Here is a 57,671-nt window from a genome sequence, read left to right as displayed (position 1 = left end):
CTGCGCCTTTGTTTTTTTGCTGTGGATCAGTTCAATGCGGCAACAAAACTGAAAGCAATAATCATTGCCAAAGCACCCACGGTGGTGAGTAATGACATCTTCAGATCGGTATCCATTTACAACTCCCTCTCAGATTGGCTTTTCCAGAGCATAAGCTACACAGTTAATACGTCAAATCATTTTCCCACAGTTCGTGATTAAAATCTTGTTATGATTTCCCCGCGGATAAATACCGATTAGCTCTTCCACTTTTCGTCAATATGCGACAAAATCCGCAGTTCACAACTGCGTACCGATAAACTGCCCCTTCCTGTTCAAGCGATTTACGACTTCAGCACTAAAAACTCAGTTTTCGCTTATCTGAGAAAGGATCTACGCAGGCAAACGATTAACATCATACTTACATGCTGTAACATGTGGGTTTAGGAGTCATTTTTTACATGGCAACGATTAAAGATGTGGCCAAACGCGCTGGCGTTTCTACCACTACCGTTTCGCACGTTATCAATAAAACGCGCTTCGTCGCCGAAGATACCAAAACGGCCGTTTGGGCCGCCATCAAAGAGCTGCACTATTCACCCAGCGCCGTCGCCCGCAGCCTGAAGGTCAACCACACCAAATCGATCGGTTTGCTCGCCACCTCGAGTGAGGCCCCCTATTTTGCCGAAGTGATCGAAGCGGTAGAAAACAGCTGCTACAGTAAAGGCTATACCCTGATCCTGTGTAACTCGCACAATAACCTGGATAAACAGCAAGCCTATCTGGCGATGCTGGCGCAAAAACGCGTCGATGGCCTGCTGATCATGTGCTCAGAATATCCAGATAAGCTGCTGGGCATGCTGGAGGATTACCGTAATATTCCCATGGTGGTGATGGACTGGGGTACCGCGCACGGAGACTTCACCGATACCATTATCGACAACTCCTTCGAAGGCGGTTACCTGGCAGGCCGCTACCTGATTGAACGTGGCCACCGGGACATCGGTGCCATTCCTGGTCAACTGGCGCGTAATACCGGCGGTGGTCGCCACCAGGGCTTTCTGAAAGCCATGAAGGAAGCGCACATCGAAGTGCGTGAAGAATGGATCGTGCAAGGGGATTTCGAGCCCGAATCTGGCTACAAAGCCATGCATCAGATCCTGTCGCAAAAGCATCGGCCAACCGCCGTTTTCTGTGGCGGTGACATTATGGCCATGGGGGCGATCTGCGCCGCCGATGAACTAGGGCTGCGTGTACCCCAGGATATCTCGGTCATTGGCTACGATAACGTGCGTAATGCCCGCTACTTCACCCCGGCGCTGACCACCGTTCACCAGCCAAAAGAGCGCCTGGGTGAGATGGCCTTCACCATGCTGTTGGATCGCATCATCAGCAAACGTGAAGAATCACAGGTGATTGAAGTTCACCCAAAACTCATTGAGCGCCGCTCCGTCGCCGATGGTCCTTTTGTCGATTACCGTCGTTAACCCTCCATAGGGCGTTGCATGGCATGCTGCGCCCGCTTAGCGACGAACGGCATCCAGTATCCCTTCACTGAGCCATTCCTGATTGAGCGTTTCGCTGTCGCCCAGATAGTCTAACAGCCAGGCCATGGCCGGTGACTGGGCGTTTTGCTGCCAGGTCAGGCAGCAGGCACTGGGTGGGAAAGGCTCATACAGCGGTAACACTACCAGTTCGCCACTTTGTACCAACGGCAATACCTGATGTGCGGGCACCATGCCCACACATAGCCCGGCACGCAAACAGTCTACCGCCGAAACCCAATCCGGTACGGTAAGCCGCCGCTGGTTGTCCAACGACCAAGTCACCCGTTTGGGCAAATTGCGCGAAGTATCTTCCAACAGCAATGAGGGATAAGGCCGTAGCTGATCGTCGCGCAGTTTTCCTTGCAAAGCGGCCAGCGGATGCTTTGCATGCACTACGCAGAGCCAATTCATAAAGCCCATATCGCGAAAGGCAAAACCGCCACCTACCGGCACCGCCCGCGTTGCACCAATGGCCATCTCAGCACGGCCATCCACCAGGGCATCCCACACACCGTTGAAGACTTCCGGCTGTACCATCAGCTCCACATCGGGGAAATGACGATAAAAATCCAGCACCAATTGGCGACTACGCTGGGGTTTGACGATCAGATCGACCGCAATCCTCAGTTGCCCACGCCAACCGTTGGCCACCTGTTGGCACTGTCGTCGGGTATCGAGCATTTTTTTGATAACAACCCGCGCTTCTTTAATAAACAGTGATCCCGCCGGCGTCAGCTCTACATCGCGGTGACGGCGTTCAAACAGCGGCACCGCCAGCCATTGCTCCAGTTGCCGTACCGTATAGCTCACCGCAGAAGGAACACGGTGCAACTCCTGTGCCGCTGCGCTGAAACTACCGGTCCGCGCTACGGCATCTACCACATCGAGTGAATATTCAGACCACATAACCTTGCCTTCAAATTTTTTAACAGCACTTTGCAAATATTACCGTTTCACAAGCAGAGATCCAGCCGTATACACTTGCCGGCGCTTCAGAACCTGCGACAACATAATTTTAACGAGAAATAGCAATGCGAAATTTTGGATTTATGTTCTACCTGGCTGGCCTGAGTATGCTGGGCTATCTGGCAACCGATATGTACCTGCCCGCCTTCGGGGCAATGCAGCAGGATCTGCAAATCTCCGCAGGGGCGATCAGCGCCAGCCTGAGTATCTTCCTGGCAGGCTTTGCCTTCGCCCAGTTGCTGTGGGGACCGCTATCCGACCGTATTGGCCGTAAGCCCGTGTTATTGATAGGCCTGGCCCTGTTCGCCGTCGGCTGTCTCGGTATGCTGTGGGTCGAGAACGTGGCGCAACTGTGGTCACTGCGCTTTATTCAGGCTATTGGCGTGTGTTCCGCCGCCGTTACCTGGCAGGCGATCGTGGTCGATCGCTACCGCGATGGCAAAGCTAACCGCGTTTTCGCCTCCATTATGCCGCTGGTCGCCCTCTCTCCGGCGCTGGCCCCACTGCTGGGAGCCTGGTTGCTAAACCATATGGGATGGAGAGCTATCTTCGCCGTGCTGCTGGGGATTACCGCACTGCTGCTTCTCCCCACCTTATTGCTGAAAGACCGTAGCAAACGGGTGCCTTCTGCCGATAAGAAGGCCAACCTTGGCTTTATGCAGATCTTAAAATCCCCGGTATTCAGCGGCAACGTGATGGTTTTTGCCGCCTGCTCTGCCGGTTTCTTCGCCTGGCTGACGGGATCACCCTTTATCCTCGGCGATATGGGGTATAGCCCAAACGATATCGGCCTGAGCTATGTGCCACAAACGCTGGCTTTCTTATTAGGGGGTTACGGCTGCCGTAGCGCATTAAATCGCATTTCTGGCAAAACCTTGCTGCCGTGGTTGCTGTTAGCTTATGGCATCAGCATGGTAGCGTTGTATCTGATCGCCACGCTAAGTGAACCGACTTTGACCACGCTGCTGATACCGTTCTGCTTTATGGCGTTAGTCAACGGTGCCAGCTACCCTATTCTAGTGGCCAATGCGTTGATGCCCTTCCCCAACAACAGTGGCAAAGCCGCTGCGCTGCAAAACACGCTACAGTTGGGATTATGTTTTCTAGCCAGCCTGTTGGTTTCGGCATTTATCGCCCAGCCGCTGTTAGCCACAGCCACCGTAATGGTTGCCACCGTATTTTTGGCAGCCTTGGGCTACCTGATCCAGCGTGGGAAAGGAACGGATGAAACGCAGGTGACACGGCAGGATCGTGCCGACTCAGTGTCATAATAACTCTAATAAATAGTCACTTAATGAAACTTATTGCCGAGCGCGATTTGCAGTTGAGTCTACGCCTCGGCAAGCCTATACTCGAAAACGACCTTTTAGAATAACAGTTATACCAAGCTCTTATTGCAGCAACTGTTGCGTACGTGGATGGCATCACACTTTTTTAAGGTTGCATTTACCCGCGCCCTTTGACGCAGGGAGTCTCTTAAATTTCCTCTGTTCCAGTCGAATTTCAGACACCACGGTGAATTTTTACCGTAGGTATACGTATGTCCCTGTAGAGATTTGTCTACGCTATATTCTGCAGGATCATAAGTCAGAAGAAGGTGATGGAGAAGCTATGAGTTCATCGTGTATAGAAGATCTGAGCATCCAGGATAACCATTGGTATCGTATCGCTCATGAAATGCTTAGCATGGCCGGTATTGAAATCAATGGCTCACGCCCTTTCGATATTCAGATCAACAATCCCAATTTCTTTAAACGCGTACTGCAAGACGGCTCCCTGGGGCTGGGCGAGAGCTATATGGATGGCTGGTGGGAGTGTGAACGGCTGGACATATTTTTTCAGCGGGTTGTCGCAGCTGGCCTGGAAAATAAACTGCCCCATCATCTGAAAGATATCTTACGTATTGCCGCTGCCCGCCTGACCAATCTGCAATCCCAAAAACGTGCCTGGATAGTGGGCAAAGAGCATTACGATCTGGGTAACGATTTGTTTACCCAGATGTTGGATCCCTATATGCAATATTCCTGTGGCTATTGGCAACAGGCCACTACGTTGGAAGAAGCACAGGCAGCCAAGCTACGGTTGATTTGCGAAAAACTGCACCTGCAGCCCGGCATGCGGGTATTGGATATCGGCTGTGGCTGGGGAGGCCTGTCTGCTTATGCGGCCAGGCACTACGGTGTTTCCATGGTAGGGGTCACTATCTCCGCCGAACAGCAAAAAATGGCGCAAGAGCGCTGTGCCGGGCTGGACGTGGAAATTCTGCTGCAGGATTACCGCGATCTCCACCAACAGTTTGACCGCATCGTCTCGGTTGGTATGTTCGAACACGTCGGGCCGAAGAACTACCAAACCTATTTCGAAGTGGTGGAACGTAATTTAAAACCCGATGGTATTTTCCTGTTGCACACCATTGGCTCCAATCAGACCGATATGAACGTTGATCCGTGGATCAATAAATATATCTTCCCCAACGGTTGCCTGCCATCGGTGAAACATATTGCCCAGGCGAGCGAAGGCCGGTTCGTCATGGAGGATTGGCATAACATCGGCGCAGATTACGATCGCACCCTGATGGCCTGGTATGAACGTTTCAAACGGGGTTGGCCACAGCTGGCGTCGCGCTATTCCGAACGCTTTGAACGGATGTTCAGCTATTACCTTAATGCCTGCGCTGGGGCGTTCCGAGCTCGCGACATTCAACTTTGGCAGGTGGTATTTAGCCCCAAAGGCGTCGAAGGGGGCCTGCGAGTTGCTCGCTGAAAGGCTAGGCGGGCGCAGCATGAGGCGCCCCTACACATGATGACCATCTGAGAATTCAAACCCCGGGTTGCCGGGGTTGGTTTTTATATTTTAGCCGCAATAAACACGAATAATCTTGTCTTCACTGTCACCCAGGAAGTTCAAGCGCTTAAGATTGAAGTCCATGGTCACTGCAGAGTTATAAGGAATGGTACGTACCTGTTGAGGAATATTGACCCCGTCCAACGCAGACAGCGGTTTACCCACATAATTCTGATATTGCACCGCGCCACAGGTATCATCTTCAGCTTCGGCCGACTGTGAGTTCGCCTGTTCCTGGGAGCTTGAACAGGCGGTCAGCGCCAACAGCGCCGCTAGCATCATCGTTTTCCCATAAAACTTCACGTTTAGCTCCTAAGTATGGTTATCGGTATAGGGTTATCAGGCTTTGGGTGCCAGTACAGCTGACGCCGCCTCACGATTAGCCAGCACGCGTTCGACGGTATCCACTACAGCCTGAGTTTGCGGATCGATCTCGATATTGACCTTATCGCCCAAGCGCTTTTTACCCAGCGTGGTGCGCTCAAGGGTTTCCGGGATCAGATGCACACAGAAACGGTTATTGACCACCTCGCCAATGGTCAGGCTAATGCCATCGATACCGATGAAACCCTTATGCAGCACATATTTCATCAAATCGATATTCGGCATACGTAGCCAGATCTGGCGATTATTTTCCGAGGTATAAATCTTGCTGACTTCCGCCGTACAGATAATATGCCCGGACATCAGATGCCCGCCGATTTCATCATTAAACTTGGCGGCTCTTTCCAGGTTGACGACATCCCCCTGTTTAAGATCGCCAAGATTGGTCAACCGCAGAGTTTCTTTGATCAGGTCAAAGCTGACGCGATTGCCTGCGATCTCCGTGACGGTCAGACAGCAGCCATTGTGGGCAACCGAGGCCCCCAATTCCAGCCCTGGTAACAGCTCATCAGGCATTTCAACAACGTGGGTACGGAAGTTGGGTTTTTCATCAATGGCAATCAGCGGGGCGGTGCCTTGTACGATACCGGTAAACATGTTGGCCTCTTCTTTATGACTATGTTCAACGCGCTGTAAGCAGTTTGCCCCAGTTACGGCAGAAAACCAAACGCGCAAAGGCAAAAAAGCGGTGCTTGCCTAGTTTATATTCTGGAGTTAGCGTTCGCAGCTAACAGCGCTGTAGTTTCAAGGCGACGAGTATAACTATTTCTTTACAAACTTTGCTTAACCCCGACTAGCAGGTACAATCTTTTCGGCAAGTTCCGCAGTTTTTAGTTGCTGCTGTTTGCAGCAATCCCCTTCCCCATAACTATTAGAAAGGTGTATACGTGCAGAAGTACTTTATGGAGGCGCGTAGTTTATTGGCCCTCGCAATTCCGGTCATCATCGCGCAGATATCCCAAACCGCAATGGGCGTGGTCGATACCATCATGGCTGGTTCTTATAGCGCCACGGATATGGCCGCCGTTGCAGTCGGAACCTCTATCTGGTTGCCGACTATCCTGTTCGGCCACGGTTTACTGCTGGCCTTAACCCCGGTGATCGCCCAGCTCAACGGCGCTGGTCGCCGTGATCGTATTGCGTATCAGGTACGTCAGGGCTTTTGGCTGGCATCGGGGGTTTCACTACTGATTATCGCCGTGATTTATAACAGCCAACTGGTGATCGACATGATGCACAACATCGATCCGCTGCTGGCTGAAAAAGCCGTTGGTTTCCTGCATGCCATTATGTGGGGTGCGCCCGGCTATTTATTCTTCCAGGTAGTCCGTGGCCAGTGTGAAGGCTTATCCAAAACCAAGCCCGGCATGGTAATAGGCTTTTTGGGTCTGTTAATCAACATTCCAATCAACTACATATTGATTTTCGGCAAGTTTGGCATGCCGGAAATGGGCGGCGTCGGTTGTGGTGTCGCCACCGCCAGTGTGTATTGGATGATGTTCCTGATGATGCGCTGGTATGCCAAACGTGCGTCTTCGCTGCGGGATATCAAGCTGGAGGAAGGCGCTCATCGTGGCCCGGATTGGCAGGCGTTAAAACGCCTGATCGGCATTGGTTTACCGGTTGCCCTGGCGTTATTCTTTGAGGTGACGCTGTTTGCCGTGGTGGCATTACTGGTTTCACCGCTGGGCATCGTTGCGGTTGCCGGGCACCAGATTGCCCTGAACTTCAGCTCATTGATGTTTGTACTGCCGCTGTCGCTCGGCGTTGGGGCCACCATTCGCGTTGGACACCGTCTGGGTGAAGGCTCGGTAGAGGGCGCTCGGATTGCCGCCTATGCGGCGATTGCCGTAGGCATCGCTATGGCCAGTTGCTCGGCATTGTTCACCGCCGCGTTCCGCGAGTCTATCGCCCTGCTGTACAACGATAACCCCGAGGTCGTGACCATGGCCTCCCATTTGATGCTGCTGGCGGCGATTTATCAGATATCCGACTCCATCCAGGTGATTGGTAGCGGTATTCTGCGGGGTTATAAAGATACCCGGGCGATCTTCTACATCACCTTTGTGGCCTATTGGGTTCTCGGGTTGCCAAGCGGCTATCTACTGGCACTAACGGACTACATTGTGCCGGCGATGGGGCCAAGCGGATTCTGGTTCGGCTTTATTATCGGCCTGACCTTTGCCGCCATCATGATGGTATTGCGGATGCGTTGGTTACAGCGCCAACCCCCGGCGTTGATTCTGCAGCGCTCCACCCGTTAATCGCATTCGCCGGTTTGTCTCAGGCAAACCGGCGAGTTCCTCGCCAGCCATTGCAGAAAAAAGCGCCTTACTGCACACAAGCTCAGCAATCGCGTGAAATACCGAATAAAATTGCGTTTTTCCCCTTGCCAGCAGGCGGGTTGCTCGTTAATATTCGTCCCCGCTGTCAGCCATGACAGAGAGGAAAAAGATGCGTCTGTAGCTCAGTTGGTTAGAGCACCACCTTGACATGGTGGGGGTCGATGGTTCGAGTCCATTCAGACGCACCAAATTCCTGAAAGTAGCACAGTGCGTCCGTAGCTCAGTTGGTTAGAGCACCACCTTGACATGGTGGGGGTCGATGGTTCGAGTCCATTCGGACGCACCACTTCTTATTTCGCTTCCCAGTATTATCTCTCGCCTAACGGCAACCCAATTTGACAGTAATACCGGACATAGCGTCAGCCCGTCGCGTATCATCAGCGCAGTATCCTGATGGAGGTAATTTTGATGTCGGTTTTTAAATCACACCTGCCGTTCGAACAATTCGACAATGGCCTCGCCCGCCGCCAAGGGCAAATGAGCGATGGGAGCACCGCCTGGGAAGTAAAATTTGCCGCAGGCACCTTTGACCAACTGCAAAAACGCCCCTACCCTCAGCAAATCCGCATCCTTTCTGGTATTTTCGAGTTCACCGTCGGCAGCGACGTGCATACTCTGATAGCTCAGGAAACCCTGACGATCCCTGCCGCCACCGTATTTGGTTGTTTCTGTCTGGATGACGGAGTCCTGCTGGAAATCCAGCAAAATGCTTGAAAGCGTGAAGTTCATCACTTTATTTTTTCGAAAACATAATCCTTTACAGTAATGCTATTTGCGCAACAAACCCGTTGGCAGGCGGCCTTTTTGCGCCATATTTGCTGATTTTATGTACAAACCTGCCCGTAACTGCGGTTTTTTGTTTTGTTTCCAGCCGCATAGCCTTATAATGCGCAACGTCTTTCAGTTGAATGGTTTCAGCCCTTGATCTGCGAAAACGCAATTACAACAAATTCCCATCCTCGCTTTTTGCGCAGCCTACCCACATCTGGGCATCGGCCGAATTTTTCCACCCCACTTCGACCAAGGTCACCTATCCTTAACTATGTTTTGCATTGCCAGGCACAGCTCAAATCCCTTACCGATGGCCTAGCCGCCGGTACCGTTAGTTTTATTATCCATCACAACTTGCAGAAAAAATCGTCATGAAAAAGACCAAAATTGTTTGTACTATCGGCCCGAAAACCGAGTCGGAAGAAATGCTGACCAGCCTGCTGAACGCGGGCATGAACGTAATGCGCCTTAACTTCTCCCATGGCGATTATGAAGAACACGGCAACCGCATCAAAAACATGCGTGCGGTAATTGCCAAAACCGGTAAAAACGCGGGTATCCTGCTCGATACCAAAGGCCCGGAAATCCGTACCATGAAGCTGGAAGGCGGCGTTGATGCAGCCCTGGTTGCTGGCCAAACCTTCACCTTCACCACCGACCAAAGCGTTATCGGTAACAAAGAGCGCGTTGCTGTGACCTACCCTGGCTTTGCTGCCGACCTTAAAATTGGCAACACCGTACTGGTGGATGATGGTCTGATCGGTATGGAAGTGACTGCGGTTACCGAAAGCGAAGTAATCTGTAAAGTACTGAACAGCGGCGATCTGGGCGAAAACAAAGGTGTTAACCTGCCGGGCGTTTCCATTCAGCTGCCAGCACTGGCCGAAAAAGACAAGCGTGACCTGATCTTCGGTTGTGAACAAGGCGTAGACTTCGTTGCGGCTTCCTTTATCCGTAAGCGTTCCGACGTGTTGGAAATCCGTGAGCACCTGAAAGCCCACGGCGGCGAACACATTCAGATCATCTCCAAGATCGAAAACCAGGAAGGCCTCAACAACTTCGATGAGATCCTCGAAGCGTCTGACGGCATCATGGTTGCCCGTGGCGATCTGGGTGTAGAAATCCCGGTAGAAGAAGTGATCTTCGCGCAGAAGATGATGATCGAGAAGTGTAACCGCGCACGCAAAGTGGTTATCACCGCGACCCAGATGCTGGATTCAATGATCAAGAACCCGCGCCCTACCCGTGCAGAAGCCGGTGACGTTGCCAACGCCATCCTGGACGGTACCGATGCAGTGATGCTGTCTGGTGAAAGCGCCAAGGGTAAATATCCGCTGGAAGCCGTTACCATCATGGCAACCATCTGCGAACGTACCGATCGCGTGATGCCTAGCCGTATCGATACCCTGAACGACAACCGTAAACTGCGTATTACCGAAGCGGTGTGCCGTGGTGCGGTAGAAACCGCCGAGAAACTGGACGCTCCACTGATCGTGGTTGCTACCAGCGGGGGCAAGTCGGCCAAATCCGTACGTAAGTACTTCCCTAACGCCGTGATCCTGGCGCTGACGACCAACGAAGTCACTGCTCGTCAGTTGATCCTGAGCAAAGGCATCACCACTCAGATGGTCAAGGAAATTGCTTCTACCGACGACTTCTACCGCATTGGTAAAGAAGTTGCTTTGGCGAGCGGCCTGGCACAGAAAGGCGACGTCGTAGTGATGGTTTCTGGTGCTCTGGTACCAAGCGGCACCACCAATACGGCTTCGGTTCACGTGCTGTAATAATAAACGTGACTACAAATCTGTAACCCAAACGCCGCCTAGCGGCGTTTTTTTATCTGCCATACCGTACTTTCAGAAAAACGCAACCATTAAAGTGGTTTATTTCTCCAGTTTCAATTAAGAGTTCTCCCATAGAATCAGGCTGTTTTCCTTCGATTTTTTAACTATTTTGCAAAACCAGATGCAAGTTTGAGCGAACGATCAAAATAAAGAGCCTTAATACAAAAAATTTATTCTCTTTCGAAAAAAGTTTGTGTAATACTTGTAACGCTACATGGAGATTAACTCAATCTAGAGGGTGTTATAATGAATCGTACTAAACTGGTACTGGGCGCGGTAATCCTGGCTTCTACTATGCTGGCTGGCTGCTCAAGCAACGCTAAAATCGACCAACTGTCTTCTGACGTTCAGACTCTGAACGCTAAAGTTGATCAGCTGAGCAACGACGTGAACGCAATCCGTTCTGACGTTCAAGCAGCTAAAGACGACGCAGCGCGCGCTAACCAGCGTCTGGACAACCAAGCACACGCTTACAAAAAGTAAGATTGCTTCGGTTATTGAAAACGGTGCACATTGTGCACCGTTTTTTTTTGCATCTCATTTGCCCCCTCCGCCCTTGCAGACAAAAAAAGCCCGGCTCAACGCCAGGCTCAGATTGATGACACAATAACAATACTGCTAAACGGATTTAATTCGTGGGGTCAGTTCACATGCTGCGTCCTGCACCACACCGAGACTCAGTCCACCGAGCTAATCGGTGCTCCAGACCAACCCGAGGTGCCAGCACTCTCGCCCTGAGGCGCTGTAGACGGCGTAGCGACCTCGGAAGGGTCTTGCCCTACACTGACCAGCACCGGCATTCCAGAACGCCGTACGATGGCGCTGTCGAGCATTGTCTTGTCGGTCTGTTGATCGGCAGCAAATGCTTTCTGATTTTTAGAAAGTGCGATTGGCATGGTCTGCGGATCGTCACTGGCCACTCTCGACAATGGCTGATGCACTTCTACATAGCGTTTGCCGTCTGGCTCAACGGAGACTTTCACCGGTTCATTGACGATTTGCACTCTGGTGCCTTGTGGCACCTGGTTGAACAGCGTTTCGATATCGTCCGGGCGCAGACGGATGCAGCCTGAGCTCACGCGCATTCCGATACCAAAGTTGGCATTGGTGCCGTGGATCAGGTATTCACCGTGCCCCATGGCCAAACGCATGGCAAACAGCCCCATCGGATTCTCTGGGCCAGCCGGTATTACCGCAGGCAGGGTCACGCCCTGTGACTGGTAGCGCTTGCGGATGTTGGCGGTGGGTGTCCAGGTTGGGTTTGGGATCTTCTGGCTGACCGAGGTCACCTTCAGCGGCGTATTCATGCCGGTCTGGCCGATACCGATCGGGTAGACGATCACCTTATCTTCCCCTTTCGGATAATAGTACAAGCGCAGTTCCGCCAGGTTGACCACAATCCCTTCGCGTGGGGTATCCGGCAGTAGCATCTGTGTCGGGATAGTCAGCGCCGTCCCCGGTTTAGGCAAATAGGGATCGGTACCTGGGTTGGCTTCCAGCATGCCCAACAGCCCAATCTTGTAGTCAGCCGCAATGGCCTCCAGCGAACGGCCATCGTTTGGCACGTTGTAAATCGTATTCTCACCAATCAGACGGCTGCCCGGCGGCGGCAATGGGTATTCGTTCGCACTGGCGGCCTGAGTGCCGGTCAGCACGGTGGCGAATAACACGCCCATTAGAGTCAACGCACGTTTCATTCTTATCCCTATTGTTATTACGGTTCATGGCAAAGCTAGCGGTCGCTGGCCAGCAGGTAAATAAGATAAACACTCTTTCGATATTAGCAAGATCCGACTCAAAGGCAATAAATTGCCCAAAATCAACATGTTATAACGTAATCAAACACAGGAATTGTCAATGCATCGTCAGCGAGTAACTGACTGAAATGGCTATGATTTGCGGAAAAAAGGCGGAGTTTGGCAGGAATTGTAAAGGCTCATTGACATAGCGTGCCATCAATAAGCCTTGGGTGTCCGGTCAGGCGAACTGAGCCGCTTTACTGCGAATAGCGCGGATCATCGCCTCCAGCCCCTGAGAACGGGAAGGCGTCAGATGTTGGCTCAAAGCCAGTTCGCTGAAGAAAGGGCGCACATCCAGATCGAGGATTTGCTGCGGCGTGAGCTGGTGATAAACAATAAACACCACCGCCAGCAGACCCTTTACTATCGCGGCATCGCTATCACCGTGAAACTCAACCCGCCCTTCAGCGTTATTGTTCATCACGATCCAGACTTGGCTTTGACAGCCGGAAATCAGGTTGACCGCCTGCCGATCACTTTCATCCAGCGGTGGCAACTGGCTACCCAGTTCGATCACGTACAGGTACTTCTCTTCCCAGTTCAGGCAGCGGGAAAAATTACGCACCAGTTTCTCTTTGTCCGGCAAATGCGCCATGTGGCTCCCTTTAATGATTAGCCTAACAAGCTGTGGATGCGCTGCAAACCGGCTACCAACCGATCCACTTCCTCGCGGGTATTGTACAACGCCAGCGAAGCCCGGCACATACTTGGCACCCGGTAGAACTCCATCAGCGGCATAGCACAGTGGTGCCCAGTGCGGATCGCAATACCGTATTGGTCCAGGAAGCTACCCACGTCATAGGCATGATGTTCACCCAAGTTAAAGGCAATCACGCCAGCACGTTGCGCAGGGCCATAAATCTTTAGCGTTGGCACCTGCTGCAATCCTTCCAATGCATAGCGCATTAAAGATTGCTCGTAATCGTGGATGTTTTCCAGCCCCAGAGCCTCGACATACTCGATGGCTGCCCCCAGCCCCATCATGCCAGCCGTATTGGGCGAACCGGCCTCAAAACGCCAGGGAGGAGAAGCAAAGGTAGTCCCTTCCTTCAGGCTGACCCGTTGGATCATCGCACCACCGCCTTCCCACGGCGGCATCTGCTCTAGCAACGCTTGCTTGCCATACAGAATGCCGATACCGCTAGGCCCATACAGCTTGTGGCCGGAGAACACATAGAAATCACAGTCGAGCGCCTGGACATCAATACGCTGATGCATCACCGCCTGAGCGCCGTCCACCAGCACCTTCAGCCCAGCCGATTTGGCCACGGGAATGATCGCATGCAGTGGGTTGACGGTTCCCAGCACGTTCGACACCTGAGTGATTGCCAGCAGCTTGGTGGAGGCATCGATCAAGCCTGGCAGTTGCGCCAGATCCAAGGTGCCATCTGGCTGCAATGGCCAGACACGCAGTGTAATGCCACGTTCCTGCGCCAGCATTTGCCACGGCACAATGTTGGCATGGTGCTCCATCTCAGTGATGATGATGCTGTCGCCCGCCGTCAGCAGATGGCGGCCAAAGCTGTTAGCCACCAGATTGATGCCTTCGGTGGTTCCTTTGACAAACACGATTTCTTCCGCAGAGTCTGCGTTGATAAAACGCGCCACCTGCTCGCGCACGGCCTCCATCTGCTGGGTAGCTTCGGCGCTCAGCGTATGGATACCGCGGTGTACTGCGGCATACCCGTGACGATAGAAATCCAGTTCGCGGTCAATCACGCTCTGCGGTTTCTGTGCGCTGGCTGCGCTGTCCAGGTAAGCCAACGGTTGCCCATTGACCTCCCTAGCCAGCAGGGGAAAATCTCTACGCACCCGCTCCAGGGGATAACTCATGCCGCCTCCTGGGGTAAACGTTCGGCGATCCGCGCCAATACCAACTCCCGGATGATCGGGTCGGCAATGCCCTCCGTCAGTTCAGCGGCAAAGGCAAAAATGATCATCTGCTGCGCCGCATGTTTATCGATACCGCGCGATTGCAAATAGAACAGTTGCTCTTCATCGATCCGGCCCACGGTGGCACCGTGGCTGCATTTGACATCATCGGCGTAGATTTCCAATTGCGGTTTGCTATCTACCTCCGCGACCTTGCCCAACAGCAGGTTGTGGTTGTTCATCTGGCCGTCGGTTTTGATCGCGTGTTGCGCGACCTTGATCATGCCGTTAAACACCGCCTTGGCTCGATCGCTGACCACCGTTTTGTGCAGTTGGCGGCTTTCGCAGTAGCCTTTGTTGTGTTCCAAATAGGTTCTGGTGTCACACACCTCTTTACCTACCGGCAACACCAGGCTGTTGATCACTAGATTACTGCCCTCGCCGTCCAGTCGTGCGCTGGTATGATGGCGTGTCAGCCCCGCCCCCAGCAGGAAGCTATCGCTTTTAACCCGCGCGTCGCGGCCAATCAGCAGGTCGTTATGGGCAAAGTGGTAACTGGCCTGGCTCTCAAACGCCAGTTTGCAATGATGCAGCTCGGCATTATCGCCCACCGTCACGGTCAGGCGCGCTCCGGTGAAGTGGGCCGCAACGCTGACGCTGGTATAGTGTTCGATGACCGAAGCCCGTGCGCCGCTCGCAATCTCCAGATGATGCCGGTGATGCAGCGTATTCACTTCACCAGGCTGCTCACGACCGGTGCTGATATGCAGCAGATAGAGCGGCTTAACCGGTGTTTTGCCTGCCGCCAGGCTAATCACGCCGGTTTCCTGCGCCAGACTTTCGGTCAAATGCAGGAAGATTTCCGGCTGGATCGGCTCCGGAAGCGTTGGTGACGCATCATAGGCCACCCTGGTCAACCGGTAGTCACCAAGATCCTCATCGCTCAGTTGCGGGCATAAACGCCCATCGACAAACACCAGGCGATAGGCATCGATCTTCAACGCCAGCTTGTCACGCTGCTCCGCGCTGAACACGTTGTCCACAGGCTCCAGAAACTGCTGCTCCAGCAAGCCTTCCAGCGGGGTATATTTCCAGTTTTCCTGCTTGCGAGTCGGCCAGCCTTGGCGCAAAGCCTGCTGCCAATGGGCTAGCGCATGAGCAGAGCGCTCGCCGCCGCGCGCTTCGAACAGGCTGTACATCTGCTGCAGCGCCCGTGAATTACTGTTGGTCGGAAAGCCAGCCATAGCCCTGCTCCTCCAACTGTTTCACCAATGAGAAATCACCGGACTTCACGATGCGCCCTTGGGAAAGCACGTGAACGTAATCCGGTTTGATGTAATCGAGAATGCGTTGATAGTGGGTGACGATAATAAAGGCACGTTTGCCGTCACGCAGCGAATTAACGCCGTTGGCGACGATCTTCAGCGCGTCGATATCCAGCCCGGAATCCGTTTCATCCAGAATACACAGCTCCGGCTCCAGCGCCGCCATTTGCAGGATGTCATTACGTTTCTTCTCACCGCCGGAAAAACCGACGTTGACCGAACGGGTCAACAGATCCGCTGGCATATTCAGCAACTCGATCTTCTGTTCGATAAAGTCGGCAAAGTCAAAGCGATCCAGCGCCTCTTGGCCACGGTAATTACGCACCGCATTCACCGAGGTCTGCAGGAAGAAATGGTTGCTGACGCCGGGGATCTCCACCGGATACTGGAACGCCAGGAACACGCCCTCACCGGCCCGATCCTCAGGAGCCAGTTCCAGCAGGTCTTTGCCTTTAAACGTCACTTCCCCTGCGGTGACTTCATACTCTTCCCGGCCAGCCAGCGTGGCGGAAAGCGTGCTTTTACCGGAGCCGTTAGGCCCCATAATGGCGTGCACTTCACCCGGTTTGATGTCCAGACTCAGCCCTTTGAGGATTTCATTACCTTCGGCGCTGACGTGTAAATTCTTGATGCTTAACATGCTGTGTCCTCAGATCGCGCTGCTGCGCTATAAATACGGGTGCTTAACCGACGCTGTGTTCCAGGCTGATAGCCAGTAACTTCTGTGCCTCCACGGCAAATTCCAGCGGCAATTCGGAGAACACGTCCTTACAGAAACCATTGACGATCATCGAGATGGCATTATCTTCGCTGATCCCCCGTTGCAGGCAGTAGAACAGCTGGTCGTCACCAATCTTCGAGGTGGTGGCCTCATGCTCAAGCTGGGCGCTGTTATTGCGCGTTTCCACATAAGGGAAGGTATGCGCCCCGCTGTTCGGCCCGATCAGCATCGAATCGCACTGGGTAAAGTTACGGGCGTTTTCCGCCCCGGGCAGGATCTTCACCAATCCGCGATAGGTATTTTGGCTGTGCCCAGCGGAGATCCCTTTGGCAATAATGGTCGACCTGGTGTTTTTACCTATGTGGATCATCTTGGTGCCGGTATCCGCCTGCTGGTTGCCGCTGGTCAACGCCACCGAGAAAAACTCGCCGATCGAGTTGTCGCCCTGCAAGATCACGCTTGGGTATTTCCAGGTGATGGCCGAGCCGGTTTCCGACTGCGTCCAGGACATTTTGGACCCTGCGCCTTCACACAGCGCCCGTTTGGTCACGAAGTTAAGAATGCCGCCCTTGCTTTCGCCGCCGCCGGAGAACCAGTTTTGCACTGTGGAATACTTCACTTCGGCGTCTTTATGCAAGATCACTTCTACTACCGCCGCGTGCAGCTGATAGCTGTCGCGTACCGGCGCTGAACAGCCTTCGATATAGCTAACGTAGCTGCCTTCATCGGCAATCAGAATGGTACGTTCAAACTGGCCGGTTTTCGCGGCGTTAATACGAAAATAGGTGGATAGCTCCATCGGGCAGCGCACGCCCTTCGGCACATAGACAAAGGTGCCATCAGAAGCCACCGCTGCGTTGAGTGCGGCAAAGAAGTTGTCGTTATGCGGGACAACCCGGCCCAGATACTGGCGCACCAGATCCGGATGATCGTGAATGGCCTCACCGAACGAGCAGAAGATCACCCCACTCTCCGCCAACTTTTCACGGTAGGTGGTCGCGACGGAAACCGAGTCAAAGATGGCGTCTACCGCTACTTCGCTACCTTCACGCACCGGAACGCCCAGTTGATTGAACGCCAATTCTACCTCGCTGGTCAGGTAGCCGTTTTCCGTACTGGCTCCGGGCTGCTGCTCCGCCCCTGGCTGAGAACCACAGGCGTCATCACAGCTGCCGCAGGACGGTGCCGAATAGTAGCTGTAATCCTGATAGTTCAGCTTGTCGTAGTTGGCTTTCAGCCAGTGTGGCTCTTCCATTTGCAGCCAGGCGCGGTAAGCCTCCAGGCGGAATTCCAGCATCCATTCTGGCTCGTTACGCTTGGCCGAGATGGCGCGTACCACCTCTTCATTGATACCTTTGGCCAACTCATCGGTGGCCAGTTGGGTAAAGAATCCTTCCTTATAGCGACCTTCGCTGACCCAAGCCGGTACGTCTTTCGCTGTTTCTACGTTGCTTCGTGTCATGTTGATTGCATCGCTTAAACGCCAAAGCTCTCACCGCACCCGCAGGCGTTCTGAGCTTTAGGGTTGTTAAATTTGAACATCTGATTCAGCCCTTCCCGAACAAAATCTACCGTGGTGCCATCGATAAACGGCATCGCTTTGAGCGGCACGAACAGCCTTGCTCCGTCGCGTTCGAACAACAGATCGTCGCTGGCCGGTTCGCGGGTCAAATCCAGCACGTAGGCAAAGCCCGCACAGCCGGATTGTTTGACGCCGAGTTGCAGCCCTTTCACCTGCGCATCCTGCTGCATGAGTCTGAGTATTTGCTTCACCGCGCTGTCGCTCAGCGAAATGCCTTGCCAGACGTTGTCTGCCAAGGAAAAAGTACCAACATCTTCCGTATGCATATGGCCTACCTCACATTCGTGTTCTACCACCGCCAATCTGGCTTACCGTCTATGTTAGTGATAATGATTATCACTTCAACCGTTTGTTTTACGGGGGTATTTACCAAACGCCCGGAATTACGCTCGATAGCGCGTTAAACCGATGGCGCATCCAGGCGAAATAGAGTCAGGGATAATTTTTATCCTGCTGAATTTATTGTAATTCATCATATTCCGTACGGCTTATCCCGCAGCCCCGGCAAGGTTATAACACCGGATAAGCCGACTGTTTTAAACATTCATAGAAAATACCTATTTCTGCATCTTGTCTGTCTGAAAAATGCCTTTCCCTGCTTTAAGTCTAGTCGCTCGCGTGTTTTTAGCCCGTGGCGGTCAAATGACCCACAACAGAAAAAAATCGGCGGGGAGCATTGATCATCGCCACAGCAGTAAATATGATAATGATTATCATTAAGCTTTGATTGGGCGTGGACCTATGGCTATCTCGATGAATGCGTGGCTGCTGGGCAAAATTGATGAGTACAAGTTCAACATCCGTGATACCACGGTAGATTTCTATATGGCAGAAGCGGCGCTACAGCGGCCGGAATGCAACATCAATCATCTGAAGCGTTACAACGGCGTTAGTCTTGGCATGGCGAATTTATGTCTGGAGAATGGCGATGATGAAAGCTATCTGCATGCGCTGAGCAAACTGCACAACCGGCTGATCGTTGAAATCAACAATCCACAGCGCTGCCAGCTGTTCCGCGTGCAGAGTTACCATTTTGCCCGGCATACGCTCACGCTGATTTGTCAGAAATATTCGATGGAAGGCGGCTGGGATAAGGCTACCGCTTTTCAGAAGGATTTTGTGAAACGGGTGCCGTTCCCGCTGTAATGTTTACCCCGCAGGCGCTAACCTGCGGGGGTTGGTATTACTCCAGCACAGCCGTGGTTAGCCTGGAAGTACAACACAGGCGATCGTGATCGTCGAAGATCTCGATCTGCCAAACCTGATTGCGGCGGCCAGCGTGCAACGCACGGCAAACCCCACGTACCTGCCCTTTAAATACCGCGCGCAGATGGTTGGCATTGACCTCCAACCCCACCACCTTTTGTTCCCCTTCGGTACACAGATAACCGGCCATTGAGCCCATCGACTCGGCCAGCACCACCGAAGCCCCACCGTGCAACAGGCCAAACGGCTGGGTAGTGCGGTGATCGACGGGCATCACCGCCTCTAAATAGTCCTCTTCCAAGCGGGTGAACTGAATGCCCACATGGGCTACCATGCAACCTTCGCCGCTTTGGTTGAGTTGTTCCAGCGTTGTTTCACGTTTCCACAGCTTCACGCAATCATCTCCAGAAGTGCCTGTAATGGATGCCGCACGCCATTGCCTTCAATGCGTTTTACCTGACTGCGGCAAGAATAACCGGTCGCCAGACAGCGTTGCCTTGGCAAACGCTGTAGCGCCTGATGCCATGATAGCTCATAAATCCCCAGGGAATTTTGCAGATTCTTGGCTTCGTGGCCGTAAGTGCCCGCCATGCCGCAGCAACCCACGCTGACGTTTTCCAACCTGGCGCCAAAACGCGCAAAGATAGCAGTCCACTGCTGGGTACTGGCTGGTAATGCGGTGGTTTCGGTGCAATGGCCAAACAGATACCAGGCTTCCCCGGTAGCGGGCTGTTCCGCACGTTCTGCCAACAACTTTTGCAGCCATTCATGGACCAATTGCACTTGGAAATTACCCCGTTCAGCCCCGAGAATTTCTTGATACTCGTCGCGATAACACAGCACCAGCGCCGGATCGACGCCCACCATCGGCATCCCCAGTTTGGCCACCCGGTTGAGGAAGTCCGCAGTCTTGCGCGCCGTTTTAGCAAAGCGCGTCAGGAAGCCCTTGATATGCTGCGCCTTACCGTTCGGTGAGAAAGGCAACAGCACCGGCTTGTAACCCAGCTTTTCCACCAGCCGCACAAAGTCTGCCACGACCTGAGCATCGTAATAGCTGGTAAACGGATCCTGCACCACCAGCACATGCTGCTCGCGCTGGCTTTCTCCCAATGCCTCCAGCTGTTCAAGCGTCATGCTGAACGCGCTATGACCAGAAAGTTGCTGGCGTAACGTTGGGCTGGAAAGCAGCGGTAAATCCACCATGCCGATGCTGTTGCGACTCAGTTCGCGCACCCAAGGCTGCTTGAAGAAGAAGTTGAACACCTTCGGCGCTTTGGCCATCAACGGGGTATAGCTCTCAACGCCAGCGACCATGTAGTCACGCATCGGGCGCAAATAGCGGGTGTGATAAAGCTGCAGGAAGCGCGAACGGAAGCCCGGCACGTCGATCTTGATTGGGCACTGGGTCGAACAGGCTTTACAGGCCAGGCAGCCAGACATCGCTTCTTTGACCTCATGGGAGAAGTCATATTCGCCCTTGCCTGCATGCCAGCTATTACGGGTTTTCTCAACCAGGGTGCGGAAGCTGAGGCGCTGCTGCGGCAACTGCTTTTCCAGCGCGACGGGGTCGACGCCCTGCTCTGCCAGTAACCGTAACCATTCGCGCACCAGGGCCGCACGGCCTTTCGGCGAATGGATCCGGTTAGCGGTAATCTTCATAGACGGACACATCGGGCTGTGTACGTCAAAGTTGAAACAAAGCCCGTTGCCGTTACACTCCATCGCACCACGGAACGAGGTGCGGACATCGATGGGAATGCGGCGATCCAAAGTGCCGCGTTTCACCGCATCCACTTTCATCATCACGGCATCAACGCCCAACGGCGGACAGATCTTACCCGGGTTGAGGCGATTGAGCGGATCAAATGCAGCCTTGATGCGGCGCAGTTCTTCATAGAGCTCTTCACCGAAGAACGCCGGGCTATACTCCGCCCGGAAGCCCTTGCCGTGTTCCCCCCACAGCAGGCCACCGTATTTCGCGGTTAACGCCACCACCTGGTCAGAGATCTGCTTCATCAGCACTTCTTGCTGGGGATCGCACATATCCAATGCCGGACGCACGTGCAACACCCCGGCATCCACGTGGCCGAACATGCCGTAGCTCAGATTATGGCCATCTAGCAGTTGGCGGAATTCGGTAATGTAATCGGCCAGATGCTGCGGCGGCACGCAGGTATCTTCGGCAAACGGGATGGGCTTGGCCTGCCCTTTGGCGTTACCCAGCAAGCCAACCGCCTTTTTGCGCATATTATAGATGCGCTCAATGCCGGTCAGATCGCCGCAAATCTGATAGCCGATCACCCCAACCTGCTGCTCGGCGATCAGATCGTCAAGACGCTCGCACAGCGCTTCCATCTGACCGTCGATCAGTTCCTTATCGTCACCGGCAAACTCAACGATGTTCAGACCGAGCATCTCTTTATCCGGCACGTTGGTGATCAGCTCGCTAACCGAGTGCCAGACGATATCTTCCCGGGCCAGATTCAGCACCTTGGAATCGATGGTTTCCACCGACAGCGCCTTGGCTTCCACCATAAAGGGGGCATTGCGCAGGGCCGAATCGAAAGAGTCATATTTGACGTTAACCAGCCGCCGCACCTTCGGCAACGGCGTGATATCCAGCCGCGCTTCGGTGATAAAGGCCAAGGTCCCTTCGGCACCGGTGAGAATACGTGTCAGATCGAAGGTTTGCAGATCGTCGCTCAACACGTGGCGCAGATCGTAGCCGGTAAGGAAGCGGTTTAGCTTGGGGAATTTTTCCAGGATCAGCGCCCGTTGCTCACGGCAACGATTCAGCACGGTGTGGTAGATCCGCCCTTCTGGTGTGTCTTCCTGAGCAATCGTTTCCGCCAGCGGCGTCGGCATGACGCGGGTGTCGATCATTTCCCCCCCCAACAACACCGCCCGCAGCCCCAACACGTGGTCTGAGGTTTTACCATACACCAGCGAACCCTGGCCTGACGCATCGGTATTGATCATGCCGCCAAGGGTAGCGCGGTTGCTGGTAGAAAGCTCCGGCGCGAAGAAATAGCCGAGCGGCCGCAAATACTGGTTGAGCTGATCTTTAATCACCCCGGCTTCTACTCGCACCCAGCCCTGCTCAACGTTGATGTCCAGAATGCGGTTCATGTAGCGCGACATATCAACCACAATGCCGGTATTAAGTGCCTGCCCATTGGTGCCAGTGCCACCACCGCGCGGGCTGAAGGTCAGCGCCTTGAAGCGATCCTCGTCGGCCAGCCGGGCGATAAGCGCCACGTCAGCGGTTGAGCGAGGGAACACCACGGCATCTGGCAACAGTTGGTAAATGCTGTTATCTGTCGCCATCGTCAACCGATCGGCATAGCTGGTGGCGGTATCGCCGTTGAATCCGCTCTGTTTTAACGCGGCCAAAAAGTCTAGCACCCGTTGAACGAGGCCGGGTGCCTGAGAAATTTGTGGGATCATTCGCTTGTTTGACTCTGTCTGCTCTTAATTGCTTAATCGGGCCCGGAACTGGCCCTCCCCTGTCTTTTATTATCACGATAACCGCAAGGGCCGTTACCCGCTACTGCGTCATCGCTATCTACCTCATAATGGCGGGTGTTTTGCCGCTTGTACATCCTGCATTTGGCATTATTTAGCGGAGGAAATGATAGCGCAGCCCATAGCTGCGCTTTGGGGAGAGGAGAGTCTGGTGGTTATTCCACTGCACTGAGCGCTGTCGCCACCCGCTTGAAGCGGTCAAATCGTTGGCGCAATACGCGGTGTTTCGCGGCATCTGGCTCAAGACGGACAATCGGTGCCTGGCTGGCCTCCATGGCGGTGCTGAACCCACTAAACTCGCCGGCCCCCACCGAAGCACACAGCGCTGCGGCCCGGCAGCCAGACTGGCGCACATCGACAATTTCCAACGGCAGATTGCTGGCATCACAAAACATCTGCATCCACACCCGTGAATGGGTCGGCCCACCGGTAAAGCGGATACTTTGGGCCCCTGCACTGAGTGCCAGAATGCGATCCTGGTGCAGCAGATGCGAGAATACGATCCCCTGATAGATGGCATAAACCATATCTTCCACGCCATGATGGCCACATAGCCCAAGGAAACCACCGTTCACATTGGCCTTGAAGTTGGAGCCGTACAGCCACGGGAAGAACAAAATATCCTCCGACTTCTGATAACCCTGCTGCGCCCACTGGTTCATGGTAGCGTAGCTGTCCGGCAGGTTGGGGAGAAACTGCTGCACAAACCAGGCGAGGTTGCTGGCCGAGGTCGGACTGCCTTCATGCACGAAATAGCTGCCAGGAATGCTGTATTTACCCCAAACATAAGGGTATTCCGCTGGCATGATGCGTTCGAAAACCCGGGTGGCGATGGACCAGGTTCCGGCTACCGCGCTGAGTTTGCTGGCATCCTGAACTCCAGAGGTCAAAGCCGCCCCTACCACGTCGAACATACCGCCAAATACCGGCGTACCGGCTTTCAGACCGCTTAACTGCGCAGCGGCGGTCGTGACATAGCCAGCACAGTCGGCAGAGCCGATGATCGCTGGCGTTTTATCCGCTACTTCCTCAATGCCAAAGATCGCCAACAGTGTCGGGTCGATCGCGCCCTGCTGTTGGTTAAACAGGTTACTGCCGGAAATATTGGTTTCCTCACTGGTAAATGCACCGGTCAGGCAGTAGCGAATATAGTCATGCACCATCAGCACATAACCGGTTTGCGCGTAGCTTTCCGGTTCGTGCTCTTTCAGCCAGTGTAGTAACGCCGCAGGATGCGATGGCCATAGCTGTTGCAGACTGTAGCCATAGGCCTGGCGATCTTTGCCCTCTTCCTGCCAACGGCTGACCAAAGCTTGGGCGCGTGAGTCAGATGAAACAATGCCGTTGCGCACGGCCCGGCCCTGTTTGTCCACCAGGTAAAGCCCTTTGCCATGCGCCGAGAAGCTCACCCCTTTGATTTGCCCGGCATCTATCTTGCTTTCGGCCAACGCCCGGCGGATCACCTGACAGGTGGCTTCCCACAGCCCGGTCATATCCCTTTCACAAAATCCACGCTGCGGGCTTAGCAACGGTAATGCCTGTTCGGTGACGACCCACTCCTGGCCCTCAGGAGTATAGATACCGGCTTTGGTGACGGTTCCGCCCAGGTCGATCCCCAAATAATAGTGACTCATCAGGCTATCTCCCCCGGGATCGTCATGGATGAACGCTCATCCTGCCAGCCAGCAAGACACATCTGCTCCTCGATCCACTGACGCGCATGAATGATATCCAACAAGGGCTGCGGCGACTTTTCGGTCCACATCTCGATCAGGAAGGTGCCGCGATAGTTGAGCCGCTGCAGGGTTTTAAACAGCCCGACAAAGTCCACGCACCCGTCCCCAAAAGGCACATCGCGGAACTGCCCCGGTGCTTGCTCAGTGACCGGATAAGTATCTTTCAGGTGGATAGCCGCGATCTGATCGATGCCACAGCTCAGTTCGCTGTCCACATCGTTGCCCCAGGCGGTCAGGTTGCCGATATCCGGGTAAACGGTAAACCACGGTGAGTTGATCTTGTCTGCCAGCACTTTCCACTTGCTGATGGCGTTGATAAAAGGCGTATCCATAATCTCTACTGCACACATCACCTGCGCCCCGGCTGCTTGTGCCACAGCCCAGGCCAGCGAGGCTTCAAAACGCGCTATCGTTTCGCTGTCCTGCGGTTCGTAATAGACATCGTAGCCCGCCAGTTGAATGGTGCGAATGCCCAAGTCCTGCGCCAGCTTGATCGCCTTGACCATGATCGCCCTGGCCCGGTCGCGGGTGGCGCTATCACGGCTACCAAACGGGAAACGCCGGTGCGCCGAGAGGCACAGCGTCGGGATGCGGATGCCGGTCTGTTGCATGGCCTGAATGACGGCCATGCGTTCTTCCGCAGTCCAGTCCAGGCGGGCCAAACGCTCGTCACTCTCATCAATCGACATTTCGACAAAATCAAAGCCACAGGCTTTGGCCAGCGCCAGCTTCTCCAACCAACTGGTTTGCTTGGGCAGCGCTTTCTCATAAATCCCTAACGGATGACTACGCATTATTTTTCCTCACCGGTGGCCAGCGAATGCTGCAGCTTGGCCCGATTACGATCCATGGCACGCCGTGCCTGCCATTTGTCCTTAAAAGTTCTGAAAGCCAGCGCGCAGATCAGGGTAATGCCCCACACTGCCAGATTCACGTGCAGGCTGACGCCCAACAGGCTCAGGCCGGTGGCGATTACCTGTAACACCAGCAATGCACAAAACACATGGCTGACCTTGCCAACGCCGCCAAACGGATTGGTTCCCCCCAGCACAATCGCCAGTACGGTCAATAGTAGATAGGAATCGCCGTAACCCATGCGCGCCGAGTTGAAACGCGCCATCATGATCAAGCCTGCCAACACGCACAGCAGGCTGGAAATGGTATAGATGGCCAGCATCACCCGGTCAGTACGGATGCCGCTAAACCAGGTGGCGTTGATATTGCTGCCGCACATGTAGATGGATTTGCCCAGTCGGGTTTTACCCAGCAACAGCGCCAACGCCAGCGATGCCACGATGAAAATCAGCATGGGTACCGGTACGCCCCAGACCACTTCCGATCCCATACTGCGTACCAACGGCGGCATGCCGCTCAACGCCGCCCCTTTGGTCAGGTAGACGCCGATCCCGCTGATAATCGTCATACTGCCTAAGGTCACCAGAATTGGGTGGGCACCAATGCGGGAGATCATCAGCCCGGTCAGGCAGCCAATGATCACTGCGATCAGCGCGGCTCCCAGCAACGCGAGCACCAACCACATCAGCTGCACCGCCGTACTGGCCTCTGGCGGTACAAAGCTAATCAGCAACCAGGCCATAAACAGGCTGGTCAGGTTGGCGGTACCGATGATCGACAGGTTCAGCCCGCCGCTCAGCATCGGCACGAACATGGCAAAGGTCAGTAACCCCAGTTCAGGCAGTTGAAACGCAATGCTGAGAAAAGTGTTTCCGGTAAAAAAGCGCCCCGGCATCAGCAGCGTAAATGTCAAGGTCGCCAGACAGCAGATCCCCAGCAGGCCGGATACCGTGCCATCAAAAGCTAATAAACGGTTGTTTTTCATCCTTTTGGCCCCTGTCAGACGAAACCGACGTCGGTTTCTTTGCGTTTCTTATAATGCGTGACGCATATCGCCGCCACGATCACCATGCCAATCACGATATTGACGAAGTAGCTGGATACGCCGATCAGGTTCAGACCGTTTTTCAGGATACCGATCAGGAACACCCCCATCAGCGTCCCAATCACCGTGCCACGCCCACCGGACAGGCTGGCGCCACCAAGCACCGCTGCGGCCAACACATCCAGTTCGCCCCCTACCAGTGCGCTAGGCACAACTTCGCTCATCCTGTACACCTGCAACATGCCGCCAATGGCGGCGGTAGCCCCGAGGTAGCCGTAAGCAAACAGATACACCAGCACGACACGGATACCGATACGCCGGGCCGATTCAGGGCTACCGCCCACCGCGTACAACTGGCGGCCGATATGGGTTTTCGTCAGCAGCAATAGGGTTAGCAGAGCGATGGCCAGCATCACCACCAGCGGTAAACCAATCTGATAGCTTTCACCGCCATAGTTGAAAGGCAGAACCGAGCGTTGGGCGATCCACCAGTCTGGCAAGTCATAAATACTCTGGCCACCGGTGACCCACATCAGCAGACCAAACAGCAAGGATTGCATGCTGATGGTGATAATGATCGAGACGATATTCAGCGAGTAGATCAAGATGGCGTTGACCATGCCCAGAGTCACGCCTATCGCTACCGCGATCAGCAGACACCAGGCCGGGTTGGTCACCATGTCGTGCATCAGCAGCGAAGCCACCGCGTACTGCACCACCGAAGCCACCGCCGCGAATGAGATATCGATACCGCCGGTGACCAACACCACAAACAAGCCCAAGGCAAAAATACCGGTAACCGCGTAGCTTTCACTTAAATCCAGCAGGTTCTGCAACGAGAGAAACTCGCTGCTGAGCAGGGAGAACAGCACCAGCATGATGGCAATCACCCAGCCCAACCATCCCTCGACAGAACTCGGCTTAAGCCAGTTTACATTAACCATTAATCGCCTCCGCAAGCTGCTGCTCACTCATCTGGCCGGGGATCAGTTCATTGACGATCCGCCCCTGCGACATATGCAAAATGCGGTCGCAGTTGTAATAAACCTCGGGAACCTCATCAGAGATCAGCAATACGGCGATGCCAACGCCGGACAGGCGATGGATCAGCTTGTAAATACTGTCCTTGGCACCAATGTCTACGCCCACCGTTGGCGCATCCAAGATCAGGATCTTGGGCCGGGTCAGGATCCATTTCGCCAACACCACTTTCTGCTGATTACCCCCAGATAAAGTGGACAAAGCGTCGTCAGGGTTACTTACCTTGATATCCAGATCCTTGACCCACTGCTGCACCAGCTCATCCTTATGCGCCTCATCAATCAGGCACCACGGCGTGCGGATACGTTTGAGGATGGATAGCACCATGTTGTCGGCCACTGACTGAGCTAGAACGGCCCCCAGCGTCAGGCGATCTTCCGACACGTAGCCAATACCCAGCTCAATCGCCTGGGTGTTGTTTTTGATGCGAACTTTTTTACCCTCGATGTGCAGTTCGCCACTGTCTGGGCGCGTGATGCCAAACAGGCTGAGCGCCAGTTCGGTACGCCCTGCCCCCAGCAGCCCACACAGCCCCAACACCTCACCGCGATGCAGACTGAACGAAACCTCCTGAAACTGGCCTTTGCGGCTCAGCTTATCCAATTGCATCACCACCTTGCCCAGCTCGGCATTTGGTGGTTTTTGCTCATGCACGATGGTCAGCCCGGTCATCAGTTCGGTAATGCGCCCGGTCGATAAATCCTGCGCTTCCCAGGTACCCACTTTTTCGCCGTCACGGATCACCGTGATACGGTCAGAAATCTCTTTCACTTCATCCAGGCGGTGGCTGACAAACACCACGGTAATATTTTTATCCCGCAGATAGTTCACCGTGCGCAGCAGTTGATTGACCTCGGTACGCGTTAGCGAAGCGGTCGGTTCATCCATAATCACCAAGCGTGCCTGTGCTACCAAGGCGCGGCAAATCGCGATCTGCTGACGTTGGGCAATAGGTAAATGCTGCACTAGCGCATCGGGATCGATATTGAATGCCAGCTCATCAAGGATTTGCCGGGCTTTAGCCTGGAGTTTGCGCTTGCTGAACCAGCCTAGATAGCCGTTCAGGTTGTATTCAAACGCGATATTTTCCGCCACCGTCAAATTAGGAAATAGCGAAAGATCCTGATAGATAACCTGAATACCTAAATCACGCGCACGCCCTGGGGTCAGGCGGTTGTAGGCCTTATCGTCGATGCATATTTCGCTGCCCACATCGGGAGCGTAGACGCCACTGATGGTTTTAATCAGAGTGCTTTTGCCACAGCCATTAGCCCCTGCCAGACAATGGACCTCCCCCTGGTTCAAGGTCAGCGTGATATTTTTCAGCGCCTGATGCCCCCCGAAGCTTTTTGACAGTGATTTCAGCGTAATCAATGGCACTTTATTATCAATATCAGAAAGTTGACTCATCATATGGTTCCCTGCAATAACCAGATGCCGGGCAAAATGCTTGCCCGGCAATACCACATCACCCGTGTTTACAGGCCAAGCTTGACCAAACGCTTGGTGTTTTCCACGTCCAGTTTTTCCGGGTTGTTGCTGAGAATGGTATTACCCTGAATTTTGATTTCCCCCATGTCGCCCAGCTTACCGCCATCCTTGATCGGCTCACCGTTCATCATGGCGGTGGCAACCTGAACAAACACTTTGCCCGCCAGCATTGGGTTGGAGATATAACCACCGTCGATGGCGCCTTTCTCCAGCAGTTTGATGCCCTGACCCGGCGTGAAGGTACCAAACACGCAGGTGGCGTCGTTCTTCTTACGCTTATCAATGGCGCGGCCCGCACCGATCGGCCCTTGCGAACCGAATGACATGATCCCTTTCAGATCTTTGTACTTGGAAAGCAAATCGTTAGCAGTACGCATTGAGTCATCAACCGATTCCGCCACCCCAAAACGATCGTCAACCAGGGTCATCTTCGGATAATGCGCTTTTTGGTAGGCAATCGCGGCGTCAGCCCAGTCGTTCACCAGCGGAACCGTCAGGCTGCCGACAAACATGGCGTACTTACCTTCTTCACCCATACACTGCGCCATATCTTTCATGTGATTGGCCCCCATGATCTGGGTATCCAGCAGTTCGAAATCCCAGTCCGCATTCACCTGGGCCGGAGATTCATGGGTGATCACCTTAATTCCGGCTTCCTGAGCACGTTTGAGTACCGGCTCCAACACCTTAGCATCGTTAGGCACCACTCCAATCACGTCGACCTTTTTGGCGATCAGGTCTTCAATCGCCCGTACCTGCTCTGCCGGATCCGCCGTCGTTGGCCCAACCTGCCAAGCGTTGACGCCCAAAGCCTTGCCTTCCTCTTTAATGCCCTGTTCCATCACGTTAAACCACGGGATGCCGCCAACTTTAACCACGACGCCCATGGTGAAAGGTTTGTTGGCTTTTTGCACCGCCACGGCATCTTCGGCCCAGGCGGAGTGAGCGGTAATCAGCGTGGCGATCAGGCAAGGTAAGAGTGCTTTTTTCATAAGACGTTCCTCGACAGAATTTTATTTAAGCAGTAAGATTCCCGGCTTTATTGCCCCCAGATTATTGATATTAATGAGGTGCAATTAAGCCATCGGGATTTATATTATTTTTACTTAACCATTTTAACTGACACTGGTGTTGACACTGTTTTATTGCTGCACACAATAATAATTTTATCGTACCCGTCATTTCCTTAAGAGCGGCTTACTTATGGGCTTCGATAATTTCCAACCCTGGATTATCCCCGCGATACTTAGGTGAAACGAGTTTATTAGTGATCAGAATATCTACTTCGTCCAGCATACATATCTTACAAAATGAATATTGTTCGAACTTACTGGAGCCTGCGAGCAAAATCTTTTTCGCCGACACCTGTAACATGACCTGTTTTAATCGGGCGTTGATTTCATTGCCATCGCGGATGCCATGTTCCTGATTTAATCCTTGGCACGAGAAGAAAAAGGTATTGATCTGAAAATTTCTCAGCGCGCTTTCGGCCACCGGGCCATGAAAGTCATCATGCCTTCTTGAGTATTCACCACCAATGCCTATCACACGGATCTTGTCGCGGCAGGCCAATGCCTGAATGATTTTGACCGAGTTGGTGACCACAGTAATCTCAATATCCGGGATCTGCCGGGCCAAAAACCAGCAGGTACTGCTGTTATCCAACAGGATGCAGTCACCTGGATGAATAAATTGCAGGGCGGATTTGGCTATTTTCATCTTAATATCAGGGTGTTCTTCCGTCCTTTTACGAAAACTCTCCGCCTGATCGACGCTGTTTGACACCGCCGCGCGCTCCCAGGAATCAATCACTGGTACTTCATGTACGTCCAACGCCACGGCCCCGCCAAAGCTGCGGATCAACTTCTTGTTCTTTTCCAACACCCGCAAATCGCGGCGGATCGTCTCAGGCGATACCTGACAGACCTCGGATAACTCAGTCACCAAAGCAGAGCCCTGTTGTTGTACGTGCGTACAAATGAGCTTATAACGTTCGGCTTGTAACATGTTATCCCTCTAAAAATACCGAGTTTGGCTTAACGCTATAATGATATTTTTTAGCTGGCATGAAAGTGACTCAATTCAAGAAACGATTTCCCTGCCTTTCTCACCGGCCATTATGCGACATTAATCACAAATAAATGCAACAAAAACAAAAATACAACAAGTTAATTGCGATAATAATCACACAAAAATGGACATTAGGCGTCAACAAAAGTCTTTAGCAAAAACAAGCGGTCACATTCAAACATAAAATCAATGCCCGAATGTGACCGATTACGCCCAAATCTAACCATTTAATCTTTCCGGCAGCGTTGTGCGCTTTAATCCTATGGGTAAGCGCAGTATTTTAGCTCGAGACAAATAATCGGCCCCACTATTTATTCGCTCGGCAATAACGTTTTATTGACGTTAGCGCCCTTTCCCGAATGCGTAGAGCCAGATGTGGTGTGCCCAGCTATCTTTCGAGGTGAATCATGTTACAGGAATTAAAACGGCAGGTTTTTGAGGCAAATTTATTATTGCCTGAGCATCAATTAGTGACATTTACCTGGGGCAATGTCAGCGGTATCGATCGCCAAAGCGGATTAATGGTGATTAAGCCTTCAGGGGTGGAATACGGCACCATGCAGCTAGACGATATGGTAGTGGTTGAACTGGCGAGCGGCAAAATCGTCGAGGGAAATAAAAAGCCCTCTTCGGATACGGCAACCCATCTTGCTCTGTATCAAGCCTTCCCTGACATTGGCGGCATCGTCCACACCCATTCCCGCCATGCTACCATTTGGGCGCAGGCAGGAAGATCGCTTTCGGCATTAGGCACCACCCACGCAGACTACTTCTATGGCACCATTCCCTGTACCCGTCTAATGCACGATGAGGAGATCGCTGGCGAATACGAGCATGAAACCGGTAAGGTCATCATCGAGACCTTTCAACAGCTCGGCATCAACCCTAATGAGATCCCGGCGGTTTTAGTCAACAGCCATGGCCCCTTTAGCTGGGGAAAAGATGCATCCAGCGCGGTGCATAATGCCGTGGTGTTGGAAGAGATCGCCTATATGAATCTGTTCACCCAACAACTCAGCCCACAGGTTCCCCCGGTGCAGGCCACGCTATTAGACAAACATTACCTACGTAAGCACGGTGCCAAAGCCTATTACGGCCAATAAGCTACCGCCAACACTATCTCTGGATCACCTCAATAATCGACCAGCCAAGCTCCCAGGCTGGTCTGCCCACTTAAATTGCTGCGTTTAACACCCTAGGCTTAAGACAGCTAGGGATCATTGGTTAGCCGACCAATGAGCGCCGGGATACACGATTCGAGCACCCATAGACGGGTTCGCGGCATCCATGATTTCCACTTTTAGCACTATTGCGCGCAGCGATTTAGGCCGTAACCTTCTATTGCCCCTGTGGCCTTGGTGCCGTCGCAGCCCCAAAAAAACCGTACAGCCGGATTGTTTGACCTCGAGTCGCCGCGACTGTCACCGCGTGTTTCCGCTCCATTAGCCGATGAAGCCCGTAAGCCAAGTGTTAAGCGAAACGATGCCGGAGTTCGTGTTACCACAAGGACGTTGAAAATAGGTATTAAAGCCGTCATTCACACTTTAAACAACTCGCATCACGACGAATAACATCATGTCCGGTCGCTCATACCGACACGACGCTAATCTGCGACCTCTACGAGCAATGAAGTTTTGTCGGCCACTATTCGGTCCCCGTACTGATAAAACCGGCCGTGAATTGCTTGTTCTGCTCACACCTTTTAATATCGGAATGGTAATCAGTCACGATTGGGGCAGTTATGCCAGAGAAGTGCCGAAGGATAAGCATCTTACTGGTAAAATATCACTCATCGTATTTAGCGTAACACCCTGACGCCAAGAATCCGCATTAAGCGTCTAGCCAGAAAAACAATCTGCTTCTCACGCTCGATTGGGCTACATGAGAAATCATCGTGGCGTTCATTGAAAAATATATTTTCGCCAGTGGCAATTGCGTGTAATTGAGGGACGTAGCCTAGCTCTTCATACCCATTAAACCATGCTCAGTTGTCGTCAAGTAGAAAGAAAAACAGTCTCTTACCATACGAATAAAGCGCGGGCTAAGCTCAACCAGTTGGCCATTATCCTTCAACGTCAATAAGCCCGCGTACTCAGCGAGTTGTAAGCAACGCTTGATATGAGAACGCGATACTGCACACATGAACGACGCTTTTAAATAATTATACTGTACGTTAGGTGTGTTTTGCCTAAGACTTTCGACATAAAGATTAAACATAATCATATGTCCACCATCCCTAGAAACAAAATCACGACAGTCAGGTATGACATCATGAATAAAGATATTGCCAAACACCACCTCAGAGTAATTCTTGAAAAAACCAGAGATAAACTCTTCGTGGTTAAGTGCATGACCAATATCAACATCAGGGTAAATGATGCTATACGGCAAAATTATGCTTTTAAATATACGAGTGACTTCTTCCAGTTTTTTTTGAGTTGGCCGATAGCTCAATCTTCGTTTATCATTTTCATCTGGTATCGCCTTCAAACGACCTGCAACGCGTAAAAATGAGATAAAAGAATCCAACGTATTGTTACTAAGCAGATCGTTTTTAATGCAAAATTTTTTAACTTCCTTGAAAGAAGGACTTTCATTAGTGTAATATATAGCCAAAATAGCGGAAATGACAATAAATCGATTTGATTTTAAAGCAATCTTGAAATACAATGGATTAGCTAGGTAAATTTCATGAACGATATCATAGTGACATTTTATCGCATCATCTAGTTTCTCATTCGCACTAATCCCTCCCATCCTTTCCTTTATTCTCAAAAGCAAATTATTGTCACGCATTTCGTTATATCCCTATATTAAATAAAAAAAACCCCAAAACGCAAGGCGATAATTACCTTATTTTACATTACGGCCGAATGTCAACATAAACCGAGTACCAAGCACCTGACTATAATTTAAAAAAATCATAAATTTTAGCAAAAACAAACACAAGAAAAAAAGACAGGATGCAACCAATTATCTATAAATAACCAACTTATGCAAAGTAAAATAAAGCCCTAACTAAAATTAGCAACAAAAATGGACAGTGACATGCGATTTTTACCGTGTAAGAATTTCCTTACTCATTGGCATGGAACCAAGAAAAAACAAGGATGTTCGCTTTGAAAACACACATTTAATCTCATATTCACAAAGAAACCTCACATATAATGTGTCTTATACGTGAGGTCTCTTCAAAGGAAAAACCTCATAAAAATGGTATAAGCAACTTATATCAAAGAAAGTAGTCAATTATATGGAGATAAAAAATATGAAACACAGCCTATTTGCCATCACTACATTGGCAACAAGCCTATTCAGCGCAAGCGTTCTGGCTGAGGCTCCTCCGGGCTCACAAGGAAATGGCCAGATTGCATTCTCAGGTTCTGTGCTGAAAGCACCATGCGGCCTGGCACCGGGTGTTGACGGCGATAACCAATCAATCGATCTGGGGCAAACTTCTGACGCACAGCTGAAAACCGTCGGTTACGCTACCCCGAAAGAGTTTAAAATCAAGCTGATCGGCTGTACTTTTGACGATACTGCGGAGAAGGATACCGTAGTCAACGTGCGTTTCGACGGTGCGTCTGTCGGTGGTACCAATGGTTTACTTGGGGTATCCGGTGACGCGAAAGGTTTGGCTATCCGCTTGTTAGACTCAGGTAACAAGCCAGTCAAAGTGGGTACAAAATCGCAAGATTATACTTTGCACTCTGGCGATAACACCCTGTTGTTCTCTGCTCAGGTCGTTGCCCTCCAGGGTGAAACGATTGTCGCAGGTAACTATGATGCATTAACAAGCTTTGCCCTGACCTACCTGTAAAACAATTAGAAGCGCATTAGTGGTCTTTGTTATATAAACAGGCGCGGTTCGCCGTGCCTGCTATTCGCCGACTTTAAAATATTAATGACTATGACTAATAATAAAAATCACTCCTTCGTTTCTATTTTACTATTTTTTGTGATCGTAGCAGATTCAGCCCATGCAAAAAATAGCGATATTCAATTCGAAACCAGAGCTTTGGATCTCGATAATAAAGACAACATCAACCTAAGCAATTTTTCTCGTTCAGATTACCTGCCTGAAGGGAACTATCTGCTTTCTCTAAAGCTAAACAACCGTACCCTCGTCACTGAAAAATTTAGAGTCGTAGAGATAAATGGCGACAGCAAGGTTTGTTTCACCCCCGATCTTTTAAGAAAACTCGATATTAAAAGTTCAGCGTTGAAAAAGATTATCGCCAATAATGCCTTTGACGATGATTCGTGCATCATTGCTCCTGATGATGAAGGCATTACGATGAGCGTTGATCGCAGAAAAAGTGAACTGTTATTATCCATCCCGCAGGCAATGTTAAACTATAGCGATCCTAACTGGATCCCCCCATCACAATGGGATGAAGGTATTCCAGGGATCCTTCTCGACTATACTTTAACCGGGAGCCAGTATGGTCAAAAAAACAGTTCTCGCTTTTCGTCACTGTCTACCTATGGTACGGCAGGTATTAATGCTGGTGCTTGGCGATTAAGAGGAAATTACCAATCATTCTTGTATAACAGTAACAAGAGGTACGATCAATCCCGTTTCCGCATGCCCGTGGTTTACCTGACTCGCTCATTAAATAATGCGGGAGCACATTTAACACTGGGGAAAAGCTTTCTCTCCTCAGATGTTTTCGACTCTATTAACTATACTGGCATCTCTATTGCCAGTGATGATCGTATGCTGCCAGCTGCATTTCGTGGTTATGCTCCGGTATTTGAAGGCATTGCTAATAGTAATGCCAAGGTCACCATCTCACGCAGTGATGATAGCATCATCTATGAAAGAATGGTTCCTCCTGGCAACTTTATCATCAATGACCTCACGGATACGACATCTGGTGAGTTAAAAATGACGATTAAGGAAGAGAACGGAGAAACAAGAACAACCACCATTCAAACCGCGAACGTTCCATTTTTAACCCGCTCAGGCCATATCAGATATAAGGCCATGATAGGGAGAGCCAATGAAAATAAAGAGGGCTTTCACCCTGGTTTAGCCACCGGTGAGCTTTCTATCGGTACTGTATCAGGGGCCTCACTGTTTGGCGGTGTCATACTAACGGATGAAAAATACTATGCCTTGAATAGCGGCGTAGGATATGACATGAATACTTTCGGTGCCTTATCCGTTGATATTACCTATACGGACGCTGACTTAGACACTGCACATCTGAAGGGTAAGAGTTATCGCGTTAACTATTCAAAAATATTTGACAGCATCGATAGTCAAATTACTTTTGCTGGATATCGTTTCTCAGAGAGAAGCTTCCTGGCATTAAATGATTTCATTAACATGAAAACAAGCCCAGATAATATAAACACCAGTAAAGAAAGCTATAACATTGTTGCGAGTAAAACCTTTAGTAACCTTGGTTTTTCACTTAATGCCATGTTTAGTAAGCAAACCTATTGGCAAGATGTTTCTGATAGCAATACTTTTGGGTTAAGTATTTCAAAATCATTTGATATTGGTGACATCAAAGGTATTAACGCTTATTTGTCTGCTAACCGTACGGAATATAAGAAGAACATCTATGCACAGAATCAGAACAAAAACAATTCATTATACTTAAGTTTTAACATCCCATTAAGCAGTAGAAGACAGATCAGTACATCAATGCAAATGAATAATGGTAGATTTTCACCAAGTACTTTTTACACCAACAATAGCAACCCGAATCACAGTTGGTCTGTTGGTGCAAACAGTTCAAATTCATTGAACCAAAGCAAATTCAATGGCAATATGGCCTACTCTACTGACAAAATATCCACAACGGTTAATACCTCTATTGGCAATAATGATTATTATGTTGGCGGCAGCCTAAAATCTAGCATTACGGCAACATCACATGGTGTCGTCTTGCATCAAGGTGGCTATTCTGGTAACACACGATTGTTAGTTGATGCCAACGGTATTGCAGGCGTTTACGTCGGTAACGGTTACGCTCCTTCACCAACCAATGCTCAAGGATTAGCCGTAATCAGTAATGTTCCCGAATATTACCGTACTGATTACTCAGTCGATCCCCAGCGTTTACCTGATAATATCGATAACACCTCATCGAATATTCAAACAGTGCTAACCAAAAATGCTATAGGGTATAAAAAACTGAATATTTATCGTGGCATCAAAGCATTCATTCATCTAACTGACACACAGGGCGAAGTGATCCCATTTGGTACCGCAGTTGAAGACGTTGATGAAAAAAGAGAGGTGGGTATGGTTGGTGAGAATGGTGATGTCTATATTTCAGGTGTAAATATAAACTCCACGCTAAATTCTGTGGATAAAAACGGCCATAAATGCCACTTCAGTTTGAAAGATAAAGAGGTCTCCTTAGCCTTCTCATCACCTATTGTATGTCAAAGCAAATAAATCATAAAAGGATAGCTCCATGTTTTTAAAATCTATGAAAATCATTCCTGGCTCACTATTGGCTTGCCTTGCTTTTGTGACTATAAACCCTGTAAATGCTGCAATTTCTATTGATAGAACTCGAGTGATCATTATAGGTGATGAGAAGTCGGCACAGATCAACGTTACTAACCATAGCAAAAAGGCGCCTTATCTCGCCCAAAGTTGGTTAGAGAATGAAAACGGGGAAAAAATCACCGCACCACTCACCGTCCTACCGCCCTTGCAACGGGTGGAAAAAGACAGCACGGTTCAAGTAAATATTATGCCGTTACCCAGTGCGGCTCAATTACCACAAGATCGAGAGTCGTTATTCTTCTATAATTTACAGGAAATACCACCAAAATCAGATAAAAGCAACGTGATTCAACTCGCTTTACGGATTAAAATAAAGGCGTTCTATCGCCCCGCCGGACTTAAAAAAATAGCAGAAGAAAATTGGCAAGAGAAACTACAATTGTCAGCGGGTAATAATGTGCTAAAACTTACCAACCCGACACCATTTTACATAGTTATCCCAAGGATCACCATAGACAATAAACCAGTGACAATTGAAGATGACGCAACAACGCTAAAACCGGGTAAAGAGGTAATAATTCAGAGAGTTAACGCTCAGAATAAAAGCATAAAAATACAATATATCAATGACTATGGTGCCTACACCCCTCTGCTTTATAAGTGTGATAAAGATCAGTGTGCCATTATTAAATAGCAATACGTTAACAATATTAGGATTAAGGTTCTTATAAAATGGCAAAATATATACTCTTTATCTTTATTGCCGCATGGCAATTATTACCTACCCTAGTTTTGGCAGAGGCCCACTTATCGTGCGACCTTGATCCAAGATCTACAATTAATTTACATCAACCTTTTGAACAAATGATACAAAGCGCAGCTTACTATACCAGAGAGACAGATACCTGCTGGAAAAATACAGAAGGTGAGACTGAGTGTAGCTATAAAGATTACGTAAATATACCTAATCGTGTTTTTAGCACATCAATACAAACCTCTGTTACCTGTATAAATTCTGGGGATAAATCAACAAAAGTGTCATATGAATTCCAACCTACCTTCACTTTATCTGCAATTAACACAGTAACTACCTGGAGTAATTTAACCATGACGGTCTCAGGACTATCCAGGCAGAAAACCATTAGTAATATCGAAAAGATGGATATAGATAATAATGTGACATGGCTGGATGAGACGGTAGCACCCTGTAAAAAAGGCTGTGAAAGTTTCGAGACAGCCATACCACGATATGCTAAAAATATAACCATTACGCTATCTATACGACCAATACTCCGTAAATTTCCAGCAGGTAAAGAAGTCGGTTATGATCTTATGAACACTCTAGGTACTTTTGGCGTAAAAGCAGACACCAATGAACCTGGCTGGACTCAAGGTTTCGATTATTTAGAGATTTGTGGTTTACTAACCGACAAATGTTACTCTAGCGGTGGTTCAGTACGCCCTCCTCCGGACAGACCCAAACCATTAAAGTGTACACTTACTGTCAAGACCCCTGACACTGTAACATTTCAACCCATATCCTCCGACGATCTTAGTCGTAATAGAGTACGTGTTGAAGACTTTACGCTAACGGCGATAAAAGGACCGGAACAGTCGAGTCTTTGCCTGGGCAGTATATATAATCTCCCCGGAAAAATAAAAACCGAGGGGGGTTACTCGATAAACTCAACTTTTTGGGGGATCAACCACAGTTCAGGTGCTGCACAAGGTATTGGTTTAAGACTGTATGACTTAGACAAAGGAACCTATTTGCAATTCAACCATGAATACACAGGTTTTATTAAAGATATTAGTTCTATCAGCGAAAGCAAAAGGATCCGGGCTGAAATATCAGCAACCACGCAAGATATAAAAAAAATTAAAGGTGGCCAATACAGTCAAGTATTGACTTTTGAGGTAAAAATGCCATGAGTATTCACATTGCCTCTCACTTATGCATGGATGTTGACGATGAACGGTAAAAGTTTACTTTTTTTATGCCTATCTTTTTTTATAACAACCAGCCACGCCGAGATTTCTGCATCCAGTAAAACTAACTTTACCGGCATGATCACCATTGCAACATGTAACATTGTGGTCGGTGACGACGATCAGGCCGTACATATGGGTGAAGTTTCAAGCGCAGAACTTGATGCACGGGGGAGGTCCTCCCCCATCAGTTTTACGATAAACCTCTATGGGTGCAATGCATCAGATAGAATAGCTCGGATCGTATTTGACCAAGTCGGGGCAGGCGCGTCAGGTTCTGCTATCCCGGTTCAGGGAGTCAGAGGTATTGCATTAAGTCTTCTTGATGGTAAAGGGGCTCCAATTTACTTTGGCAGAAAATCGGGTGGCCAGAAAATCATTACCGGAGATAATCATCTTTTATTTTCGGCTTACCTAGTGAAAACAGGAACGATTATACCAGGTGCATTCAGCAGAGTACTACATTATACGATTTACTATGAATAACTGTCTCTCCCAGCACGTCGCGGGCATATTGACCACTTCGCCCCAGTTGGCCGTCGGTTCAGGGCAGCGCCCATGGCACCATTGACAATGATAGCGCCACACCAATACCTCTTGGTTGACTACCCTGAGCTATTTGGCCCATAGATATGGGCCTTACCCCCTACCGACGTTCAACACTTTTTGTAGTGCTCCCTTCTCTCCAAACTATCACACATAACTTCCCCCCCCCTTTCTTACCGATTGTTACTGACAGCTTAGTTACCCACAACACTTAGCCGTGTAAACTTATCGTTCCCAGGCGAATAGCCTACCGAGTGGCTGAGTGAGCTTGTGCAGTCAATACAACGGCAACGGGGTATAATTTATGCTGATGCTTGCACCATGCTGTGAAAATTGCCAAAAATGCTCGATGATAAAAGGGTACTCAGGATTTAACCAACTAGGATGAAAACGCATTCATGACACAACCGCAACGCCGCTACGATTTACCGACGATAATTTTTGGCGTGCTGTTTATCGCCATTCTGATCGTCGCCAGCTTTTGGGTCGTTCAACCGTTTATTTTGGGTTTTGCCTGGGCCTCTATGGTGGTGATCGCCACCTGGCCAGTGTTGATTAAGCTACAACATCTGCTATGGGGTCGTCGGTCGCTAGCTGTGCTGGTGATGACCGTCCTACTGCTCTTGCTGTTTGTACTGCCTATTGCCCTGCTGGTCAGCAGCGTGGTGGATAACAGTGCTCCCATCGTGGCGTGGGTGAACGCGCCGGGCCAGTTCCACGTTCCGCAATTGGAGTGGCTTCGCTCTACCCCGCTAATTGGGCAAAAACTTTATAACAGCTATCACCTGCTGGTGAACACTGGTGGCAACGCCCTGATAGCCAAAATACAGCCTTACTTCGGCCAAACCGCCACCTGGTTTGTTGCCCAGGCGGCGCATATTGGCCGTTTCCTGATGCACTGTGCGCTGATGTTACTGTTCAGCGCCTTGCTGTACGCCCGAGGTGAGCAGGTCGGTATGGCGATCCGCCATTTTGCCGTGCGCCTTGCCTCCAACAGGGGCGACGCGGCCGTGTTACTGGCCGGGCAAGCGATCCGTGCGGTAGCGTTGGGCGTGGTGGTGACGGCGTTGGTGCAATCCATATTGGGTGGCATTGGCTTGGCCGTTGCTGGCATTCCTGCCGCCACCTTGCTGAGCGTACTGATGTTCATCTTCTGCGTGGCCCAACTGGGGCCATTGCTGGTCTTGATCCCGGCCATTATCTGGCTGTACTGGACCGGTGACACCACCTGGGGCACCGTGCTATTGGTGTGGAGCTGCGTGGTCGGAACGCTGGATAACTTCCTGCGCCCGGCGCTAATCCGCATGGGTGCCGATCTGCCATTGATTCTGATCTTGTCAGGCGTTATCGGTGGCCTGCTGTCCTTCGGGATGATTGGTTTGTTTATCGGCCCTGTCGTACTGGCGGTCTCTTATCGGTTGCTTAGCGCCTGGATAAACGAAGCGCCGGAACCCACCGCCGATCTGGACGAAGTCGCCAAAGATTTAGAACAGCAGTGATCCCTGCATCGCCTGCTCATCCACTGGGCGGGCGATTAACCCGAATATTTTCTTCCTCCACCGTATCGCCCCCAATAATTATTCTGCTGACTTAGCTGCTGCAATAATAGATACCATTAAAATACCTGTTTATTGCAATGAGCCCGTATAATCCAGGCTGTTTTATTGAGATGATTCTTAATGACGTGCGCCAGATAACTGCCTAGTATAAAACTCTATTCTTGCTGAAAATCATTGTTTTCCAGACGTTGCCTTCCAGACAAGTCATCTAACAAGGTAACCCCGAATCTCTGAATTGCTGTGTGTAGTCTTTGCCCGTCTTATGATGGGCTTTTTTTTATGCAAAATAGCCAAACAATATAAAAAACCACCAGGTTTAGCTGGCGGTTTGCAATTGATGACAAAGTAGCCATGTTACTTAACTTGAGGGGCGCTGCAGGCAGCGCCCCTACAACTATCTTTGTGACAAATTAACCCAAGTCTGCACCACGGTATCCGGGTTAAGCGACAGGCTATCAATCCCCTGATCCATCAGCCACTCGGCAAAGTCTGCATGGTCTGACGGGCCTTGCCCACAGATACCGACATATTTGCCATGACGCTTGGCCGCCTGGATCGCCATGGAAAGCAGCGCCTTGACCGCCTCATTGCGCTCGTCAAACAGTTCAGAGACCACGCCGGAATCGCGATCCAGCCCCAACGTTAGCTGCGTCATATCGTTGGAGCCGATAGAGAAACCATCGAAGTGCTCAAGGAACCGATCGGCCAGCAAGGCGTTGGACGGGATCTCGCACATCATGATTACTTTCAGCCCGTTCTCGCCGCGCTTCAGCCCCTGACGCTCCAACTCTGCTACTACGGCCTCCGCCTGAGCCACGGTACGCACAAACGGCACCATCACCTCAACGTTGGTCAGCCCCATATCATTACGTACCCGCTTCATTGCAGCACATTCCATGGCGAAGCAGTCGCGGAAGCTATCCGCCACGTAACGACCCGCGCCACGGAAACCAAGCATCGGATTTTCTTCGTGCGGTTCATACTTCTCGCCGCCGACCAGGTTAGCGTATTCGTTAGATTTGAAATCGGAAAGGCGCACGATCACCCGCTTCGGCCAGAATGCGGCACCCAACGTAGCGATCCCTTCGGTCAAACGACCGACATAGAATTCGACCGGATCGTCATAGCCCAGCATCAACGTCTTGATTTCTGCCTGCAGCTCTGGGGTTTGCTGGTCGAATTCCAACAGGGCACGCGGATGTACGCCGATCATACGGTTGATAATAAACTCCAACCGGGCCAGCCCCACGCCTTCATTTGGCAAACGAGCGAAGTCGAACGCACGGTCTGGGTTACCAACGTTCATCATGATCTTCAACGGGAGTTCTGGCAGTTCAGTGACTTCCGAGCTTTGCACGCTGAACTCCAGCATGTCGCTGTAGACAAAGCCAGTGTCGCCTTCAGCACAGGAAACGGTGACTTTCTGCCCTTCTTTCAGCAGGTCTGTTGCGTGGCCACAGCCTACGACGGCTGGGATCCCCAGTTCACGGGCGATGATCGCCGCATGGCAGGTACGCCCGCCGCGGTTGGTCACGATCGCTGCCGCCTTCTTCATGATCGGCTCCCAATCCGGGTCGGTCATGTCGGTGACCAATACGTCGCCCGGCTCAATGCGATCCATTTCGCTGATGTCGTGGATGACCTTCACCGGGCCAGCCCCAATGCGATGCCCAATGGCTCGTCCTTCCACCAGCACGGAACTGTTACCGTTCAGTTGGTAGCGCTCCATCACCTGCTCATTGGAGCGCACAGTTTCTGGCCGCGCTTGGACAATCAGCAGCTTGCCAGTGTGACCGTCTTTGGCCCACTCGATATCCATCGGGCGGCCATAGTGTTTTTCGATCAGCAATGCCTGATGCGCCAGTGCCTGAACTTCATCATCGGTCAAAGAGAAACGATTGCGTTGCGCTTCTGGCACATCTTCGATACGTACCTGCTTGCCGTGATCCTGTGAAGGTGCGTACACCATGCGGATTTTCTTCGAACCAAGGTTGCGGCGCACAATGGCCGGCTTGCCCTTCAGCAGCGTCGGTTTATGCACATAGAACTCATCCGGGTTGACCGCCCCTTGAACCACCATTTCCCCTAGGCCAAACGCCGAGGTAATAAACACCACCTGATCAAAGCCGGACTCGGTATCAATGGTAAACATGACCCCAGAGGAGGCAAGGTCGGAGCGCACCATACGCTGTACACCGGCGGAAAGCGCCACGCCACGGTGATCATAACCCTGATGTACACGGTAAGAGATTGCCCGATCGTTAAACAGTGAGGCGAAGACGTGTTTGATCGCCACCATCACCGCATCAATGCCCTGTACGTTGAGGAAGGTTTCTTGCTGGCCAGCAAACGAGGCGTCTGGCATATCTTCGGCCGTGGCGGAAGAGCGCACAGCAAAGGAGGCTTCGCTTTCACCCCCGGACAGTTGCTGGTACGCCAGCGTAATTTCACGTTCAAATTCCGCATGGAAAGGCGTATCGATCACCCATTGGCGAATTTGCGCACCGGCCTTGGACAGTTGAGCAATATCGTCAACGTCAGTCTGGTCCAGCAGCTGATAAATGCGCTGGTTAACCCCACTTTGCTCAAGAAAATCGTTAAATGCCTGGGCGGTGGTGGCAAAACCGTTGGGTACGGCCACGCCCAAATCGGAGAGATTGGTGATCATTTCACCGAGGGAGGCATTTTTGCCACCGACACGGTCAACGTCGTGCATGCCAAGCTGGTTGTACCAAAGCACATTACGCAAGTCTGGGCCATTGTTAGACATCGAGACAATCCTTATTGCTATCAGTAGGGTATTGACGGATTTTTGACTCGTACCGCAAAAACGGCACCCACCCACACTAGCACAATGATCCATAGACAATGGACAGGTGAATCGATCAAGCCAATGAAGAAAATAGCAATTAAGAGAATTCCATCGGGCACCCTTTTATTAGGGATCGTTCCCTAAATGGCTAACGGGTTGTAATTCAACAAATTATGCATTATTTAAACTTTTGCTTAAATACCCGTATTTTTAGTCATTGATTTGACGAAAATAACGTCAATTTGCGTCGAAGAACGTAGATGAAATAGCACTCTTGATTTTATTAAAAATGAAATAATGTTTTATTACCTATATTTATTGCCGCGAATTATTCCCATTGTCACAAAATTTCTGCCCCCCTCTTTACCGTAAGTGGGTATGCAGACCATGATGTTGCTATCAGTCGTTGCAGGCATTAAGGAGTCATGGGTGGAAAGAAGCGTTTTTTATATCTCGGATGGCACGGCCATTACCGCCGAAGTTTTGGGACATGCGGTGCTGTCACAGTTTCCCGTCAAGGCCACCACTTTCACTCTGCCCTTTGTGGAAACCGAAGCGCGTGCGCGGGGCGTATGCCAGCAGATCAATGATATTTACCAGCAGACCGGGGTGCGCCCACTGGTGTTCTACTCGATTATCTCACCAGAAGTACGCCAGGTGATCACCCAGAGTGAAGGGTTCTGCCAGGATATCGTGCAAGCGCTGGTCGGCCCGCTACAGGGGGAATTAGCGGTGGATCCAACGCCGGTACCTAATCGCACCCACGGGCTGACCGAAAACAACCTGGGCAAGTATGACGCCCGCATTGCGGCCATTGAATACACCCTGGCCCATGATGACGGCATATCGCTGCGCAATCTCGATCAGGCGCAGGTGATCCTGCTCGGCGTATCCCGCTGCGGCAAAACCCCCACCAGCCTGTATCTGGCGATGCAATTTGGTATCCGCGCGGCCAATTATCCGTTTACGGCCGATGATATGGATAATTTGCAGCTACCCGCCGCGCTAAAACCGTTTCAACATAAATTATTTGGGTTGACCATTAATCCAGAGCGGTTAACGGCGATCCGTGAAGAACGCCGTGAAAACAGCCGCTACTCTTCCCCGCGCCAATGCAGGATGGAAGTTGCCGAAGTGGAAGCGCTGTTTCGCAAAAACCAGATCCGCTATCTCAATACCACCAACTATTCGGTGGAGGAGATCTCCACCAAAATCCTCGATATCCTCGGTATGAGTCGGCGGATGTTCTGATAGGTAGGGGCTGGCCGGATGGTTGTCTATGCCCCCTTTTTTGTGCTTTTTTACCGGTTTTAATCGGCCGATCACAATCTCTACGGTTGAATTCAGCGGTTTTTGCGTTATTGTGATCGCCATCACTTCCCGGTATTCCTGCCGTCGCGAAGAACAGTTTTAGAGACAATCATGCACAAAACAGATGAACTGCGGACCGCGCGCATCGACAGCTTGGTCACGCCTCAGGCGTTGGCAGAGAAGTTGCCGATCTCAGCATCGGTAGCCGATAACGTGACAGCGTCACGCAAACGTATTGAAAAAATCCTAACCGGCGAAGACAAACGCCTGTTGGTGGTGATTGGCCCCTGCTCCATTCACGACCTGGATGCGGCGATGGACTATGCCACCCGCCTTAACGTGCTGCGCGAGCGTTATCAGGATCGCCTGGAAATCGTGATGCGCACCTACTTTGAAAAACCGCGCACCGTGGTGGGCTGGAAAGGCTTGATTTCCGATCCCGATCTGGACGGCAGCTATCAGGTCAACCGTGGCATTGAGATGGCGCGCAAGCTGCTATTATCAGTGAACCAGCTTGGCCTGCCAACGGCGACCGAGTTCCTGGATATGGTGATCGGCCAGTATATTGCCGATCTGATCAGCTGGGGCGCGATTGGCGCTCGCACCACCGAAAGCCAGATCCACCGTGAAATGGCCTCGGCGCTCTCCTGCCCGGTCGGTTTCAAAAATGGCACCGACGGAAACACCCGCATCGCCATTGATGCGATCCGTGCCGCACGCGCCGGTCATATGTTCCTGTCGCCAGATAAAACCGGCCAGATGACCATTTACCAGACCAGCGGCAATCCTTATGGCCATATCATCATGCGCGGCGGCAAAACGCCAAACTATCACACGACCGACGTGGTAGCCGCCTGTGATAGCCTGCGCGAGTTCGATTTGCCTGAACAGCTGGTGATCGACTTCAGCCACGGCAACTGCCAGAAATTGCATCGTCGCCAGTTGGAAGTGGCGGAAAACGTATGCCAACAGATCCGTGCAGGCTCGGTGGCCGTCGCTGGCGTGATGGCAGAAAGCTTCCTGGTGGAAGGCACGCAGAAGATCGTGGCTGGCCAATCCCTAACCTACGGCCAATCCATTACCGATCCTTGCCTGAGCTGGTCGGATAGCGAGCAGTTGCTGGCCATGCTGGCCGATGCGGTAGATACCCGTTTCTGATCTCGCTATCTCACTACATAGGGGCACTGCATGCTGCCTCTATTCATTCAGCGTCATTGCCACACCGATCCGGAGCCTTTGCGCATGAACCACTCACTGATGTCTATTCCCTGTATCACCCTGCAAGGGGAACATAAAACGCTGGCCGACTTTCCGGCGCGAGCCTACCTGGTGGTCAATACCGCCAGCAAGTGTGGCTTTACCCCGCAGTATGCAGGCTTGGAGAAGCTGTGGCAGTATTATCGCTCACGCGGGTTGATGGTGCTGGGCTTTCCCTGCAATCAGTTTGGCGGGCAGGAGCCGGGCAATCCGCTGGAGATTGCCAACTTCTGCACCCTCAACTATGGCGTCAGCTTTCCCTTGTTTAGCAAGATAGACGTCAACGGCACGCAGGCGCATCCCCTGTTCAGCGAGTTAAAACGCCGTGCTCCCGGTCTGTTAGGTAGCCAACGTATCAAGTGGAACTTCACCAAATTCTTACTCACCGCCAATGGCGAACGCATCACCCGCTTTGCCCCCATCACCAAACCCGAGCGCCTGTTCGACCATATTGAAACCCTGTTGAAATAGCCTTTTCATCAGCAAATTGATCGGGATCAATCCAGCTCCGGTAAGCATTACTGCAAAAAGGTTCCATCGGTAAGAAAATTTCCCTTGATGTAACCTTTCCCTCACATGATAATGATTATCAATTTGATATCAATTACCATTTACCGGTTGAATTTATGGACAATCTCAATAATGCCCACCAGTCCAACAACGCTTTGGTTACTCCTGACGGCAGTGTGCATGCCGCTTTACCGCCCTGCTTCGACAGTGTCGAACTATTGGGCAGTGATGGGCTGGCGGTGATCATCCATCAAGGACAACGCTATCAACTGCGTCAGACCAAAGCAGGAAAATTGATCCTAACCAAATAACGCCTTAATCCATTTACGCCAGCCACCCCGATCTTGCGATCCAGGCAGCCAGCAAATCTATTGATATGTTGAGTCATACGGAGAGTTGCCACATGCCTGCCATTTTTGCCTCCCGGCTGCGTTTATCCGCATTAAGCCTGGCCATTGCCTGCGCTTTGCCTACGGTGGTTTTTGCCCAGACCGACACCAGTGTTTCCGCTGCCAGCAAGGCACAAGAAAAAAACAAAGATGACGCCATGACCGTGGTCGCCACCGGTAATCCGCGCAGTAGTTTTGCAGCGCCGATGATGGTGACGGTGATCGACGGCAATAGCCCTCAGAGCCAGACCGCCACCACAGCTGGCGATATGCTGCGTCATGTGCCTGGTATTACCGTGACCGGTACTGGCCGGAGCAATGGGCAAGACATTATGATGCGGGGTTATGATCGCCGTGGAGTGCTGATCCTGGTTGATGGTATTCGTCAGGGAACCGATACCGGCCATATCAATGGCACCTTCCTGGATCCTGGCTTGGTAAAACGGATTGAAGTAGTGCGTGGCCCATCGGCACTGTTGTACGGCAGTGGCGCATTAGGTGGGGTTATCTCCTATGAAACGGTGGATGCCGCCGATCTGTTGTTGCCCGGCCATAACACCGGCTATCGCGTGTTCGGCACGGCGGCTACCGGCGATCATAGCCTGGGTATGGGCGCCAGCGCTTACGGTAAAACTGACGATCTCGATGGTCTGATCTCTTTCGGCACCCGCGATATTGGCGATATTCGCCAGGGCGATGGCTTTAATGCACCGAACGACGAGACCATCAGCAACGTTCTGGCCAAAGGCACCTGGGCCATCGATGACAACCAGTCCCTGAGCGGTAATCTGCGTTATTACAACAACCGGGCGCAAGAACCTAAGAACCCGCAAACGCCTGATGTTTCTAGCAGCAATGTGTTAACTGACCGTTCTACGATTCAGCGTGACGCACAGCTCGGCTATAAGCTCAAGCCCACAGGCCAAGATTGGCTGGATGCCGATGCCAAACTCTATTACTCCGAAGTAGAGATCAATGCGCATACCGACGGCAGCACGGATGAAGCTCGCAAACAAACCACCAAAGGTGGCAAGCTGGAAAACCGTACCCGCCTGTTTGCCGACAGCTTCGCTTCGCACCTGTTTACCTATGGTAGCGAAGCCTACCGGCAGGAACAGACGCCGGGGGGCGCAACAGAGAGCTTCCCGCAGGCCAAAATCAACTTCGCTTCCGGCTGGTTGCAGGATGAGATCACTCTGCGTGACCTGCCCGTCTCTTTCCTGGCCGGGACGCGTTATGACAACTACAAAGGCTCTAGCGACGGTTATGACGACGTCAACGCCAACAAGTGGTCATCCCGTGGTGCGATGAGCGTTACCCCTACCGATTGGCTGATGATGTTCGCCTCCTATGCTCAGGCGTTCCGCGCACCAACCATGGGCGAGATGTACAACGACTCCAAGCACTTCTCGATCCCGATGGGCCCGACCACCATCACCAACTATTGGGTGCCTAACCCAAATCTGAAGCCGGAAACCAACGCCACGCAGGAATACGGCTTCGGCTTACGCTTTGACGATCTGTTAATGGCCGATGACAGCCTGCAATTAAAGGCCAGTTACTTCGATACCAAAGCCAGAGATTATATTACTACCGGTGTCACCATGGAGTTAGGCCGTGGCCCTCGCGGTATGTACTGCATCAGCTGTACCACCTTCTCAACCAATATCGATCGCGCCAAGATTTGGGGATGGGATGCCTCGCTGAACTATAAAACCCAGTGGTTCGGTTTGGATCTGGCCTACAACCGCACACGTGGTAAAGATGAAACTACGGGTGACTGGCTCTCCAGTATCAACCCGGATACGGTCACCAGCGTGTTGGATATTCCTATTGCCGAGACCGGTTTATCCACCGGCTGGGTTGGAACCTTTGCCCAGAGTGCCCACCACGTGGCTACCGGCTACACCAAGCAAGCCGGTTATGGCGTGAACGACTTCTACCTAAGCTATAAAGGCCGCGAAGACCTGCAGGGCGTCACCACTACCGTGGTTCTGGGGAACGCCTTCGATAAAGAATATTACTCACCACAGGGCATTCCGCAGGATGGTCGTAACGCCAAACTGCTGATCAGCTATCAGTGGTAACCCATTGAACCACAGCGGGTAGCGCGTTTTTTGCCCGCTCCTCATCCACCAGCACAGGAAGCCAAATAATGAGCGAGACCCTATACCAACGTTATGAGCAGGTGAAAATTGAGCACCCAGGTAAATATGCCCGCGATCTGGCCGACCTGTTGGGTATCAGCGAAGCCGAACTGACCCACGCCCGCGTCGGCCACGATACTCGTCGCTTGCAGGCCGATGCCCGCACGCTGCTGACCGAACTGGAACAGGTTGGCGTCACCAAATCCATCACGCGTAACAGCTATGCGGTACACGAGCAGGTGGGACGTTACCAGAATCAACACCTCAATGGCCATGCCGGGCTGATCCTCAACCCGCGCGAGCTGGATCTGCGCCTGTTCCTCAACCAATGGGCCAGCGTTTTTGCCTTAAGTGAAACCAACAAGCGCGGCGTACGCCACAGCATTCAGTTCTTTGATTATCAAGGTGACGCGCTGCACAAGGTTTACACTACCGACGAAACCGATCTCGCTGCCTGGTTCGCCCTGGTCGAACGCCATCAAAGTGCGGAAAACCCGGCATTGGAGCTACAACCCGCCGAGATTAAAGAAAGTAACAGCGCACCAGATGCCACCAAAATCGATGTTGACTGGCGAGCTATGACCGATGTCCACCAGTTCTTCCAACTGCTGAGCCGCAATAATCTGACCCGCCAACAGGCCTTCCGCGCCGTGGGTAACGATCTGGCCTACCGCGTGGACAACAGTGCGCTGACTGAGATCCTGGAAGCCGCCAAGTCGGCGCAGAACGAAATCATGATCTTCGTCGGCAACCGTGGCTGCGTGCAAATATTTACCGGCCAGATCGAACGCCTGATGCCGCAGGACGGCTGGGTCAACATCTTCAACCGCCACTTTACCCTGCACCTGATTGAAGGGGCGATCGCCGAAAGCTGGATCACCCGCAAGCCAACCAAAGATGGCATGGTCACCAGCCTGGAACTGTTTGCCGCCGATGGCACCCAGATCGCTCAACTCTACGGGCAGCGTACCGAAGGCCAACCGGAGCAGATCCAGTGGCGTGAGCAGGTTGCTGCACTTGAACCGAAGGATGTCGCCGCATGATAGCTTCATTGCCCCGTCGCCTGGCGCTGTGCATCGCGCTGGCGTTTCCATTAACCGCAGTGGCGGCCGAGAGGATTGTCTCGATAGGCGGTGACGTGACCGAAATTGCCTTCGCGCTGGGCGCGGGCGATGAAGTGGTGGCACGAGACAGTACCAGTCTGCATCCTGCTGCCGTGCAGAAATTGCCTGATGTGGGCTATATGCGCCAACTGAATGCCGAAGGTATCCTGGCGCTGAAACCCACCCTGATCCTGACCACCGAGTTGGCCGAACCCGCCCTGGTGCTCAAGCAGTTGGAAGACAGTGGCGTGAAGATGGTACGTATCCCTGGGGATACTACCGTGCAGGCCGTGCCCGAAAAAATCAGTGTGATAGCCGATGCCATCAATCGCAGTAGCCAAGGCAAGCAGTTGGCCGAACGTTATCAGCAACAGTTGGCGGCGGTAGCCAATACGCCGCTGCCGGTGAAAGTGCTGTTTGTGATGAGTCACGGCGGTATTACTCCCATGGCGGCGGGCCAGCAAACTGCGGCAGATGCCATCATCAGAGCTGCCGGACTGAAAAATGCCATGCAGGGCTTCAGCCGTTACCGTCCGCTCTCACAGGAAGGCGTGATTGCCAGCGCACCAGACTTGCTGCTGGTGACTACCGATGGCGTTCGCTCCATCGGCGGCCGGGAAAACCTGTGGCAATTGCCCGGCATCGCTCTGACACCGGCAGGAAAAAATCGCCGTGTGCTGATCGTAGATGATATGGCGCTGCTCGGTTTTGGTCTGGAAACACCGCAGGCGCTAGGCTTGTTGCGTAAAGCGGCGGAGCAAAAGTAATGCGTTGCCGAACCTCGCCCCGTCTGGCGATCGGCAGCCTGCTGATCCTGCTGACGATCCTGGCGCTAGGTGCCGCCAACTTGGGGGCGCTGACCCTGTCATTTCGCACCCTGTGGCAAGCTCCTTTCAGCGATACCTCCTGGCATATCTGGCTGAATATTCGCCTCCCCCGCGTACTGTTAGCCGTGGCGATCGGCTGCGCGTTGGCCGTTTCCGGTGCAGTGATGCAGGGGCTGTTCCGCAACCCCTTGGCCGATCCCAGCCTATTGGGGATCAGCAGCGGCGGCGCACTGTTCGTTGCCCTGGTGATCGTCATACCACTCGCCCTGCCGCCGCTCATCGCTCTGTACAGCCATATGCTGGCGGCGTTTCTTGGCAGCCTGCTGGTTTCGATACTGATCTACGGTATCAGCCGCAGCGGGCACGGCAGCCTGTCGCGGCTGTTGCTGGCCGGTATCGCCATCAATGCGCTTTGCATGGCGGCGATTGGCGTGCTGTCTTACCTCAGTAGCGACCAGCAATTGCGGCAGTTTTCGCTCTGGATGATGGGCAGTCTTAGCCAGTCACAGTGGCCCACCCTGGTGGTGTCCGCCTCGCTAATCCTGCCGACCGCATTGTTGACGCTGCTACAGGCTCGTCGTTTGAATCTGCTTCAGTTGGGCGATGAAGAGGCACACTACCTTGGGGTTAATGTGCAACGCGCCAAGCTGCAGTTGCTATTACTGAGCGCCCTGCTGATTGGGGCTGCCGTAGCGATGAGTGGCGTGATCGGCTTTATTGGTCTGGTCGTGCCACACTTGGTGCGCATGCGGCTTGGGGGTGATCACCGCTGGTTGTTACCAGCCTCTGCCCTCGGTGGTGCCTGCCTGCTGTTGGTCAGCGATACGCTGGCACGTACGCTGGTCGCCCCGGCAGAAATGCCAGTAGGCCTGATGACCAGCCTGATCGGTGGTCCCTATTTTCTGTGGCTGGTGATGCGCCAGCGGGAGCGCATGAGTGGATGATTCATCAAAGCTGACAGCACGGCAATTGCGTTACAACCTGGGAGATCGACGACTGATCAACGATGTCTCCCTCAGCATCGCCAGCGGTGAGGTGGTGGCGATTATCGGCCCCAACGGCGCGGGGAAGTCGACCCTGCTTCGCTTACTTACCGGTTACCTGACCGCTGACTGTGGCGAGTGCCGCCTGCAAGGTAAACCGCTTGAGCAGTGGCAACCGCAGCAGTTGGCCAAGGTGCGGGCGGTAATGCGTCAACACAGCGAGCTGGCCTTTCCGTTTACCGTGGAAGAAGTGGTTGCCATGGGCCGCTCTCCGCATAGCGGTCGCGACGCCAAACGGGCGATCCAGCAGGTGATGGAGCAGACCGATTGCGCCAGCCTGGCCCAACGCGATTACCGTCAGCTTTCCGGCGGGGAACAACAGCGAGTGCAACTGGCCAGAGTATTAGCGCAGTTGTGGCAGCCGCAACCCGCACCATCCTGGTTATTCCTTGATGAACCCACCTCGGCGCTCGATCTGTATCATCAGCAGCATACTTTACGCCTGCTGCGCTCCCTGACGCGTCAGCTGCCGATGGCGGTCTGTTGCGTATTGCACGATCTTAATCTGGCCGCGCTGTACGCCGATCGTATTCTGCTGTTGCATCAGGGTAGCCTGGTCGCTTCCGGTACCCCACAGCAGGTGTTGCAGACGGATATCCTGACGCGTTGGTATCAGGCAGACCTCGGTGTCGCCGCCCACCCGGAAACCGCACTGCCGCAGGTGTTTTTACGTCAGTAACGGTAAGCCATGGAGGGCTTGCTGCATTCAGCTCGAACAGGAAATTTCCAGATGCTTGCCCCAATCCGGAGGCAGGGCCGCCAGATCGTCATACTGTGCATCATCGGCAAAAGGCTGCAGCAACGCCTGGTGCAAACGTTCCAGCTTGCTGACATCGTCCTGCTCAGCCGCTTCGATGGCCTGCTGCGCCAGATAATTACGCAAAATCAGTTTAGGATTCGCCAGCTTCATCATTTGCTGGCGCTGGGCATCACTCACCTGTTCAAGCTGTAAGCGCTGGCGATATTTTTGATACCAGCCGTCAAACGCATCGCGATCGATAAATTCATCGCGCATTGGCGTTTGCGCCTGCTGCTGCTCAACGTCGCTCAATAGACGGAAGGTGTGGGTGTAGTCACGCCCCTCTTGCGCCATCAGGCTCAATAAACCGGTCAGCAGATCGTTATCCTGTTTTGACTGCGTGAAGAAGCCCAGCTTGGCACGCATTTGCTCACCATAAGCCTGCATCAGCGCAGGTTCATAGGCGGCCAGCGCCTGCTGTAACTGCTCGGCACTAAGCAAACCGGAAAGTGTTTGGGCTAAACGATGCAGGTTCCACAGCCCCACGGCAGGCTGGTTATCAAACGCGTAGCGGCCCTGATGATCGGAGTGATTACAAATATAATCAGGCCGGTAGTCGTCGAGGAAACCATAAGGCCCATAATCCATCGTCAAGCCGAGGATCGACATATTGTCGGTATTCATCACGCCGTGGGCAAAGCCCACGCACTGCCAGTGGGCAATCATACGTGCAGTGCGTTCCACCACATCGGTAAACCACAGCAGATAGCGATCTTGTTCCTCAACCCATTGCGGCCAATGGCGCGTAATGACGAAGTCTGCCAATTGCCTGACCTGCTCCGACTGCTTACGGTAATAGAAATGTTCGAAATGGCCAAAGCGAACATGGCTTTCCGCTACGCGCAGCAACATTGCCCCGCGCTCCGGTTGTTCACGAAACACCGGATGTTCGCTGGTGACTATCGTCAGGGCTCGCGTTGTCGGGATCCCCAAATGGTATAGCGCCTCGGAGGCCAGGAATTCACGGATCACCGAGCGCAGCACCGCCCGCCCATCACCCATGCGGGAATACGGCGTTAACCCGGCACCTTTTAGATGCCAGTCCATGCTGCGGCCATCCGCGAGCCGCTGTTCGCCCAGCAGGATCCCCCTGCCATCCCCCAACTGCCCCGCCCAGGCACCAAACTGATGGCCACTGTAAACCTGTGCCAAAGGCTGCATTCCGGGCAGCAGGGTTTCACCTGCCCAGATTGGCGTTTTCTCTGGGGTAAACCAGCTCGCGTCCAGCCCCAGTTCCTGCGCCAGCGGCTGGCTGTAATACAATAAACGAGCCGCCTTTAGCGGCGTTGGCGCCAGTGCGGTATAAAAACCGGGCAGTTGTTGGTAATAAGCGTTTTCAAATTGCGGCATAGGCCCTCCATAACGCTTAGTGTAGAGCCTGGAGGTTCGGATTAACACGGAGGATTAACAGGGAGAATGCTGGTGCACGGTGCCCCCATCCCTGGGGCGTGAAGTAAAACAGTATTCGGCGCATTTATCTAGCGGAGTCGCTTGCCCCCCTTAAGTGATTCTATTTCTCGTATGATTAAAGTGTTTGAACAATGATATAGCCACAATGGATAACATCGCAGGGAATCATCCAGTCCATTATTTACCCCGGTGTGAAGTCAAAAAATCAGTTATTATGATTAAACTCATCGGCAATCCTGCGTAGAGAACGCAGATTATCCACACTGATGGCAGGCCATAAAAAACCCTGTAGCCCTAAAACACCGGTGTTGCTCAGTTTATTGAAATACTCTTTTTTCTCTATGCCGCAAACAATAATCCCCTTACAAAGTTGATTGATATTCTTAAGCAGTGAATCGATGACCAGGTCATACCCCTGTTGGGTAACCAATTGCCAATAAAAGCGTTTATCGATCTTAACAACGTCAAATAAACCATCGTACAGTGCGGTCAGAGTCGATTTTCCAGAACCGAACCCATCGAGCCACAGCGTAAAGTAGGCACTTAACAAACGGATTTTCCCGTTGTCTTTCCCAGCGGAAAGGTTGGGAAAACTCTCATTGATTTCAAAGACAATAAACGGCAACTGCTGCACACGTTGACGGCGTTCCTCGCTGCCCAGCAACCAATCGACGACCGTTTCTTCGATATTAATGGTCAATGACACCCCGCTAGCAGCAAACCATGACGCGTGCTCTTCCGCCAGCGTTAGCTGGTCGTTGAATAATTCAATCCTTTGCTCTGGGGATAATAACCGCAAGCCGATCTCCGTAGGCATCGCCAGGTTGTCACCCGAGCCAGTAAAACGGGTGAGTAGTTCCACCGCCAGTAATCTTCCCGTCATGGAATAAATCGGCAGGAAGACGTACTGACTAATAAATTCAACGTCTGATTGAATATTCATTTTAATGTCAGAGGCTTAATAGTGTATAAACCATCGTATAACAATAAGTTATACCGATCAATCCCAAGAGAATTGTTCAGAAAAAGTAATGTGATTATTCAGGCGCTATCAAGTAATTGATAGCGTTAGCGATATTTTCCAGCGATACAACCGGCCAAGTTAATTTATGCCATCTGTCCTTACAAATTAATAGTCTTATTCTTTGTATGTCTTACCGTATGGCGGCTAACAATCAGGTGATGCGACGATCACCTGATTTTTTTAAAAAATCCCAATTTATTTACTGCACAGAACTACCTGATGGTTTCCAACAGCCAACGCCGCAGTTCGCCAAGTTCGTTTTCCTGCTGCGGATATTGTGCTACCAACTGTGCACAACAGTCTGCCAGTGCCTCACTACGATAGGCACATCCTACCAGCTTTTCAGCCAAGGTCTGTAATGGCGCGGGGTTGAGGCTATCGGTAAAGATCTGCGCGCGTATAATCGCCCCCTTCTCCACGTCAAAGAAGATATCCACTCCACCCCAGGTAAAGCGTTCGTTCAGCAAGTGACTAAACGCTGGCGCTTTGCCAAAATTCCATTCCCAACTGCTCTGCTTGGCAAATTGCTGGGCAAAATCGGGCAGGTCTGGGAAGACGTCTGGGGAGATCACTTCCGGCTGTGCCGTTTCACCATAATGGTCAAAGAATGCCTGAATAACGGCGTCACAAACGTGTTGATGGTCGACTTCTGGCACAAACTCGGCCAGGTTGGCGACTCTGGAACGCACGGAGGTGATGCCTTTCGCCTGCAATTTTTTCGGATCGGGATTGAGATAATCCGCCAGACGATTGAGATCGGCATTCAACAGTAGCGTACCGTGATGAAAACCACGATCCTGGGTTTCTCGGTAAGCAGAGCCGGAGATCTTGCGCATTCCGTCGGCCGTTTCGACCACCAGATCGTTACGCCCGGAAGCCGAAGCATCAACACCCAACTGTTTCAGCGCCGCCAGAATAATGCCGGTAGAAACGGTTTTATCGTAGCCGGGCTTACCGGCCATAAAGGTAAAGCAGGTATTGCCCAGATCGTGAAACACCGCCCCGCCGCCGCTGCTGCGCCGTGCCAGACGGATACCATCCTGTTCCATCCGCCGGGTATTGCACTCTTTCCACGGGTTCTGCGACTGGCCGATCACCACGGTTTTAGTAAATGTTTCACACTTACAATTGACATCTAAACAGGATGAATATTGCAAGAAAGGAATGTCTGGATGGACATAGTCCTTGTTAGCCAAAATTTTCATCACAAACCTGCCAACTCAGGTGGCGGATCAGTCAACTCACTTCCCTGATTACAAGATCCACCCTTCAGCTACCATTGCAAAAGCCAAAGTAACCGACTCTGCCACTTCTGCCCCCCCCAGAATGATCTTACCCAGCAATAGTGGACACGGCGCTAAGTGAGTAAACTCTTAACCAGAGGTAGCTCACATGACAAAATCAGCATCAATCAAAAAGCAGTCCCGCAAACAGTACACACCCGAATTTCGCCAAGAAACCCTCAAACTGGCTGAACGTATCGGCGTGGCCGCCGCTGCCCGCGAACTCAGCTTGTACGAAT

Annotated in this window: 48 protein-coding genes, 2 tRNA genes and 3 pseudogenes; 28 read left to right on the top strand and 25 right to left on the bottom strand. The window is 51.9% G+C overall.

Features of this window, described 5'->3' with window-relative positions; genetic code table 11:
• Positions 1–26: 26 nt before the first annotated feature.
• Positions 27–116 (bottom strand): cytochrome bd-I oxidase subunit CydH, encoded by a 90-nt coding sequence (cydH, locus tag KAJ71_RS08300; protein WP_248945280.1) that lies wholly within the window; start codon positions 114–116, stop codon positions 27–29.
• A 324-nt stretch (positions 117–440) separates the two neighbouring features.
• Here cydH and purR point away from each other — a divergent pair, with 324 nt between their 5' ends.
• Entirely contained in the window at positions 441–1,466 is a 1,026-nt protein-coding gene (gene purR / locus KAJ71_RS08295) for an HTH-type transcriptional repressor PurR (protein WP_248945279.1), read from the top strand.
• 36 nt (positions 1,467–1,502) lie between these two features.
• Here the strand turns inward: purR and punR are convergent, their stop codons facing one another.
• A complete protein-coding gene (gene punR / locus KAJ71_RS08290; protein ID WP_248945278.1) occupies positions 1,503–2,432 on the bottom strand; it encodes a DNA-binding transcriptional activator PunR in 930 nt (309 codons plus the stop codon).
• A 125-nt stretch (positions 2,433–2,557) separates the two neighbouring features.
• Between punR and punC the strand changes: the two genes are divergently transcribed.
• Together punC and cfa are read left to right on the top strand one after the other, a co-directional pair.
• Entirely contained in the window at positions 2,558–3,763 is a 1,206-nt protein-coding gene (gene punC / locus KAJ71_RS08285) for a purine nucleoside transporter PunC (protein ID WP_248945277.1), read from the top strand.
• A gap of 340 nt (positions 3,764–4,103) precedes the next feature.
• Positions 4,104–5,255, top strand: a complete 1,152-nt coding sequence (cfa, locus tag KAJ71_RS08280) for a cyclopropane fatty acyl phospholipid synthase (protein ID WP_248945276.1) — start codon at positions 4,104–4,106, stop codon at positions 5,253–5,255.
• A gap of 90 nt (positions 5,256–5,345) precedes the next feature.
• Here cfa and KAJ71_RS08275 read toward each other — a convergent pair whose 3' ends face one another.
• On the bottom strand, positions 5,346–5,639 hold the full coding sequence (locus tag KAJ71_RS08275; protein ID WP_248945275.1) for an I78 family peptidase inhibitor: 294 nt from the start codon (positions 5,637–5,639) through the stop codon (positions 5,346–5,348).
• 36 nt (positions 5,640–5,675) lie between these two features.
• Entirely contained in the window at positions 5,676–6,317 is a 642-nt protein-coding gene (locus KAJ71_RS08270; RefSeq protein WP_248945274.1) for a riboflavin synthase subunit alpha, read from the bottom strand.
• Between the two features lie 290 nt (positions 6,318–6,607).
• Here KAJ71_RS08270 and KAJ71_RS08265 point away from each other — a divergent pair, with 290 nt between their 5' ends.
• From KAJ71_RS08265 to KAJ71_RS08240, 6 genes are all read left to right on the top strand, one after another.
• Positions 6,608–7,984, top strand: coding sequence for an MATE family efflux transporter (locus KAJ71_RS08265; protein ID WP_248945273.1), 1,377 nt, complete (start codon positions 6,608–6,610; stop codon positions 7,982–7,984).
• Positions 7,985–8,176: 192 nt separating this feature from the next.
• Positions 8,177–8,253, top strand: a tRNA-Val gene (locus KAJ71_RS08260).
• Positions 8,254–8,274: 21 nt separating this feature from the next.
• Positions 8,275–8,351, top strand: a tRNA-Val gene (locus tag KAJ71_RS08255).
• A gap of 122 nt (positions 8,352–8,473) precedes the next feature.
• Positions 8,474–8,779, top strand: a complete 306-nt coding sequence (locus KAJ71_RS08250) for a cupin domain-containing protein (protein WP_248945272.1) — start codon at positions 8,474–8,476, stop codon at positions 8,777–8,779.
• Between the two features lie 428 nt (positions 8,780–9,207).
• A complete protein-coding gene (gene pykF, locus KAJ71_RS08245; RefSeq protein WP_248945271.1) occupies positions 9,208–10,620 on the top strand; it encodes a pyruvate kinase PykF in 1,413 nt (470 codons plus the stop codon).
• A 306-nt stretch (positions 10,621–10,926) separates the two neighbouring features.
• Positions 10,927–11,163 (top strand): major outer membrane lipoprotein, encoded by a 237-nt coding sequence (locus tag KAJ71_RS08240; RefSeq protein WP_005165631.1) that lies wholly within the window; start codon positions 10,927–10,929, stop codon positions 11,161–11,163.
• Positions 11,164–11,357: 194 nt separating this feature from the next.
• Here KAJ71_RS08240 and KAJ71_RS08235 read toward each other — a convergent pair whose 3' ends face one another.
• The 7 genes from KAJ71_RS08235 to sufA all read right to left on the bottom strand — a co-directional run bounded on the left by KAJ71_RS08235 (position 11,358) and on the right by sufA (position 18,245).
• Complete coding sequence (locus KAJ71_RS08235; RefSeq protein WP_248945270.1) at positions 11,358–12,377, bottom strand: L,D-transpeptidase family protein; 1,020 nt, start codon at positions 12,375–12,377, stop codon at positions 11,358–11,360.
• 280 nt (positions 12,378–12,657) lie between these two features.
• Positions 12,658–13,074: a cysteine desulfuration protein SufE gene (gene sufE / locus KAJ71_RS08230; RefSeq protein ID WP_248945269.1), complete on the bottom strand. Its 417-nt coding sequence runs from the start codon at positions 13,072–13,074 to the stop codon at positions 12,658–12,660.
• A 17-nt stretch (positions 13,075–13,091) separates the two neighbouring features.
• Positions 13,092–14,312 carry a cysteine desulfurase SufS gene (gene sufS, locus KAJ71_RS08225; RefSeq protein ID WP_248945268.1) on the bottom strand — a complete coding sequence of 407 codons (1,221 nt, stop codon included), beginning with the start codon at positions 14,310–14,312 and terminating at the stop codon, positions 13,092–13,094.
• The gene (sufD, locus tag KAJ71_RS08220; protein ID WP_248945267.1) at positions 14,309–15,595 is read right to left on the bottom strand and encodes a Fe-S cluster assembly protein SufD; all 1,287 of its coding nucleotides are present in this window, start codon (positions 15,593–15,595) and stop codon (positions 14,309–14,311) included. The genes sufS and sufD overlap by 4 nt, the downstream gene beginning before the upstream one ends.
• Positions 15,570–16,316, bottom strand: a complete 747-nt coding sequence (gene sufC / locus KAJ71_RS08215; protein WP_021804565.1) for a Fe-S cluster assembly ATPase SufC — start codon at positions 16,314–16,316, stop codon at positions 15,570–15,572. The genes sufD and sufC overlap by 26 nt, the downstream gene beginning before the upstream one ends.
• 43 nt (positions 16,317–16,359) lie before the next feature.
• A complete protein-coding gene (gene sufB, locus KAJ71_RS08210) occupies positions 16,360–17,859 on the bottom strand; it encodes a Fe-S cluster assembly protein SufB (RefSeq protein WP_248945266.1) in 1,500 nt (499 codons plus the stop codon).
• A 14-nt stretch (positions 17,860–17,873) separates the two neighbouring features.
• A complete protein-coding gene (gene sufA, locus KAJ71_RS08205) occupies positions 17,874–18,245 on the bottom strand; it encodes a Fe-S cluster assembly scaffold SufA (protein ID WP_248945265.1) in 372 nt (123 codons plus the stop codon).
• A 475-nt stretch (positions 18,246–18,720) separates the two neighbouring features.
• On the opposite strand from sufA, the gene KAJ71_RS08200 reads away from it, so the two are divergent.
• Positions 18,721–19,125, top strand: a complete 405-nt coding sequence (locus tag KAJ71_RS08200; protein ID WP_248945264.1) for a hypothetical protein — start codon at positions 18,721–18,723, stop codon at positions 19,123–19,125.
• A gap of 37 nt (positions 19,126–19,162) precedes the next feature.
• On the opposite strand, the gene menI is transcribed toward KAJ71_RS08200, so the two are convergent.
• From menI to KAJ71_RS08155, 9 genes are all read right to left on the bottom strand, one after another.
• Complete coding sequence (gene menI, locus KAJ71_RS08195) at positions 19,163–19,579, bottom strand: 1,4-dihydroxy-2-naphthoyl-CoA hydrolase (protein ID WP_248945263.1); 417 nt, start codon at positions 19,577–19,579, stop codon at positions 19,163–19,165.
• The gene (ydiJ, locus tag KAJ71_RS08190) at positions 19,576–22,632 is read right to left on the bottom strand and encodes a D-2-hydroxyglutarate dehydrogenase YdiJ (RefSeq protein ID WP_248945262.1); all 3,057 of its coding nucleotides are present in this window, start codon (positions 22,630–22,632) and stop codon (positions 19,576–19,578) included. The genes menI and ydiJ overlap by 4 nt, the downstream gene beginning before the upstream one ends.
• A 233-nt stretch (positions 22,633–22,865) precedes the next feature.
• The gene (locus KAJ71_RS08185; protein ID WP_248945261.1) at positions 22,866–24,344 is read right to left on the bottom strand and encodes an FGGY-family carbohydrate kinase; all 1,479 of its coding nucleotides are present in this window, start codon (positions 24,342–24,344) and stop codon (positions 22,866–22,868) included.
• The gene (locus tag KAJ71_RS08180) at positions 24,344–25,240 is read right to left on the bottom strand and encodes an L-ribulose-5-phosphate 3-epimerase (protein ID WP_248945260.1); all 897 of its coding nucleotides are present in this window, start codon (positions 25,238–25,240) and stop codon (positions 24,344–24,346) included. Before KAJ71_RS08180 ends, KAJ71_RS08185 begins: the two co-directional genes overlap by 1 nt.
• Positions 25,240–26,286, bottom strand: a complete 1,047-nt coding sequence (locus KAJ71_RS08175) for an ABC transporter permease (protein WP_248945259.1) — start codon at positions 26,284–26,286, stop codon at positions 25,240–25,242. Before KAJ71_RS08175 ends, KAJ71_RS08180 begins: the two co-directional genes overlap by 1 nt.
• Positions 26,287–26,300: 14 nt before the next feature.
• Positions 26,301–27,290 carry an ABC transporter permease gene (locus KAJ71_RS08170; RefSeq protein ID WP_248945258.1) on the bottom strand — a complete coding sequence of 330 codons (990 nt, stop codon included), beginning with the start codon at positions 27,288–27,290 and terminating at the stop codon, positions 26,301–26,303.
• Entirely contained in the window at positions 27,283–28,797 is a 1,515-nt protein-coding gene (locus tag KAJ71_RS08165) for a sugar ABC transporter ATP-binding protein (RefSeq protein ID WP_248945457.1), read from the bottom strand. The genes KAJ71_RS08170 and KAJ71_RS08165 overlap by 8 nt, the downstream gene beginning before the upstream one ends.
• Before the next feature lie 68 nt (positions 28,798–28,865).
• Positions 28,866–29,870 (bottom strand): substrate-binding domain-containing protein, encoded by a 1,005-nt coding sequence (locus KAJ71_RS08160; RefSeq protein ID WP_248945257.1) that lies wholly within the window; start codon positions 29,868–29,870, stop codon positions 28,866–28,868.
• A gap of 205 nt (positions 29,871–30,075) precedes the next feature.
• Positions 30,076–30,885, bottom strand: coding sequence for a DeoR/GlpR family DNA-binding transcription regulator (locus KAJ71_RS08155; RefSeq protein WP_248945256.1), 810 nt, complete (start codon positions 30,883–30,885; stop codon positions 30,076–30,078).
• Between the two features lie 470 nt (positions 30,886–31,355).
• Between KAJ71_RS08155 and araD the strand changes: the two genes are divergently transcribed.
• Together araD and KAJ71_RS23705 are read left to right on the top strand one after the other, a co-directional pair.
• On the top strand, positions 31,356–32,051 hold the full coding sequence (gene araD / locus KAJ71_RS08150) for an L-ribulose-5-phosphate 4-epimerase (protein WP_248945255.1): 696 nt from the start codon (positions 31,356–31,358) through the stop codon (positions 32,049–32,051).
• 348 nt (positions 32,052–32,399) lie between these two features.
• A pseudogene (locus KAJ71_RS23705) lies at positions 32,400–32,890 on the top strand (IS1 family transposase); the annotation flags it as partial.
• 14 nt (positions 32,891–32,904) lie between these two features.
• On the opposite strand, the gene KAJ71_RS08140 reads toward KAJ71_RS23705, so the two are convergent.
• Complete coding sequence (locus KAJ71_RS08140) at positions 32,905–33,744, bottom strand: hypothetical protein (protein WP_248945254.1); 840 nt, start codon at positions 33,742–33,744, stop codon at positions 32,905–32,907.
• 472 nt (positions 33,745–34,216) lie between these two features.
• On the opposite strand from KAJ71_RS08140, the gene KAJ71_RS08135 reads away from it, so the two are divergent.
• The 6 genes from KAJ71_RS08135 to ydiK all read left to right on the top strand — a co-directional run bounded on the left by KAJ71_RS08135 (position 34,217) and on the right by ydiK (position 41,457).
• Positions 34,217–34,768, top strand: coding sequence for a fimbrial protein (locus KAJ71_RS08135; RefSeq protein ID WP_248945253.1), 552 nt, complete (start codon positions 34,217–34,219; stop codon positions 34,766–34,768).
• Between the two features lie 90 nt (positions 34,769–34,858).
• Positions 34,859–37,366 carry a fimbria/pilus outer membrane usher protein gene (locus KAJ71_RS08130; protein ID WP_248945252.1) on the top strand — a complete coding sequence of 836 codons (2,508 nt, stop codon included), beginning with the start codon at positions 34,859–34,861 and terminating at the stop codon, positions 37,364–37,366.
• Between the two features lie 19 nt (positions 37,367–37,385).
• Positions 37,386–38,117: a fimbrial biogenesis chaperone gene (locus KAJ71_RS08125; protein WP_248945251.1), complete on the top strand. Its 732-nt coding sequence runs from the start codon at positions 37,386–37,388 to the stop codon at positions 38,115–38,117.
• 38 nt (positions 38,118–38,155) lie between these two features.
• Complete coding sequence (locus KAJ71_RS08120) at positions 38,156–39,355, top strand: hypothetical protein (protein WP_248945250.1); 1,200 nt, start codon at positions 38,156–38,158, stop codon at positions 39,353–39,355.
• A gap of 39 nt (positions 39,356–39,394) precedes the next feature.
• A complete protein-coding gene (locus tag KAJ71_RS08115) occupies positions 39,395–39,898 on the top strand; it encodes a fimbrial protein (RefSeq protein ID WP_248945249.1) in 504 nt (167 codons plus the stop codon).
• Between the two features lie 458 nt (positions 39,899–40,356).
• On the top strand, positions 40,357–41,457 hold the full coding sequence (gene ydiK, locus KAJ71_RS08110) for an AI-2E family transporter YdiK (protein WP_248945248.1): 1,101 nt from the start codon (positions 40,357–40,359) through the stop codon (positions 41,455–41,457).
• Between the two features lie 454 nt (positions 41,458–41,911).
• On the opposite strand, the gene ppsA is transcribed toward ydiK, so the two are convergent.
• Positions 41,912–44,287: a phosphoenolpyruvate synthase gene (ppsA, locus tag KAJ71_RS08105; RefSeq protein WP_248945247.1), complete on the bottom strand. Its 2,376-nt coding sequence runs from the start codon at positions 44,285–44,287 to the stop codon at positions 41,912–41,914.
• Positions 44,288–44,758: 471 nt separating this feature from the next.
• Here ppsA and ppsR point away from each other — a divergent pair, with 471 nt between their 5' ends.
• The 9 genes from ppsR (at position 44,759) to KAJ71_RS08060 (ending at position 53,595) form a co-directional block, all read left to right on the top strand.
• Positions 44,759–45,580 (top strand): posphoenolpyruvate synthetase regulatory kinase/phosphorylase PpsR, encoded by an 822-nt coding sequence (ppsR, locus tag KAJ71_RS08100; protein WP_021804571.1) that lies wholly within the window; start codon positions 44,759–44,761, stop codon positions 45,578–45,580.
• Positions 45,581–45,751: 171 nt separating this feature from the next.
• Positions 45,752–46,798, top strand: coding sequence for a 3-deoxy-7-phosphoheptulonate synthase (locus KAJ71_RS08095; RefSeq protein WP_248945246.1), 1,047 nt, complete (start codon positions 45,752–45,754; stop codon positions 46,796–46,798).
• A gap of 84 nt (positions 46,799–46,882) precedes the next feature.
• Positions 46,883–47,368: a glutathione peroxidase gene (locus KAJ71_RS08090; protein ID WP_248945456.1), complete on the top strand. Its 486-nt coding sequence runs from the start codon at positions 46,883–46,885 to the stop codon at positions 47,366–47,368.
• A 155-nt stretch (positions 47,369–47,523) separates the two neighbouring features.
• Complete coding sequence (gene hemP, locus KAJ71_RS08085) at positions 47,524–47,718, top strand: hemin uptake protein HemP (protein WP_248945245.1); 195 nt, start codon at positions 47,524–47,526, stop codon at positions 47,716–47,718.
• 92 nt (positions 47,719–47,810) lie between these two features.
• A complete protein-coding gene (locus tag KAJ71_RS08080) occupies positions 47,811–49,883 on the top strand; it encodes a TonB-dependent hemoglobin/transferrin/lactoferrin family receptor (protein ID WP_248945244.1) in 2,073 nt (690 codons plus the stop codon).
• Positions 49,884–49,951: 68 nt separating this feature from the next.
• Positions 49,952–50,986: a hemin-degrading factor gene (locus KAJ71_RS08075; protein WP_248945243.1), complete on the top strand. Its 1,035-nt coding sequence runs from the start codon at positions 49,952–49,954 to the stop codon at positions 50,984–50,986.
• Positions 50,983–51,813, top strand: a complete 831-nt coding sequence (locus KAJ71_RS08070; RefSeq protein ID WP_248945242.1) for a heme/hemin ABC transporter substrate-binding protein — start codon at positions 50,983–50,985, stop codon at positions 51,811–51,813. The genes KAJ71_RS08075 and KAJ71_RS08070 overlap by 4 nt, the downstream gene beginning before the upstream one ends.
• A complete protein-coding gene (locus KAJ71_RS08065; RefSeq protein ID WP_248945241.1) occupies positions 51,813–52,817 on the top strand; it encodes a FecCD family ABC transporter permease in 1,005 nt (334 codons plus the stop codon). Before KAJ71_RS08070 ends, KAJ71_RS08065 begins: the two co-directional genes overlap by 1 nt.
• Entirely contained in the window at positions 52,810–53,595 is a 786-nt protein-coding gene (locus tag KAJ71_RS08060; RefSeq protein WP_248945240.1) for a heme ABC transporter ATP-binding protein, read from the top strand. The genes KAJ71_RS08065 and KAJ71_RS08060 overlap by 8 nt, the downstream gene beginning before the upstream one ends.
• A gap of 27 nt (positions 53,596–53,622) precedes the next feature.
• Here the strand turns inward: KAJ71_RS08060 and KAJ71_RS08055 are convergent, their stop codons facing one another.
• The 3 genes and pseudogenes from KAJ71_RS08055 to lplA form a co-directional block, all read right to left on the bottom strand.
• The gene (locus tag KAJ71_RS08055) at positions 53,623–55,065 is read right to left on the bottom strand and encodes a protein adenylyltransferase SelO (RefSeq protein ID WP_248945239.1); all 1,443 of its coding nucleotides are present in this window, start codon (positions 55,063–55,065) and stop codon (positions 53,623–53,625) included.
• A 265-nt stretch (positions 55,066–55,330) separates the two neighbouring features.
• Positions 55,331–56,068, bottom strand: a complete 738-nt coding sequence (locus KAJ71_RS08050) for an EAL domain-containing protein (RefSeq protein ID WP_248945238.1) — start codon at positions 56,066–56,068, stop codon at positions 55,331–55,333.
• Between the two features lie 293 nt (positions 56,069–56,361).
• Positions 56,362–57,255: pseudogene (gene lplA, locus KAJ71_RS08045) on the bottom strand (lipoate--protein ligase); the annotation flags it as partial.
• A 286-nt stretch (positions 57,256–57,541) separates the two neighbouring features.
• On the opposite strand from lplA, the pseudogene KAJ71_RS08040 reads away from it, so the two are divergent.
• Positions 57,542–57,671 (top strand): annotated as a pseudogene (locus KAJ71_RS08040) (IS3 family transposase); the annotation flags it as partial.

The organism is Serratia silvae (assembly GCF_023282985.1).
GTDB classification, from domain to species: Bacteria; Pseudomonadota; Gammaproteobacteria; order Enterobacterales; family Enterobacteriaceae; genus Chania; species Chania silvae.
Note: the sequence above shows the minus strand (reverse complement) of the source record. Positions and strands in the feature narration are given on the sequence as shown.

Bases quoted from the DNA above. Each gene is read 5' to 3' on its own strand.
- sufB (WP_248945266.1), bottom strand. From the start codon at position 17,859: ATGACACGAAGCAACGTAGAAACAGCGAAAGACGTACCGGCTTGGGTC.
- sufS (WP_248945268.1), bottom strand. From the start codon at position 14,312: ATGAGTTATCCCCTGGAGCGGGTGCGTAGAGATTTTCCCCTGCTGGCT.
- ppsA (WP_248945247.1), bottom strand. From the start codon at position 44,287: ATGTCTAACAATGGCCCAGACTTGCGTAATGTGCTTTGGTACAACCAG.
- KAJ71_RS08115 (WP_248945249.1), top strand. From the start codon at position 39,395: ATGAACGGTAAAAGTTTACTTTTTTTATGCCTATCTTTTTTTATAACA.
- sufD (WP_248945267.1), bottom strand. From the start codon at position 15,595: ATGGCTGGCTTTCCGACCAACAGTAATTCACGGGCGCTGCAGCAGATG.
- hemP (WP_248945245.1), top strand. From the start codon at position 47,524: ATGGACAATCTCAATAATGCCCACCAGTCCAACAACGCTTTGGTTACT.
- KAJ71_RS08270 (WP_248945274.1), bottom strand. From the start codon at position 6,317: ATGTTTACCGGTATCGTACAAGGCACCGCCCCGCTGATTGCCATTGAT.
- KAJ71_RS08175 (WP_248945259.1), bottom strand. From the start codon at position 26,286: ATGAAAAACAACCGTTTATTAGCTTTTGATGGCACGGTATCCGGCCTG.
- KAJ71_RS08120 (WP_248945250.1), top strand. From the start codon at position 38,156: ATGGCAAAATATATACTCTTTATCTTTATTGCCGCATGGCAATTATTA.
- KAJ71_RS08070 (WP_248945242.1), top strand. From the start codon at position 50,983: ATGATAGCTTCATTGCCCCGTCGCCTGGCGCTGTGCATCGCGCTGGCG.
- cydH (WP_248945280.1), bottom strand. From the start codon at position 116: ATGGATACCGATCTGAAGATGTCATTACTCACCACCGTGGGTGCTTTG.
- KAJ71_RS08235 (WP_248945270.1), bottom strand. From the start codon at position 12,377: ATGAAACGTGCGTTGACTCTAATGGGCGTGTTATTCGCCACCGTGCTG.
- cfa (WP_248945276.1), top strand. From the start codon at position 4,104: ATGAGTTCATCGTGTATAGAAGATCTGAGCATCCAGGATAACCATTGG.
- sufC (WP_021804565.1), bottom strand. From the start codon at position 16,316: ATGTTAAGCATCAAGAATTTACACGTCAGCGCCGAAGGTAATGAAATC.
- KAJ71_RS08165 (WP_248945457.1), bottom strand. From the start codon at position 28,797: ATGAGTCAACTTTCTGATATTGATAATAAAGTGCCATTGATTACGCTG.
- KAJ71_RS08250 (WP_248945272.1), top strand. From the start codon at position 8,474: ATGTCGGTTTTTAAATCACACCTGCCGTTCGAACAATTCGACAATGGC.
- KAJ71_RS08240 (WP_005165631.1), top strand. From the start codon at position 10,927: ATGAATCGTACTAAACTGGTACTGGGCGCGGTAATCCTGGCTTCTACT.
- KAJ71_RS08090 (WP_248945456.1), top strand. From the start codon at position 46,883: ATGAACCACTCACTGATGTCTATTCCCTGTATCACCCTGCAAGGGGAA.
- KAJ71_RS08185 (WP_248945261.1), bottom strand. From the start codon at position 24,344: ATGAGTCACTATTATTTGGGGATCGACCTGGGCGGAACCGTCACCAAA.
- KAJ71_RS08130 (WP_248945252.1), top strand. From the start codon at position 34,859: ATGACTAATAATAAAAATCACTCCTTCGTTTCTATTTTACTATTTTTT.
- KAJ71_RS08125 (WP_248945251.1), top strand. From the start codon at position 37,386: ATGTTTTTAAAATCTATGAAAATCATTCCTGGCTCACTATTGGCTTGC.
- KAJ71_RS08170 (WP_248945258.1), bottom strand. From the start codon at position 27,290: ATGGTTAATGTAAACTGGCTTAAGCCGAGTTCTGTCGAGGGATGGTTG.
- punR (WP_248945278.1), bottom strand. From the start codon at position 2,432: ATGTGGTCTGAATATTCACTCGATGTGGTAGATGCCGTAGCGCGGACC.
- KAJ71_RS08200 (WP_248945264.1), top strand. From the start codon at position 18,721: ATGGCTATCTCGATGAATGCGTGGCTGCTGGGCAAAATTGATGAGTAC.
- sufE (WP_248945269.1), bottom strand. From the start codon at position 13,074: ATGGCGCATTTGCCGGACAAAGAGAAACTGGTGCGTAATTTTTCCCGC.
- sufA (WP_248945265.1), bottom strand. From the start codon at position 18,245: ATGCATACGGAAGATGTTGGTACTTTTTCCTTGGCAGACAACGTCTGG.
- araD (WP_248945255.1), top strand. From the start codon at position 31,356: ATGTTACAGGAATTAAAACGGCAGGTTTTTGAGGCAAATTTATTATTG.
- KAJ71_RS08050 (WP_248945238.1), bottom strand. From the start codon at position 56,068: ATGAATATTCAATCAGACGTTGAATTTATTAGTCAGTACGTCTTCCTG.
- KAJ71_RS08075 (WP_248945243.1), top strand. From the start codon at position 49,952: ATGAGCGAGACCCTATACCAACGTTATGAGCAGGTGAAAATTGAGCAC.
- KAJ71_RS08160 (WP_248945257.1), bottom strand. From the start codon at position 29,870: ATGAAAAAAGCACTCTTACCTTGCCTGATCGCCACGCTGATTACCGCT.
- KAJ71_RS08080 (WP_248945244.1), top strand. From the start codon at position 47,811: ATGCCTGCCATTTTTGCCTCCCGGCTGCGTTTATCCGCATTAAGCCTG.
- ydiJ (WP_248945262.1), bottom strand. From the start codon at position 22,632: ATGATCCCACAAATTTCTCAGGCACCCGGCCTCGTTCAACGGGTGCTA.
- KAJ71_RS08095 (WP_248945246.1), top strand. From the start codon at position 45,752: ATGCACAAAACAGATGAACTGCGGACCGCGCGCATCGACAGCTTGGTC.
- pykF (WP_248945271.1), top strand. From the start codon at position 9,208: ATGAAAAAGACCAAAATTGTTTGTACTATCGGCCCGAAAACCGAGTCG.
- KAJ71_RS08065 (WP_248945241.1), top strand. From the start codon at position 51,813: ATGCGTTGCCGAACCTCGCCCCGTCTGGCGATCGGCAGCCTGCTGATC.
- KAJ71_RS08055 (WP_248945239.1), bottom strand. From the start codon at position 55,065: ATGCCGCAATTTGAAAACGCTTATTACCAACAACTGCCCGGTTTTTAT.
- punC (WP_248945277.1), top strand. From the start codon at position 2,558: ATGCGAAATTTTGGATTTATGTTCTACCTGGCTGGCCTGAGTATGCTG.
- KAJ71_RS08180 (WP_248945260.1), bottom strand. From the start codon at position 25,240: ATGCGTAGTCATCCGTTAGGGATTTATGAGAAAGCGCTGCCCAAGCAA.
- KAJ71_RS08155 (WP_248945256.1), bottom strand. From the start codon at position 30,885: ATGTTACAAGCCGAACGTTATAAGCTCATTTGTACGCACGTACAACAA.
- purR (WP_248945279.1), top strand. From the start codon at position 441: ATGGCAACGATTAAAGATGTGGCCAAACGCGCTGGCGTTTCTACCACT.
- ydiK (WP_248945248.1), top strand. From the start codon at position 40,357: ATGACACAACCGCAACGCCGCTACGATTTACCGACGATAATTTTTGGC.
- KAJ71_RS08140 (WP_248945254.1), bottom strand. From the start codon at position 33,744: ATGCGTGACAATAATTTGCTTTTGAGAATAAAGGAAAGGATGGGAGGG.
- KAJ71_RS08135 (WP_248945253.1), top strand. From the start codon at position 34,217: ATGAAACACAGCCTATTTGCCATCACTACATTGGCAACAAGCCTATTC.